This window comes from Desulfovibrio cuneatus DSM 11391, assembly GCF_000430005.1.
GTDB classification, from domain to species: Bacteria; Desulfobacterota; Desulfovibrionia; order Desulfovibrionales; family Desulfovibrionaceae; genus Frigididesulfovibrio; species Frigididesulfovibrio cuneatus.
The window spans coordinates 57,672-115,342 of sequence record NZ_AUCY01000011.1 but is presented as its reverse complement, the minus strand read 5'-3'; the positions used below and the strand labels follow the sequence as shown (position 1 = coordinate 115,342).

Here is a 57,671-nt window from a genome sequence, read left to right as displayed (position 1 = left end):
CAATATTCAGGAAAGCGAGCCCTGCACCGTTATTGCCGGGGCACTGGCCCACTTAAAAACAGCGTTTCGCTTTTCCCTGCCGCCGGAAAGCCCCCTGGGCGACCTGCTGGCCAGCCTGCACCCCACCCCGGCTGTGTGCGGCATGCCCAAAGAAGAAGCCTACCAATTCATTTTGCAGCACGAACAATACCAAAGGCTGTACTATTCCGGCTTTTCCGGCTGGCTTAACCCCAAAGGCCCCACCGGGCTGTATGTTACCCTGCGCTGCATGCGCATTATGGCAGAAGAAATTGCCCTGTTCGCTGGCGGGGGGTTGCTGGCGGCTTCACAGCTACACGCAGAATGGCAGGAAACAGAAGCGAAGATACACACCCTGCTTTCCCTGCTGCACGCGCAATGAAACACTTGCCTTGCCAAACGGAATAAATCAGCGTTTCCCTAGAAAAGTAAGGAACCATGCCCATGTATTCCACCAAAAAAAACGTATTGCTCACCGCTGCTGCGCTGAAAGCCTATAACATACGGCATGTAGTGCTCTCCCCTGGTGCGCGCAATGCCCCCTTGGTGCATACCCTGGCCATAGACCCCTTTTTTTGCGCCCACAGCGTGGTGGATGAACGCAGCGCCGCCTATTTTGCCTTGGGGCTTATCCAGAAACTGCGCCAGCCTGTGGCCATTTGCTGCACTTCCGGCACGGCCTTGCTCAATTATGGGCCAGCCATTGCCGAAGCGTTTTACCAGGAACTCCCCCTGCTGGTGCTTTCTGCTGACCGCTCCCCCGCCTGGATAGGCCAAATGGACGGGCAAACACTGCCCCAGGTGAACCTGTTTGCCAGCATCACCCATAAATCAGTGCACCTGCCAGAAGTACACGTGCCGGAAGACGAATGGTTTTGCCGCCGCCTGCTGCATGAAGCCCTGCTTGCCCTTGCCCACAATGGCCCTGTGCATGTAAATATTCCTCTTTCCGAACCGCTGTTCAACTTTTCCGCCCCGGCCCTGCCACCCTTTGCCCCCATGGAATATGTGCACACTCAATCGCATGCCCTGCCCGGCATAGGCGCACAATGGCTGCAATATGAAAAGCGCATGGTGGTAGTGGGGCAACTGCCCCAAAACCACACCCTTGCCCCCTTGCTGCATGCCGCCGGGCAAAGCAGTGTGTTACTGGGGGAACACCTTGCCAACCTGCCGGGCACAGCCCTTGGCAGCTTCGACCAACTGCTGGCAAGCACACCCAAAAACGACCTGCCGGGCCTTGCCCCGGAACTGCTGGTGACCTGCGGCGGGCACATTGTTTCCAAGCACCTGAAGCAGTTTTTACGCACACACCCCCCCAAGGCCCACTGGCACATTTCCCCCTCCGGCGCCGTCATTGACCTGTTCCAGGCGCTTACCCGTGTGGTGCAGGTACCGCTGCACACCTTCTGGCAAGAGCTCACCAGCCAGCTTCCGGCCCAAAGCGCCTTGCCACCCTTTATGCAGCACTGGCACAACCAGGCTAAAAGCCTTTGCACAGCACCCGCCCAATGCACGGGCCAAAACTCTAAAACCTGGGGAGAAAAGGATGCCGTGGGGGCTATGCTGGCCCAATTACCGCAAGGCAGCGCCCTGCACCTTGCCAACAGTTCCAGTGTGCGCCAAGCCCAGTGTTTTGCCCTGCCCCCAGGGGTGGAAGTGCTGTGCAACCGTGGCACCAGTGGTATTGAAGGGGCCATTTCCACCGCCATTGGCTATGCCAGCGTGCATGAAGGGCTTACCTTCCTGCTCATTGGCGACCTTAGTTTTTTGTATGATATCAACGCCCTGGCCCTGTGCACCCCGCCTGCCAACCTGCGTATTTTACTCATGAACAACGGGTGCGGGGGCATTTTTTATGCCTTGCCGGGGCTGGAAAAATCCAGCATGTTAGACCCCTATATTGCAGCCCAACACACCCGGCAAGGCAAACCATGGGCAATGGCCGCAGGCTGCACCTACATGCACGCACAATGCGCAGAAACCCTTGCGGCGCAATTGCCCGAATTTACCAGCGCCCACAACGCACCCATGCTGCTTGAAGTGTTGGTGCCGCACAGCAAACCAAGCCCTGCATAAAAGGACTACCCTATGAGCACACGAGAATGGAAACAAATCAAAACGTTTGAAGAAATCTTTTTCGACTTTTATGAAGGTATTGCCAAAATAACTATCAACCGTCCACGCTACCGCAACGCCTTTACCCCCCTCACCTCCCGTGAAATAAGTGAAGCCTTGCACATTTGCCGGGAAACACCGGAAATTGGAGTGGTGGTGCTTACTGGCGCTGGCGACAAAGCCTTTTGCGCCGGGGGCGACCAGAATGTGAAGGGGCACGGGGGCTATATAGACGCCAATGGCATACCGCGCCTGAATATTCTTGATGTGCAAAAGCAAATTCGCTCACTGCCAAAGCCTGTTATTGCCATGGTTAACGGCTTTGCCATTGGCGGGGGGCACGTGCTGCACGTTTTGTGTGACCTTTCCATTGCTTCTGAAAACGCCATTTTCGGACAAACCGGCCCCAAAGTGGGCAGCTTTGATGCCGGGTTCGGTTCTTCCTACCTTGCCCGGGTGGTGGGCCAGAAAAAAGCACGGGAAATATGGTTTTTATGCCGCCAATATTCTGCGCAGCAAGCCCTGGAAATGGGCCTTGTGAACGCCGTGGTACCCTTTGAACGCCTTGAAGATGAAGTGGTGCAGTGGGCCAAAGAAATGCTGTGCCACAGCCCCATGGCCCTGCGCATGCTTAAACTTGGCCTGAACGCGGAACTGGATGGCCAAGCAGGCCTGCAAGAACTGGCAGGCAATGCCACCCTGCTCTATTACCTCACAGAAGAAGCACAAGAAGGCAAAAAAGCCTTTCTGGAAAAACGCAAGCCCGACTTTTCCCGCTTCCCCAAGTTTCCTTAAGAGAGAGAAGTGCAAAAGTCGAAATTGTTGCACTTACTTGGGGAGGCTCTGCCTCCCCAATAATAACCAATCACATTCATTATGCAAAATTCCCACTACACATTTTCCATTATTCCCCGCACCCTGGTGTTTCACAGGCCAGCGGGCACTTCACGCGGGGTTATGCACACCCACACGGTGTGGTATGTTGTACTCACCAACGCTGCCGGACAAAGCGGCATTGGGGAGTGCGCCCCCCTGCCCGGCCTGAGTTGCGACGCCCTGCCCCCCAAAGATTATGAAACAGCCCTGCACCAGGCCTGCACCACCCTTGCCCGCACAGGGCAGCTCACCCATACGACCCTGGAAAAAACACCTTCCATCCTGTTTGGGCTGGAAACCGCCTTGCAGCATTTACAGGCAAGCAGTTTTGCCCTGTGGCCCACGGCTTTTGCCAGGAGCGAGGCAGGCATACCCATAAACGGGCTGGTATGGATGGGCGACTACCCCTACATGCTGCAACAAATTGAAGCCAAACTGGCCCAGGGCTTTCGGTGCATCAAGCTGAAAATCGGGGCCCTTGACTTTTCACGCGAGCTGGCCCTGTTGCGCCATATTCGTGCAGCCTTCAGCCCCAGCGATATTACCATTCGGGTGGACGCCAACGGGGCCTTCAGCCCGGCAGAAGCGCCGGAAAAGCTCAGCCGCCTTGCTGAATTTCACCTCCATTCCATTGAACAGCCCATTGCCAAAGGCCAGTGGGAGGCCCTTGCGGCCCTTACCGCCAACACACCCCTGCCCATTGCCCTGGATGAAGAGCTTATTGGCCTGACAACCCTGGCGGAAAAGGAAGAACTTTTACGCACGGTTGCGCCGCAATACCTTGTGCTTAAACCCAGCTTGCACGGCGGCCTGCACGGCACCCGCCAGTGGCTTGACCTTGCCGCAAAACATGGCGTGGGCTGGTGGCTCACTTCGGCCCTGGAATCCAACATCGGCCTAAACGCCATTGCCCAATGGTGCGCAACCCTTGCCCCCACCCTGCCCCAGGGCCTTGGCACTGGCTTGCTGTATACCAACAACCTGCCCTTTGGCCTTGCGGTGCAGCAGGATACACTCTGGTTCTCCCCTACGCACATGCAACAGCTTTGCCCGTACAGCACCTGCCCAACAACTTTGAAAAGTTATTGCAGCAGTATGTAAATATCTGCGCATCAGATATTTTATTCACATCTTACGCATACGCCTTCCCTAAAACTGACGGTAGTCGCGAGCGTAGCGAGCCATGGAGTGACAAGGCGGGGCGCAGGCGGCTACGCCGCCAAAGCATGTACCCCGCCGCTGGAACGGAAAAAGGTAGACGGTAGTCGCGAGCGTAGCGAGCCGTGGAGTGACAAGGCGGGGCGCAGGCGGCTACGCCGCCAAAGCATGTACCCCGCCGCTGGAACGGAAGAAGGTCGGCAGGGGAACAGAGTCCCCCAATTACAACCAATACATTCATGTGCAATACTTTCGAGCGGAAGAAAAGGAGTCCCCCCCCTTGGCCCACAGTCCCGCGTGCATAACCATTGAAGGCACAACCTACCCGGCAAGTGCCTTTTCCCCAAAAGCCCTGCCAGATATTGCCTGGCGCTCTGCCCAGCATAAAGAGCTTGCGCTGTTCTTGCAGCAATGGTTTGCCCCTGCTCCAAGCCTTACCCTGCACACCTCCGGTTCCACAGGTACACCAAAACTGCTGGTGGCAGAAAAAAGCCGTATGCTGCACAGCGCCGCCATAACCTGTGCGCACCTTGGCCTGCACAAAGGGCACACTGCCTTGCTTTGCCTTTCCCCCCAGTACATTGCCGGAAAAATGATGATTGTACGGGCCATTCAGGCCGGGCTGAACCTGCATGTTGCCCCGGTTTCCGGCACCCCCATGCTGGAACATTACGGCACCATAGACCTTGCCGCCATGGTGCCCTTGCAAGTACACAACGGCCTGCAAAACCCACATGCGCGCACACACCTGTATGCTGTGCGCCATTTACTTGTGGGGGGCGGCCCTGTGCCGCATGAGCTTGTTACTGCGCTTACCCATTTTCCGGGGCAGGCCTGGGCCACCTACGGCATGACAGAAACCCTTTCGCACATTGCCCTGCGCCGCATCAATGGGCCTTGCCAGCAAACAGGGTACACCCCCCTCACGGGGGTAAGGGTGTGGCAAACAGCCAGGGGCACCCTGGCCCTGCATGCCCCACAAGTGTGCCCACAGGAACTGGAAACCAACGACATTGTCACCCTGCATGAGGACGGCAGCTTCACCATTCATGGGCGAAGCGACAACATTGCCCTGTGCGGCGGGCTTAAAGTGCAACTTGAAGAAGTTGAAGCCCTGCTGCACCCGGTGCTGGGCACATCCTTTGCCGTTACCGCCTGCCCCCACGCCCAACTGGGGGAAGTGCTGGTGCTGGTAAGTGAACAACCTGTGAACCAACAGGCCGTTGCCGCCCCCCTGCACCCGCACATGCGACCAAAACATTTCGTGGTGGTGCCTGCCTTGCCCCGCACACAGGCCAGTGGAAAAATAGACAGAACTGCCCTGAAGCAACTTGCCTGCCAAACCCTTGCCACACAGAGCAAGGTAAACTAGGATCCGCCAAGGGAAAGCGCTACATAATGGCAATAATATATTGAGGAAGAACACAATGCCGCTTACGCTACTTATCCGTTCTGCACTGGCTGTTTTCCTTACAGTGCATGAGGCAAAATTTAATTCCTTCCTATTGTATCCATCTTTTAGTTGACCTTTTCCCACTGCGAGCCTATATAACAAGTAGAGTTTAGGAAGTGCTTTTTTGGTATTTTACCAAAACATAGCCATAAGGAAGGATTTATGTACAAGAACATACACTCCTGCATTTTGGGCCTTGCGTTATTCCTGTTTACTGCGGGTGCTTGCTTTGCAGGCCCCGTGGGAACAGTAATTTCCTTGAAGGGTGAAGCCTTTGCGGAACGTAGCGGAAGTAAAGTTCCGTTAGCCTTGAAAGCAGGGGTTGAGCGTGGTGACACCATTGTAACAGCCGCCACCGGAAAAGTGCAGATTTTTTTTGAAGACGATACAACCGTAACCATTGGCCCAAATGCCCGCCTGCAAATGCAGGACTTTGCCGCTGACGGCAAAAAACCAGTTTTTAAGGCCCATATTCTGGAAGGCATGGCCCGTGTTATTACTGGCAAAATAGTGGAACAAAACCCCTTGGGCTTTACGGTAACCACGCCGGAAGCCACCGTGGGGATTCGTGGCACAGTGCTTACCATTAACAGCCGCCAGGGCAACACAGCGGTTTTTGTGGAAAGCACCCTGAAAACCGTATATTTGAACGATGTGGTTGTGCCGCGTGGCTTTAAAGCTGCCAGTTCCAACCTTACCCCTTCGGTCATTACCCCGGCAGACCTAAAAGCCATTGAAGCCGAAGTGGGCGGGGCAACCCCCACCAAGTCATCTTCTGCCTCCCAGTCTGGTTCTGGCTCCGGCGACTCTTCTTCTGGCAGCGGTGATTCCGGCGGCAGCGCTGGCGCTGTGGCTTCCTCCACCGGGGGTGGCCTTAGCTCATCCACTTCTGCCAGCACAGGCGGCGGCGCTGGCCCAAACAGTGCATTGGCAAGCAGCACCACGGCAACGCAAAACAACAGCGCAGCCACTTTTGCTGCCCTCAGTGAAAAGTTGCAGCCCAAAAACGACAACCAAAATTCAACACCCACCCCTGGCCCAACACCCACCCCTGACCCAACACCACCCCCTGACCCAACACCACCCCCTGGCCCAACACCACCCCCTGGCCCAACACCACCCCCAACACCCATCCCGGTGCCACGGCCAACGCAAGGCATAGTATCAGGCTCACTCACTGCCGGAAGTGGCAACCTGTTTGCCACAGGGACACAGGGAACATTCTCCTTTGACTTCAACTTGAGCACGGGTGCAGCGACAAACGGCAATATGCACATGAATGACGGAAGCAAGTCCATGACCCTTACAGGGGGGAGTGGTGGCCGCTTCACTCCGACTGATTCAGTTGCCTTAACTGGCTTCACAGGTTCTGCCTTGGTGAACGGGGTTACGAAAATGTTAATCCCCGGCTCGGCACGCCTCCAGGCAAACAATAATTCCTGGACAGATTTAGTGAACGGAAATTCCGTAACCGGTATTTACGATGCCACATTTACAGGAAATACTCGTTCTTCCGGATCATTCGAATCTACCCAAAACATAACCCCATAAGTTTTTTCAGGGCATGGGCTGAACACCGACCAAAATTCAAAACGACACACAAGTTATACCAAAAGGCAAAATACTTACTGTATTTTGCCTTTTGCTGTTTTAGAGTACCCCCGTACTGCTTTGCTTTTCCAAATTAATCTGGTATCCTCTACACATAAATTCCGATTGATGCATAAGGGCTTAGAGGTTTTCATGGTACAGGTACTCCGTTCTTACTTCTTCAGTCTCATTTTGTGCACGGCTTTGCTGTGCTCTATGGCTGAAGCACATGCTGCGGCTTCCCTCCAAGGGCTTAGCGAGCAAGCAGCCAAGGCAGAAGCGGCCAGCTTGCTGCAGCAAGGTAAGTTTATGGAAGCGTATGCAGAATATACCCAACTTCTGCGCCAATACCCTGCCGACCCGGAAGTAAACCTGGGCCTGGCCCGTTCTGCTGTGGGTTCACAACGGTTGAACCAGGCCATTATGGCCTATGAACGGGTGCTGGAAGTGTTCCCCGCTGAAGCTACGCTTTATGACGAGCTTGCCCAAGTGTACGTTGTTCTTGGCGACACCACAAATGCCCTGTTGGCCATGGAACAAAAACAGGCCCGGGCCGGAACAGACCCGGCAGCAGATGCGGCCAAAATCAAGGCCTGGTCAAACCAGGTAAGCCGCCACCAACTGCACGGCAACGTGCGTTTAGGGGCCATGTACGACTCCAACGCCAACCAGGGCCCTGCTTCCAACAAAATGATGCTTGGCAACTGGAACATCGAATTTCCCAATGCAAAGCATATAGAGTCGTTTGCGGGCTACGCAGGAGCCATGCTGGATTACAGTTGGCGCATGGGGCAAAACAGCCCATGGTACATTGTAAGCGATTTACAAATTTTCTCACGGGGAAACACAAGCAACAAACTGCGCCACAGCAGCACCAGAAGCTCCCTTTGGGCACGGGGGGCGGCAGGGCTGCGCCGCCTTGGCCAGCGTAGCCTATGGGACATACGTGTTAAGGCAGAAGCGTTTGATTATGAACTGTATTCCCATATTTGGAGCACAGGCCCGGAACTTATGTATGCCTATGCTGTTAGCCCCAAAGTGCAAGTTATTGCCCGCGGCGGAATAGACAAGCGCGACTACGCACGCGACAGAACAAAAAACGGGTTGTACAGTAACGCTGGTTTGTATGGCCGCTTTTTTTTTGGCAGTAACAGCCAACACGAATTTATGCTGGGCGGCAAATACACCAATGGCATGGCAAAAATTAACGATTATTCCTCCCATGGCTGGGAAGCTTCGGCAAACCTGATGTTCCGCCTTCCCAAGGGGTTTGAATTCGGCCCTTTTGTTGCCTATGGCAAAGACTACTACAAAGGCCCCGCAACTATCCTGGACCTTGAAAAACGTGAAGAAGAACGCGTGCGCATGGGAGTTAGCCTGAACTATAATATTACGGCTGCCTGGAAAATTGAAACAAGCTATCAGCGCATACAAAACAATTCCAACAGTGACATATACAAGTACAACCAGGACCTTGTTTCCGTTGGTATCGCCTGGTCATTCTAAAGAGAATGCTGCCTTAATCCCTTTGCACCTCGTTTTTTTACTCTGGCGGCAACAGCCCCGAATGGCACAGCAATACAAAAAAAGTTCACATATGCCTTGGGCTGCAATGTTATATTGATATCAAGACACACCTGGTCACCTGAACGAAGTAACTATTAAATATTTTTTTCATTTTTTTCTTGCCATGATAAAACTTCCTTGATATAAACGAACCTTCTTGTACATACTTGTTTTGCATATGGATGCGAAACGTCATGTGCAAAACTTTTTTTTCACGAGGTTTTTTGTGAGCAAGTCTATTTATGTGGGCAACCTGCCCTGGTCGGCAACGGAAGATCAAGTTCGTAATCTCTTTTCCCAGTACGGTACTGTGAATTCCGTAAATCTGGTTTCTGACCGTGAAACGGGCCGCGCCCGTGGCTTCGGTTTTGTAGAAATGGCTGCTGCCGATGCTCCTGCTGCTATTCAGGCACTTGACGGCTCCACCATGGACGGCCGTAGCCTGAAAGTTAACGAAGCACAGCCCAAAGCTCCCCGCCAGCCCCGCTACTAGCAACTGGCGCAGTTTTGCGCAAACCTTCCAAACTGCTTGAAGTAAAAACCCCGGTTCGCCGGGGTTTTTTTTATCTCTGCCGCATTATGCCCATTCTAAGGTAATACTGCCTGAATTAGTATACCGGAGTCGGCCTAAGCAAACGACCAAAGTCACACTGCCTACTGTTTTTCCCTCCCAATTGAGTGCACGTTGTGACTGAAACCCTGTGCGCTGTTGTGCTATTTAGCACAATATGATCATTACTCCTATTATAGTACAACGTTGGGGTACAATAATTTTCAGGCCTCGTGCATGTATGCAGATTACCGCATACATATAAAACAACGCAAACCAGCCATTGACCACACGTACCTATACTGGTATAAAATACCACCAGCTATACACAATGTCCTGAAGCCCATTGTCAGCACTGGCATAGCCACACTGCGCAGTCGCCCCTCTTGTTCCATAGCGGAACAACACCCACGTTACCTGACTCATCACATTGTGTGGTTGCCTCTTCCGAGCATACCACATGTGAAATAGTCGCTTAACGGCGAGCAATGCTCACCTACAGCCGATTTGACTTGCTACATCCTGTGCCCCGCTTTGCAGCGGGGGCGCGTAGTTCCCCATTTCATTCCGCTGTCCGGCAGAATTGTCGTCATAAGAATTTTTGCCCAGTGCGCATGGGATTTTGTCTAAGCCCCCTATTCCCCCACCAAGCACTTTGTTTTCCCTCTTTTGTCCCTTCCTCTCGCAACACGATAAAGGAAACTACCATGACTCAAGGTATACAGGCATTTTTGCCCTATGCTGCCCCCATACCCGGCCCTGCTGGCTGGATAGAGGTATTAAGCTTTATTACCTTTACCGCCCACCTTCTTCTTATGAATGCGCTTGTGGGTACATTACTGCTGGCAGTGCTGCGCTGGCGCAGCCCCCATGCTGCGGTGCGCCAAAACCTGGAAGATAGCCTGCCCATGCTGCCAAAAGGCGTGGCCCTTACGGTAAACCTTGCTGTACCGCCCCTGCTGTTTTTACAGGTTCTGTATGGCCGTTTTTTTTATAGCGGTTCCATTATCCAGTCAGTGTGGTGGCTTGGAATAATGCTGCTGGTAATGATGGCCTATTACGGCCTGTACCTTGCCGCAGCAAAGGAAAATGGCCGCAGGTTTGTGCTGGGTATTGCTACCTGCCTGTTGCTGCTTACCGCATTTATTTTAACCGCCAACGCGGCCCTGGTGCTTAACCCGCAAGTGTGGCCAAATTGGTTGCCGGAACGGGCCAGTGCCCTGCTGCTTGCCGGGGCAGGCACTGTGGTACCGCGCTTTCTGCACTCCTTGCTTGCCTGTATGGCTGTGGGTGGCTTGTGCCTTGCCGGGCTTGCGACCCTGCGCCAAAATAAAGGCATTGCCGGGCAAGAACCTGCCATTACCCAAGGGCTTGCCTGGTTCCGCCATGCCACCCTGGGGCAACTTGCCGTGGGCACCTGGTACTTTTTCTCCCTTACACCGCAGCAACAACATTTTTTACTCACAACTCCTGCCATTCATGCCTTGTATACTTTCCTTGGGCTTGGCATGGGCCTTGGGGTGTGGTTAAGCCTGCGGGCCAAAGTATGGCAAACCGTTGGCGTGGCCGCTTTTTTGGTGGCCACCATGGTGGCCGTGCGCGCGCTGCTACGCCAGTTTGTGCTTATGGGGGTTCAGGCCGGTTCCATGCCCCCGGAATATGCCGTGCCACCAAGTGTGCTTGTGCTGTTCCTTGTCAGCGTCCTGGGCACTTTTGCGGGTATCTTTTGGGCCTTACGTCTTTGTGCCAGGGCCTATAGCACGCCTTCTGCGGCGCAACCGCAACATACCAAGGAGGCATAAACATGAACTTTCCTGCACTTGAAATACCGTATATTAACGGCGGCCTGCTCATTGCCATTATTGCCGTGCTGCACATTTTTGTGGCGCAAATAGCTGTGGGCGGCGGCTTTTTGCTGACGTTTGCTGAAGCAAAAGGCCACCGTGAAAATAACCCGGAAATATTACAGTGGGTGCAAAAGCACACCAAATTTTTCCTGCTGGTCACCATGGTGTTTGGTGGCCTTTCCGGGGTGGGCATATGGATGGTTACCGCCCTGGTTTCCCCCACGGCAGTGTCCTTTCTGGTGAGCAACTTCATGTATGCCTGGGCCAGCGAATGGGCTTTTTTTCTTGGGGAAATTGTAGCCCTGCTCCTGTATGCCGCCACCTTTTCCCTGTGCCTGCAAGGCCGCATGCGCCCCAAAGACCACATGACCCTGGGCTGGATGTATGCTGCCTTTGCCTTTCTTTCCTTGGTGGCCATTAACGGGGTTGTCAGCTTTATGCTTACGCCGGGGGAATGGGCCGGGCCGGAAGATTTCTGGACAGGCATACTCAACCCCACCTTCTGGCCTGCCCTTGTGTACCGCTTTGCCAACTCCCTGATGCTTGCAGGGCTGTTTGGCATGGTTACGGCACTTGGCATTAAAGGTGCCCCCACGCGGGAACGCATGCTGCGCTGGAGCGCAGTGTGGGTGGTGGGTTCCTTCCTTGTGCTGGCCGCTTCTGCTGTGTGGTATGCAGCAGCCCTGCCGGGTTTTGGCCCTGGCTTTTCCCTGCCTCCTGCCCTGCAACGCGGCAATGCAGACATTCGTCCCTTTGTGGAACTGTTCATGGTGGTTACGCCCTTGCTGCTGCTGGCAGCAGTGGTGTTACTGCTGGTACTACACCGCTTGCCAGCCCCCGCCCGCATGGCGCTGGTGCTGGTGGTATTGGGGCTTTCCCTTGCCCAGCTCGGGGCCTTTGAGTGGGTGCGTGAAACCGCGCGCAGGCCGTATGTTATTTACGGAAAAATCTATTCCAACGACATTCCCCTGGAAGAAGGCGAACGCATGAACCGCCAAGGGGCGCTTTCACCCTGGGCAGGCAACCACGACCTTGCCACAGCAGAAGGCAGCATGCAGGCCGGGCGTTTCCTGTTTGCCCAGCAATGTGGTTCCTGCCACGGGCTGGGTGGCCCCATGCTGAACATTGCCCCGCGTGTTGCCGGGCGTGGCATGGCTGGCATTGATGCCCTGTTGGCTGGCCAAGGCAGGCTGAACCTGTACATGCCTCCCTTTTTTGGCACCCCGGAAGAACGCAGGGCCCTGGCTTTTTACTTAAGCCAGATGTTCCCAGCCCATTAATAGCAATACTGAGAGTTATCGCACGTGGGTTACCCTGGTAGCCCACCCTGCGCTCCAATAGTGACAGAACCAGTGTTTTCTATAACCTGCCAAGGATACGCCATGAGCAAAAAATCCTCTTATCTCTATCCCCTGTGGATTGCCGGGGTCACCCTCAGCCTGGTCTTTTTCGGGGCTTCGCTGTGGTCTGGCCCTGCCTCCGTGCCCCCGGTACCAGAAAATGCCTTACAAAAGGCCACTGCCCCCCCAAAGCAAGACCAAAATAAAGACTATGATGCTGAAGCAGTTACCATTCCGCCCTTTGACCCCGCCAGCAGCCAGTATGTGCTTTCGGTGTGGAGCAAAAACGGCCTTACCCAAATTATCGACCCCACTCCGGCCTGGAGCCTGCTGCCACCCGGCACCGTGCTGGAAGCACAGCTTATTCACCGTGGCCCAGACCTTGCCGTGGCGGACAAGGACATAACCCTCCGTTACAGCCTGGACATTTCCCCGCAAGGCCCCTTGCAGGACGCAAGCGGCAACCCCTTGCCCCGCACGGGCACCTTTACCCTGAAGGAAGGGGATGTGAGCGTGTTCACCACTCCGGTTATTCCCGCCATGCCCTACAGTGGCAAGGGCAGCTTCACCCCCTACCCCCTGGTAACGGTGGAAGCCGTGGATAAATCAGGCACAGTGCTGGCCACCACCCGCACCGTGTTGCCCATGTCCACCGAAATGGGCTGTAAAAACTGCCATACGGGCGAGTGGCGGGTTGAAGGCCGGGCTGGCATGGACACCGCCACCGCAGGCGACATTTTGCGTGTGCATGACCGCATTAACAATACCCAGCTTGCGGCCCAAGCGGCTGCTGGCAACCCCATTAACTGTACAAGCTGCCACAGCCTGGAAAACAACACCGGGCTGAACCTTTCCGCCGCCATTCACGGCTGGCATGCCGCCTACATGGGCAAACAAGGGGCTGAGGCCTGCGCCTCCTGCCACCCTTCCGGCCCGCAAAGTGTTACCTGGTTTGCCAACGACCTGCACGCCGCCAAAGGGCTGGACTGTACCCGCTGCCATGGCTTTCTGGAAGACCACGCCATTTCCCTGCTGAACCACGAAAGCAGTGCGGGCAAAGCCGCTGCCCAGCGCCTTGCCGGGGCCATTGCCCCGCGCCTTGCCAGCACGCAGGATAAAATAGCTCCGCGCATTCCCCGGGTGAACATGCCCTCATGCGCAAGCTGCCACGACTTTACCACCAAGCCTTCCACTGAAACGGCCTCGGCCTTCAACAAGTGGACCAAAGATGAAAAGGCCCTGTTCTCCAATTCTGTGGACGACTCCGGGCAACTGCGGTGCAGCACCTGCCACGGTGCCCCCCACGCCCTGTACCCAGCGGAAAATCCCTTTGGCCGCAACCGCAGCAACATTCCCCCCGTGCAGCACCAGCAGGTGGCTGCTCCCTTTGGGGCCTTTGGTAACTGTGCCGTGTGCCACAACACCCCCATGGACGTTTCCATGCACCACCCCATTGTGGAACTGCCCACCCGCAGCATTACCGCACCACAGGGGGCTGTGTTCACCCGGCCACGTGCCGTGTTCCCCCATGCCGGGCATGCCCGCCTGGATTGCAAAAGCTGCCACCACACAGGTTTTGTAGACGGCAAGCCCCTGGCCTGTGCCCAGGAAGGATGCCACAGCAAGCTGCCTGGCCCCGGCGTAAGCCCGGAAGACCCGTTGTTGTTCCGCAATGCCTTCCACGGTGCCGTGCGGGGCTGCCAGCCCTGCCACCTGGAAATGCGTAGCCAGGGTAAAGCCAGTGGCCCCATTCAGTGCCGCGCCTGCCACATAGGGAACGACTGATTTTTTGCGTTTGGTTGGGGGACGCTGTCCCCCATACCCCCTGCAAGGGGAATGATTCCCCTTGACCCCCATTTACGTTTGCGTTTTCGCTGTGCGAAAACGTAAACGTTGATGCGGGTTCCAAGGGCATCATGCCCTTGGCGGTGGGTATTAGGGAGGCAGAGCCTCCCCAAGTAATAGAGACACACTTATTAACTGGCATTATGGAAACGCGCAGTTATTTCGTTTGGCAAGGCGCTAGCTTTTTTTGAAGCAGGAGTGACAATTCTTCAGGAAAGCGGAATTGGGAACTGCCCGAAGGGCGGGAGTCGAAGGCCGAGGCCCAGGACGGGCCGAGTCAACTCTTCCGTCCTCGACTGTTTCAAAAAAAGTGAAGCAACGCCGCAAAACGGAATAAATCAGCGTTTCCATAGAATAATTACAAAGGAAGGCATTATGAAACGTCGTACCTTTATACAAGCAATGGTGGCCGGGGGGGCAGTAAGCGCCTTTGGCGGCCTTGGCATAAACCTTTCCCGGGCAGCCCAGCAGACAGAAGCCTTCAAGCTGGACAAAGCCACCATTACCACTTCCATATGCTGTTACTGTGCCGTGGGCTGCGGCATTTTGGTGTGGTCCAACCCGCAAACCAAACGCGCCATAAACATTGAAGGCGACCCGGACCACCCCACCAACGGTGGCACCCTGTGCCCCAAAGGGGCCAGCATGTGGCAAACAACGGAAAACCCCCGCCGGGTTACTTCCGTGCTGTACCGTGCCCCCGGCAGCAGCCAGTGGGAAGAAAAAAGCTGGGACTGGGCCTTGCCGCGCATTGCCCAAAAAATTAAAGACACCCGCGACAAAGGCTTTGAAACCAAAAACGCCAAGGGCCAAACCGTAAACCGCACCACCGCCATTGCCTCTGTAGGTTCTGCTGCGCTAGACACGGAAGAAGGCTGGCTGTACCAGGCAATTTTACGCTCGTTAGGCATGGTCTATATTGAAAGCCATGCCCGCATCTGACACAGTTCTACTGTAGGGGCTCTGGCAGAGTCCTTCGGACGCGGTGCAATGACGAACCACTGGATTGACCTGAAAAACAGCGACGTGGTGCTTATTATGGGCAGCAACGCCGCAGAAACACATCCCATTTCCTTCCGCTGGGTAACCAAGGCCATGCAACGCGGGGCCAAGCTTATTCACGTGGACCCACGTTTTACCCGCACATCTGCCAAGGCAGACATGCACGCCCACATTCGCTCCGGTTCCGACCTTGCCTTCTGGGGTGGCATGATTCTCCACATTCTGGATAACGAGCTGTATTCCAAAGACTATGTGGTGGCCAACACCAACGCCTCCTACATTGTGGGGCCGGGGTACGGGTTTGAAGACGGCTTGTTCAGCGGTTTTGACGAGGCAACCAATAAATACGACAGGGCCAAGTGGGGCTTTGCCACAGAAGGCGAAGGCGTTAGCCAGAAAGACCCCACCCTGCAAGACCCCCAGTGCGTGTTCCAGGTAATGAAGCGCCACTACAGCCGCTACACGCCGGAAATGGCTTCCAACGTAACAGGCATTCCCCAGGAAACCTTGCTGCAACTGTGGAACACCTTTGGGGCCACGGGCAGGCCAGACAAGGCTGGAACCATAATGTACGCCATGGGCCAGTGCCAGCACACCGTGGGCGTGCAGAACATTCGCGCCCTTTCCATGGTGCAGTTGCTGTTGGGCAACATTGGCATTGCCGGGGGCGGGGTAAACGCGCTGCGCGGTGAATCCAACGTGCAAGGCACAACCGACATTGCCCTGCTGGCAGACAACCTGCCCGGCTACCTGCCCATACCCAAGGTTTCTGCCCCCACCCTGGCAGACTACATAAAACTGGGCACCCCCATTACCAAAGACCCCAAAAGCGCCAACTGGTGGAACAACACCCCCAAATACATCGCTTCCTACTTAAAGTCGCTGTACCCCAAGGCAGAACTAGAAACAGCCTATAGTTACCTGCCCAAACTGGAAGATACCAAAATAACCGACTACGAATGGCTGAACCTGTTTCACCGCATGATGGAAGGCGGTTTTACCGGCGCTTTTGTGTGGGGGCAAAACCCCTGTGCCGGGGGTGCCAACGCCAACAAAAACCGCAAGGCCCTTGCTACCCTGGACTGGATGGTGGCGGTAAACCTGTTCCACAACGAAAGCACAGAGTTCTGGAAAGGCCCTGGCATGAACCCGGCAGACATTAACACCGAAGTGTTTTTCCTGCCTGCCGCCATGAGTGTGGAAAAAGACGGTTCTGTCATCAACTCCGGCCGCTGGATGCAGTGGCGCCACAAGGGGGCAGACCCACTGGGCGACTCCCGCAGCGATGGTGACATTATGCTGGACATGTATGATGCCATACGCGCCCTGTATAAAGAACAGGGTGGAACCTTCCCTGAACCCATTTTGCAACTGGACACCGACTACCGGGAAAACAAGGCCTACAGCGCCGAAAAAGTGGCAAAACGCCTTAACGGGCAGTTTTTAAAAGACACCACCGTAGGCGATGTGACCTTTAAGGCCGGGCAGCAAGTGCCGGGTTTTGCCGCCCTGAAAGACGACGGCAGCACAAGCTGCGGCTGCTGGATTTTTTCCGGCAGCGTTACCGAAGCAGGCAACCTTATGGCCCGGCGCAACCCCACCCAAACAGAGCAGCAAAAAAGCATTGGCCTGTATCCCAACTGGACGTTTGCCTGGCCTGCCAACCGCCGTATTCTTTACAACCGCGCCAGTGTAGATGCCCAGGGCAACCCCCTGGACCCCACCCGCCCCGTTATTACCTGGGACGGCAAAAAATGGAGCGGCGACGTGCCCGATGGCGCATGGCCCCCAGGGGAGCGCCTGCCCTTTATTATGGTGCGTGAAGGCCGCGGGCAGTTGTTTGGCCCTGGCCGGGTGGATGGCCCCCTGCCGGAGCACTATGAACCCTTTGAAAGCCCCCTGGACCACAACCCCCTTTCCGGCCAGCGGGTGAACCCCGTGGCCGTTACCTTCAAGGGGGAAGAAAAGGCCGTGCGCGACAAGCGCTTCCCTTACGTGTGCACCACATACAGGGTAACGGAGCAGTGGCAGTCTGGCACCATGACCCGCAACACCCCGTGGCTGAAGGAAATGCAGCCTGAAGGTTTTTGCGAAATAAGCCGTGAACTGGCCGCAGAACTGGGCATTGAAAACGGAGAACGGGTGGCAATGGAATCCATTCGAGGCAACGTGCAGGTGGTGGCCCTGGTGACCCCGCGCATAAAGCCCATGCAGATTATGGGGGAAACAGTGCATGAAGTGGGCCTGCCCTGGCAGTTTGCCTGGGGCCAAAAACCCGGTAGCGGCAACGATTCCGCCAACGTACTCACCCCTTCTGTAGGCGACCCCAACACCGGCATTCCGGAAACCAAAGCGTTTATGGTGAACGTGCGTAAGCTGTAGTGTGATTTGCACGAAAAAAGCGCGTTCAACGCCATACCGAATAAGGATATACCCATGAACGGAAAAACCTTTTTCATAGACCAAACACGCTGCACAGCCTGCCGGGGTTGCCAGGCAGCCTGCAAGCAGTGGAAAAATAACGGCTACACGGAAACCAGCAACACGGGTTCCTACCAAAACCCGCCGGACCTTAACGCCCAAACCTTCAAGCTTGTGCGCTTTAATGAAGTGGAAGTAGATGGCGTGCTTAAATGGCTGTTCTTTCCTGAACAGTGCAGGCACTGCCTTGTACCTTCCTGCAAAATGGCGGCAGACGCCCAACTGCCAGGGGCAATACTCCAGGACGAAGCCACCGGGGCCGTGCTGTATACGGAAAAGACCGCCAAGGTGGATTACCGCATGGTGCGCGAGGCATGCCCTTACGATATTCCCCGGCTGGACGCTGCCACAGGGCGCATCTATAAATGCAACATGTGCATAGACAGGGTGCAACAAGGCATGCAGCCCGCCTGTGTGCAAACTTGCCCTACCGACACCATGCACTTTGGCGACCGCGATACCATGATGCGCCTTGCCCTGCAACGGTTGCAAGAAGTGCAGCAACGCACCCCCACTGCCCTGCTGGCAGATTCCGAAGCCGTGCGCGTGCTGTACCTGTGTGAACAGCCACCGCAGTACTACCACGGGTATATGGTGGCAGACTCCGGCAGAGTGTTCAAACACAATGGCCCACTGGTGGCAGGGGTTAGCAGGCGGAAGGTGCTGGGGTTGTAAGTTGGTAAGAAGAAAGAGAAAATAGAGAAGACGAAATAAGGAAACGCCATGAGTTGTGCACACTCATGGCGTTTTTTTTGAAGGATTCCCTGAATAGGGGTACCTGGGGAATCTATTTTTTCAAATCAGCAACGAGCTGTGCAAGTTCCTTGGCATTGCCCTTCATGGTATCAATCAGCTTCATACAATTGGCAAGATTCTCAGTATCTTCATAAATCATGGTTTGAATGGTGGCGCTGTTTCTGGCCACACTATGGCTGGTTGCTGCCTGCTCTTCCGCAGCAGATGCGATGAAGTGCAGTTGCCCGGCAGTGCTTTCAATGGCCGCTGCAATATGGTCCAGGCGTTCTTCTGCTTCCGTTACGTTGGTAATGGTACGCACAATGGCGCTTTCAGCTTCTTGCATGTGGTGCCTGCTGTCTTGCGTACCAGTTTGAATACCACTTACGGTTTGCCCCACTTCCTGCGTGGCCTGTGTTGTTTTTTCAGCCAGTTTGCGCACTTCATCGGCTACCACGGCAAAACCGCGTCCGGCCTCCCCAGCGCGGGCCGCTTCAATGGCTGCGTTCAGCGCCAGCAGGTTGGTCTGGTCTGCAATGTCCAGAATAATACCCATAACCCTGCCAATGGAGTTTGCCTGTTCGCCAAGTGCATCCAGGCTTTGCTGCACATGCCCAGCCTTGTTTTGCACATCGTTAATGCCCTTAACCACCATTGTCATGTTCTGCTTACCGGAACTGGCTTCTTTGCTGCCTTGTTGTGCATTTCCTGAAGCATCAGAAGCATTTTTTGCCACTTCCGTCACAGAGGCGCTCATTTCATCCATGGAACTGGCTGTTTCGGTAATAATGCTTACCTGGCGCACAAGGCCGTTGTTGGTGACATTTATGCTTTGTTCAAGGTTAACAGTGGCTTCACCAATTTTTTGAACAATATTCTCAAGCTGGCCTGCTGCCTGCAACATCCCATCGCGCCGGGCATGTTCGGCTTTTTCACCTGCTTCACGGGCCTGTTCAAGGGCTTGTGCGGCTTTCTGCGTTTGTTCTTCTGCTTCCGCAGTTTTGGTTTGTGAAGTGCTAATAAGCTCGCCAAGGCTGCCTATCATACTTTCAAGGCTATGTTGCAACTGCCCCACTTCGCCCGTGAACCGTTCAACAGGGAGAGCTGTTAAATTCCCCCCGGCTACCTGGCTTGAAGCTTCAACCAACACGCTAATGGGCCGGGCAATGGAACGGGCAATAAAAAAGGCAAGTCCGCTTACCAGCAACAGCATACCAAGCCCGGCATACAGAACGTTAAGGCTAGACTGAACGGCCCCGGCAAGCACTTCGCCTTGTTCACGCAGCACTACAAGCTTCCACCCGGTTGTGGAAGAAACATACACCTGCACAACATGCGTTGTGCCGCTTATTTCTGCTTCAAAGCGACCTTCCTGCATGGAGCCTATACGGTGTAACAACGGGCTATTCAATTCTGCAATGGTTTTCCCAATGTTACCCTGGTTATTCTTGTCCACCAGCAGGGTTCCTTTTCCATCAAACACCATAACGTACCCAGTGTTGCCAAAGCGCATATCACTTAGGGCCTTGGTAAGGGTTTGCAGGTTAAAATCAACCGAAGCCACGCCAATGGCCGCACCCGCAGCGTCCCTTACCCGGTGCATAACGCTGAGCACTACCATTTTGGTGGATGAAACATACGGCTGGGTAAAGCTTACCTCTGCGGAACTTTGCATACCTGTGGTAAACCATTCGCGGGTACGTGGGTCATAGCCTGCTGGCAGCGTCACACCTGGGAATATAACAAGGCCTGCATCTTTAAAGCCGGCATACACAAGTTCATAAGCGGGGTTAGGCTTGGCTAACATGGAAAAAAGATCAAATATTTTTTGGCCTTGTGGGGTCAACGTTGGCCTGTCAACCAAAGTGTCTTTTGTCGCACCAGTTATAGGGGTAAGGCGCCCCAAACCTTCTCGCAGTTCTGGCATAGTAGCCATGTGGCGCACGGTGTTGGCGGCACTATCCATATACACCTTGATAATGTCATCAATACGGCGTAACTGCCCGGTGGCTTCTTCACTAAAAGCCCCCAAGGCATAGGTACGGAAGTTGACAAACACGAGTGAACCAATAACCGCCACCGTAAGCACGGTTGTCAGAATAAAGGCCATGAGCATTTTAAAGCGGATGGTCATAACACACTTCCTGGTATTGAATGAAAAGCTACTCTCGTAGCAGATAGTAATAATTTACCAATATAATCGGCTAGTCTGCTAAAAAGTTAAGTCCCCTACCAGCCAGAAATGATATTTTTACGAATTATTTCATGCAAACAAAAAAAATACACTGCCATACGTCCATCAACAGCAGAAGAATGCCCGCCTGCTGTACAACATGGAGCCATGCAGGAAACTACTTCTTTCAGTCTTATGTTGCAGGAAAGGGCTTAGGCAGCAATAACAAGCCCTCCCCCCCCACAGCACAACAGGGTGACTGGCGCCCACAGGGGGTAAAACGTGCAGAGCAACGATGCACAGTATTACATGGGCTCAATGCGAACGTAAAGGTCGCCGCTCCAGTTGCCCAGCCTGCGCCCCATGCCCCGCAGGCGAATGGCCTTTTCCGGGGTAAATTCAGGCGGCAGCACAACTTCCACTGTTTCCACCTCTCCGAGCAGGCCGTGCTGAATTTGCAGCCGTACCTTGGCACCGGGCATCAATTGCTCTTTGGGCAGCCGAATGGTTTGCTGGTCATCTATTTGCTTGCGCAGCCAGCCAGAAACCTTACCTAAAAAGCCGTTTTCGGCATGTACCCTGCGCACCCGTTGGCCTGGCTTAGGGGGCTGTGCGGGCTGCACCCGTGTGTGCCCATTGGGAGGTTGTTTGGCCCCAGGCCTGCCGCCTGTATGCGCAGTTTTAGGCTGGCTTGGGGCGTGCAGCCGCTCCTGCTCAATATGGCTGTAAATGTCTGAAAATACCCGCCGGGCAAAGTCGTCGTTCAAAATATCGCGCAGTACTTCTTCCCGGTGGGCCTGCTGTTCCGGGGCAAAATCATCAGCCCCGTTTTCCCATGCTTCATGGCGCGGGGTGCCAGCCTTTACATAGGCACGGTGGGCTTCTTCCCGTGTTTTGGGGCCTGCCTGGGCATTCCAGCCAGCCTGTTCCGCGGCTCTGGCTTTTGCAGCTTCCCGTTCTTTGGCACGTTTTGCCTCTTCCTGGGCTTTAGCCCTGGCGGCATCTGCCTTGGCCTTGGCCTTGGTAAATTCTTGCCACACTTTGGCTTTTACGGAATCGTCCTCTGCCCGGCTGCTGGCGCTTTGGGCTTTGCGCTCACCCATGGGGCGCTTTTGTTCCAGCTTGGCAGAAAGGGTCACATACGCTTCATTCAACTGCTGAAACAGCTTGCCAGCGTTGGGCACATCAGGGTTCAGGTCTGGATGCAAGGAAAACGCCAACTTACGGTAGGCGCTTTTAACTTCATCCAGAGGTGTGCCTTCAGGCAGCTTGAGTGTTGCGTAGCACTCTTTCAAGGTCATGTGGACGTTCCTTTTTACGGCATATTGTATGTAATCAAGCTATTCCAAATCTTCAATAAACAAAGCCCGCGGTGCGTCTTGTTCGGTTGTGCTCAGGCCTTCATTGCGCAGGTAGGCAAGTCCCTCTGCCTGAAAGGCTTCAAAGCCCATGCTGGCAGGAATGCCGGGGCAAAAATCTTTGGCCAGGGCAAGGCTTTCAGGGTCCAGCAGGTTACCACGAAAAAAGGGCCAGGCACGGCAAATATCTGGCTTGGCAACATGCACGCCACACCCGGTGCCCTCCACAAAGAACACGCATTTTTCATTGCTGCCCACTTGCAGCCGTACTTTTCCATTAGCGTGTTCGCCGTATTGGGCAATCATCACTTCCACGGAAAGGCCCAGGTGGGCGGCAAGCCGTTCTCTGTCTTTTCGGCTCATAACAATGCCACCTTTACCTTCGCAACAGTGGCCGCAGCATTTACAGGAAAATTGGGAAGACATGCTACTCCTTATGGGGGGCAACGCATTTTGCTGTTACCCGGTGGACGCGTGGCGGGCATCCGCGTAGCGTGTCGTTATATACTGTAAATACAAGGTACTATACCAAACACCTTGTTGTCCTGTGAAATGAGCGTTTCCTTAACTCGGTTTTTTCATGGCATCAATGGCAAACGCCCCATGCGGGGCAGCACGGCCCCCGGTGGCTTCGGCATGCACCACCATGGAGCAACGGTTTTCCACCACCACAATAGAATGCGGTGTTAACAGCGGGGGCACAGCACTGTTGCTAATGCCAAGCTGCATCCAGAATACCTTGGGCCGGTTAGACATACGCAACACTTCCTGTGCGTGGTCAAGGCAATATTGCGGGGCGCGGAACAGGTTTACCATGTCAACTTGCTCCTGCACTTCCAACAGGGTTGGGTAGGCGGGCAGGCCCCACACTTCCTTACGGGCAGGGTGAACAGGAATAACGGTAAACCCGGCAGCAATAAGGTAACGGCCCACTCTGTCCACATCGCTGTGCGGTTTGTCTTTGGCCCCAACAATGGCAATGGTACGTATACCTTGCCAAAAGGCTGGTGTGTGTATGGGGTGCTGCATGGCAAAGTTACCGGGGTTATATGGTATGGAAACGCTGCATTATTTCATTCAGGCAATTTGTGCGGTCTTTTTCCGTTTTCTGCCCTGCTTCATGCAACGGGGCAAAAATCTTTGGAAAGCGCGCCAAAAACTATAGCCCCCAAAAAGGCCAAAGGGCAAGCTTCAGTTACTTTTTCTTGGGTACAGGCTTTTTCCACATGCCAATGCCAGTAGCGGCACACAGCAGGGAAAACACGGGGACCGAAATGTTTAAAAAAGCGTACGGAGCAAATTCATAGGCGCTTACCCCAAGCACTCCCAGAATATAGAAGGCGTGGACGCTCCAGGGCACCAGGGGGCAGCCAATAGTGCCCGCGTCTTCACACGTGCGGGAAAGTACCAGCGGATTTATGCCTGCCTTGCGAAAAGGCTGTAAAAAGGCACGGCCCGGCACAATAACTGCCAGCATTTGGCTGCCAGTACCCAGCAGAATAATATAGGCTGCCAGCAGGGTGGAACCCACCAGGCGCAAGGCGGAATGCGCCCCTGCCAGCATGGCGTCCAACAATACTGCCAGTATTTTGGCCCGCTCAAGAATGCCCCCAAACGCCACGCCGGAACACAGCAGCAACACTGTGGGCATAATGCTCATAAGCCCCCCGCGGGAGAGCAGCGTATCAAGCCCGGCCAACCCGGTGGAGGCCTTGTAGCCTGTGGTCATGCTTTTTGCCAGGCTTTCCAGGGGGACACCATAAAACATGGCAATACCAATGGCGGAAACAAGGCAGGCCAGCATGGTGGGCAGTACTGGCATACGCATAAGGGCCAGGCTAATCATAAGAACAGGTGGCAGAAACACCACTGGGGAAAGGGGAAACGATTTTTCAATACCTTCCAGCAAGGGCAGCAGGTTGCTTTGTTCTGCCCCGGTGGGGGCGTGCCCCGCCCCAAGAAGAGTATACAAAACCGCTGCCACAACAAAAGCGGGCACGGTTGTCCACATCATGGAAGCAATGTGCTGGAACAGCGGCACTTCACATATACTGGCGGTGATGTTGGTGGAATCAGACACGGGAGACATTTTATCCCCCAGGTAGGCACCGGAAACAATGGCACCCACTGTCATGGCAGGGGAAAAGCCGAGGGCCGTGCCCACACCCAGCAGGGCAACACCAAGGGTACCCATGGTGCCAAAAGAAGTGCCCGTGGCAAGGGAAGAAACCGAACAAAGGAACAGGGCTGAAAGCAAAAAATGCTGCGGAGCAATAAGTTTAAGCCCCCAGTAAATAATGGCAGGAATGGTGCCGGAAGCAAGCCAGGCGGCAATAATCATGCCCACCAGCAACAAAATAGCTATGGCAATTTGAATGCGCCCAAGGGCTTCAAACATGCCTCCCTGCAATTCTTCCCAGGTATACCCGTTAGGAAAGAAGGGGTTTTTCAGGCACATGCAACCAGCCACAGCAATGGCTGCCAGCAGGGGCAGCACAGGGGGGCGAATGGTCATCCAAACCGTGCCGTACAAAATAATGCCAATAGGCAGGCAAAAGGTAAGAATGGCCCATAAAAGGGAAGGTTTACGCTGTGTGCTCGTCATGACGTTCCTTATGCTGCGGAAGGTAAACGGTTATGCCTGTATAAAGGCATGGGCTTTTGCCCCTAGAATGCATGGGATGTAAGGCCCAACCATTGCCATGGGGGGCATAAAGGCATGGCCCGTGCCCATGGCCGGGTGCTGTTGTGGCGGTTTGGTAAAAACACCCATAGCAGTGTAGCGCATCTGCCGCCGGGGCACAAGCGGTGGCAGGGCAAAAAAAGGATGCCGGGGGAGGTGTTTTGATGATTTACAGACCAGAACCTGTATATTTAGAGGTGCAGTATGAAGCGCAGAGGCATTATAGCTGGATAATGAAGGAAATAGGTGGGGTGGGCTATTTTTGCAAAGGAAAGTTATTGACCCTGATACCGCCATAAGGCACACTATTGCAGCCAAGCGGCCCTGCATTTTTTGGGAACGCTCTGTACGCAGTGGTTCCTTTTTTGCCCCTTGTTCCCGCCTTCCTGGTGGAAGAGTTTCGTGAGGAGAAACACCCATGATGTTTGACATAGATAAGGAAATGCTTCCCCGCGATGAACTGGAAGCCCTGCAATTAAAGCGCCTGCAAAACCTGTGCGAGCGCCTGTATGCCAACGTACCCTACTACCGCCAGGCGTTTGATGAATGCGGCGTGAAGCCGGGGGACGTACGCTCCTTGAAAGACCTTGCCCGCTTGCCCTTTACGGAAAAACAGCACCTACGCAGCGGCTACCCCTTTGGCATGTTTGCGGTACCGCGTGAAACCATTGTACGCCTCCATGCTTCCAGTGGAACCACGGGGCGCGCCACTGTGGTTGGCTACACCAAGCGCGACGTACACAACTGGGGCGAACTCATGGCCCGCTGCCTGTGCGCTGCCGGGCTCGGCCCTGCCGACTTTATCCATAACGCCTACGGCTACGGCCTGTTCACTGGCGGGCTTGGCGTGCACTACGGGGTAGAGCACCTGGGGGCCACGGTAATTCCCATGTCTGGCGGCAGTTCCAAGCGCCAGGTACAGCTTATGCGCGACTTTGGTGCCACAGGCATTACCTGCACCCCTTCCTATGCCATGTACTTGCATGAGGTAGGCATGGACGAAGGCATAGACATTCGCGATTTACCCCTGCGCGTTGGCGTGTTTGGTGCAGAACCCTGGACAGAAGAAATGCGCCAGGAAATTGAAACCAAACTGGGCATTGACGCTCTGAATATTTACGGCCTTTCTGAAGTAATGGGGCCGGGAGTGGCGCAGGAATGCCTGGAAGCAAAATGCGGCATGCATATTTTTGAAGACCACTTCCTGCCGGAAATTATTGACCCTGCCACAGGGCGCCCCCTGCCCCCCGGCGAAACAGGCGAGCTGGTTATTACCACCCTGACCAAAGAAGGTATTCCGCTGCTGCGTTACCGTACCCGCGATATTACCACCCTTGATTATACTCCCTGCATATGTGGCAGAACCCATGTGCGCATGGGCCGCATTATTGGCCGCTCCGACGACATGCTGATTATTCGTGGGGTAAACGTATACCCGCAGCAGATTGAGGCCATTTTGGTGCAGGAAGAAGGCATTGCCCCGCATTATGAAATTGAAGTGAGCCGGCTGGAAAACCTGGACCACATGGAAGTACGGGTGGAAATTACTGAAGGCATGTTTGCTTCTGACGAAGTGCGCGTTATGCTGGAATATGAACGCAGGCTCCAAAAAGCCATCAAGGACTTCCTGAACATTACGGTGAAGGTGCGCCTGGTGCAGCCACGCAGCTTGCAACGTTCTGAAGGGAAGGCACAAAGGGTGTTTGACCGCCGCAACGAGTCTTAGGGAAACGCTGATTTACGCTGAACCAAAGCCCCCGCCACATGCGGGGGCTTTGCTGTTTTAGGATCATATGGTTTCTTTTATGCGCTTAATTTTGTTGCGCCACAATGGACAATAAACCACTTGACTTTTTTATGACTGCATGGAATTGAAACAACAAAGCACATAAAGCAACATAAAATTACGCATTTTACGGGAAAAGTGAACAACATGGAACATTCCAGCACCCCCGCACATGCCATATCGCATCCTGTACGTGGTGAACAGGCTTCCGCCCCCAAGGGAGAAGGAGAGCCGTTCCACGCTCTTGTTCCCACATGCCAAGACCCTTTGCTGCCTGAACAACGGCGGCAAAGAATGGCCCAGCTTATTCAGCAACGCGGGGCAGTACACACGCGGGAGCTTGCAAAAGCCCTTGGCACTTCCATGATGACCATTCGACGTGACCTGAAAGTGCTGGAACAACAAAATTTTTTGCAAACAACCTGGGGTGGGGCTGTGCCTCGCAACTTCCAGCCGCACGACATCCCCTACTCCCACAAAGCCACCCACATGCTTGCTGCCAAGCAGGCCATTGCCCGTGCTGCGGCCCAACTGGTGCAGGAAGATACCTGCCTGGTACTTGACGCTGGCACCACCACCCTGGAACTGGCCCGCCTTTTGGCCGGGCGGCGGCTTACGGTGGTTACCAACGATTTGCAAATTGCCCTTGTGCTGGCCCCGCATCCACAAACCACAGTACATGTGACTGGCGGCACCATCGACCCCGTAAGCCTTTCCTGCATAGACGCATCTTCCCTGACCATGCTCGGCTCTGTGCACGCCTCCCTGGCCTTTATTGGCACCAACGTGTGGGATGCACAACGGGGGGTAACCACCAGCTCGCGCGAAAAAATGAGCCTCAAGCAACGCATGATGCATAGCGCAGAAGCCAGCATTTTGCTGGTGGACAGCACCAAATATGCCAACTACAGCCCATGGCACGTGGCAGACCTGACAGGCTTCACCGAGGTGATTACAGACAGCGGCCTGCCTGCCGCCACCCGCAAGGGGTTGCTCACAACTGGGGTGCAACTGCGCATTGCCTAGGAAGCGCTGCCAAACAAAAGACTGAGCGTTTCCAGAATGTCACTTAATCAACTGCCCCCTTAATGTATTTTTTGCTGCATGCGGCTTGTACTTCAGATTTTTCAGAAGAAAGTAACAAAGGAATCTATATGAAAATAGCGGTTATTGCAGACGACCTGACAGGTGCCAACGCAAACGGTGCCCTGTTAACCGCCAAGGGCTTTCAAAGCGCCACGTGCTTAAGCCTTGCAGCATGGTCGCCAGAATTTTTTAAAGACTATACAGCCGTTGCCATGAGCGCGGATAGCCGCCTGTTGCGTCAGCAGGAAGCCTATGACGCTGTGTATGCCGCAGTAAGCACCCTGGCTGCGGAAGCGCCCGTTGTAACGGCCAAGCGTATAGACAGCACCTTGCGTGGCAACGTGGGGGCAGAAATTGAGGCTGCCCTTGCCGCCCTGGACGCTGTATTTGCCCAAAAAAATGGCCCAGCGCAGCCCCCCCATGTGGCCGTGGTGGTGCCTTCCTACCCATCTTCCGGGCGTATTGCTGTGGGTGGCTACCTTATTGTGCATGGTGTGCCGCTGGAATGCTCCCCCATTGCCAAAGATTCTGCCACCCCGCTGTTTGACACGGCTGTGGTAAAAATTATTCGCCGCCAAACAGCCCTGCCCATGGGCACGGTGCCCCTGGAAACGGTGCTGGCCGGGGCAGATGCCGTGCGCGCTGCGGTGCAAGCCACCGTGGCGAAGGGAAGCCGCATTGTAGTGTGCGACGCAGTGACTGACGACGACATTGCCGTTATTGCCGCGGCCTTGGGGGAAGTGCCTTTTCCTGTGCTGGCAGTGGACCCTGGGCCTTTTACAGCGGAACTTGCCGCTGTTAAGATAAAGTCCTTGCGCGACGAATTTGAGAACCGTATTTTCTGCGCCATTGGCAGCACAACGCAATTAACACGTATGCAAATGGAATATTTGCATGTAACCCACCCGTGTTATTTTTGCGCCGTCAATGTGCCTGCCCTGCTTTCCGCCCCACAGGAGCGGGCTGCGGAAGTGGCCAGGGTACTGCAAGAACTGCAACACGCCCCGCAAGATGCGGCTGTGCTTGGCGTGTGTACGGCAGCCAAGGCAGAAGATGTATTTTCCCTTGAAGGCATGGCCCAAAAAATGGGCAAAACCCCCAGTCAGATTTCCGAAGACATAACCAGTGGGCTTTCCACCATTGTGCGAGAGGCCCTTGCCACCCCTTCCCTACGCATTGGGGGCCTCTACACTTCCGGCGGCGAAGTTACAGTAAGTGCCATTGAACACCTTTCCGCCAGGGGGTTTAGCGTGCGTGACGAAGTGTTGCCCCTTGCTGTTTACGGCAGGGTGATTCATGGTGATTTCCCGGACTTGCCCATGGTAACCAAGGGCGGGTTTGTAGGCGACAAAGAAAGCCTGGTGCATTGTGTTGACTATTTGTTCACCAAAATATCGACAAAAAAACGTAAAGGGCAGGTGTAAAATGAAACCGTTAATTTGTGTTCCCATGGGTGACCCGGCAGGGGTTGGCCCGGAAATTCTGGCAGCAGCACTGGCAGACCCTGTAGTAAAAAATGCCGCCCGCGTGGTGGTGGTGGGCAACAAGGCCGTTATGCAAAAGGCCGCAGCCATTGCCAAAGTGAACCTGCCTGTGAACCTGGTAAAGGAAAACCTTTCCGGCATTAAGGAAGGCGTGCTGAACCTGCTGGACATGAACAACATGGACATGGGTACTTTTACTTACGGCCAAGTGCAGGCCCAGTGCGGCAATGCCGCGTTTGAGTACATCAAAAAGTCGGTGGAACTTGCCATGAGTGGTACTGTGGATGCACTTGCCACCACCCCCATCAACAAGGAATCCCTCAAGGCTGCCAACGTGCCTTACATTGGGCATACGGAAATTCTGGGCGACCTTTCCGGCACCAAAGAACCGCTTACCATGTTTCAGGTGCTTGGTTTGCGCGTGTTTTTCCTTACCCGCCACCTTTCCCTTATAGACGCGTGCAAGGCCATAACCAAAGAACGGGTTGGACGCTACATTACCCTGTGCAATGAAGCACTGCAAACGCTGGGCATTGAAAATCCTTCCCTTGCCGTGGCAGGGTTAAACCCCCACTGCGGGGAACATGGCCTGTTTGGTGATGAAGAAGACCGCGAAATTTTGCCCGCCATTATGGAAGCCCAGGTGGCAGGCATTAAGGTTGTGGGGCCAAAACCCGCAGATTCCGTGTTCCACTTTGCCCTGAAAGGCGCTTGGGACGCAGTACTTTCCCTGTACCACGACCAGGGGCACATTGCCACCAAGATGGTGGATTTTGAGCGCACCATTTCCCTGACCATTGGCATGCCATTTTTACGTACTTCCGTGGACCACGGCACCGCGTTTGACATTGCCGGAACAGGCAAGGCCAGCGCTGTGAGCATGGTGGAAGCCATTCGCCTTGCGGCTTTGTATGCCCCCAATTTTAAAGGCCACAGTGCTTCCTAATTTTTATAGCGAAGACTGATTAAATAGCCTTTGGGAAACGCGCAGTTATTTCGTTTGGCAAGGTCGGGGACACAGGCCCTGTGCGCGAGCTTTTTTTGAAGCAAAAGTGACAATTCCGTCTTGGGTTGATTCCCTAAAGCCGACGGCCGTCGCGAGCATAGCGAGCCGTGGAGCGAGGGCGGAGGGAACAGACAGCTTTGCTGGCTGTTCATTTCAACGAAGCCCGAGTGGAGAAAGGAAGACGGCAGTCGCGAGCATAGCGAGCCGTGGAGCGAGGGCGGAGGGAACAGACAGCTTTGCTGGCTGTTCATCTCAACGAAGCCCAAGCGGAAGAAAGTCGCCAAACGGAATAAATCAGCGTTTCCATAGTTGCATGCTGTGCCCGCAACAAGGCTGGGCAAGTATAAAATGCCTTTACGGCACAACGAACTTTTCAGGAGTGACAGTATGGAACAAGGTACACAAATGATTTTGGGGCTTCTGGCAGGTATAACCCTGTTGGTGGTGCTCATTCTGTACACCCGTATTCACGCCTTCCCGGCGCTCATTATTGCCGCCATCACCACCGGGGTTGTGGGGGGCATGCAGTTTGGCGCGGTCATGGCCTCTGTTACCAAAGGCTTTGGTGGTACCCTTGGCAGCATTGGTATTATTATTGGCTTTGGTATTATGATGGGTGCGCTGTTTGAACAGTCTGGCGCGGCAAAACGCATGGCCCAGGTATTCTTGCGGCTATTCGGCAAGGGGCGTGAAGAAATTGCCCTGGCCACCACAGGCTTTTTGGTGTCCATTCCTATTTTTTGCGACTCTGGCTTTGTTATTCTTTCCCCTCTTGCCAAGGCCATTTCACGCGCCACAGGCAAAAGCCTAATTACCCTGGGTGTGGCCCTGGCCGCTGGCCTGGTTATTACCCACCACCTTATTCCCCCCACCCCTGGCCCGGTGTTTGCGGCAGCCCAGTTTCAGGTGCCCCTTGGCTCCATGATTCTTTACGGGGCATTGCTGGCTATTCCCCTGACTTTTGTTTCCATTGGCTATGCCAAATATATTGGCAAAAAAATCTTCCGTCTGCCTGCCCCGGATGGCAGCGAAGGCTTTGTGGACCAGCCTTACGCCATTGGTGCAGGCGGCAACTGGCTGCACTCTTCAAAAGACGAAAACCTGCCTTCTGCCTTTATGAGCTTTGCTCCCATTCTGGTGCCTGTGGTGCTCATTCTGCTGGGTACCGCCACGAAAGCGCTGTATGGCGGGGCAGGCGCAATTAAACCGGAAACCATTTTGGGCATGCCTTTTGCCACCTTCATGAACTTGGTGGATGGCCTTGGCAACCCTGTGGTGGCTGTGGGCTTTGGTCTTGTTATTGCTGCTTACGGCCTTACCCGCAACATGACCCGGGAAGAAGTGGTTACCAGCATGGACCAGTCTGTAAAGCAGGCAGGCATTATTCTGCTGGTTACCGGCGGCGGCGGTGCGCTGGGCATGGTGCTGCGCGACAGCGGTGCAGGCGACCACGTAGCACGCCTAATTGCCGGCATGAGCTTGCCTGCCGTGGTACTGCCCCTGGCCATTGCCACCATTGTGCGCCTTGTACAGGGTTCTGGCACCGTGGCTATTACCACATCGGCTTCCATTGTGGCACCCATGGCGGCAACGTTGGGGCTGAACCCCACCCTTGGGGCACTGGCCTGCTGCACCGGGGCGTTCATTTTCTCGTACTTTAACGACAGCTACTACTGGGTGGTAAACCGCATCCTGGGCGTGGTGGACGTGCGCCAGCAAATTCGGGTGTGGTCCGTAACCACTACCCTGTGCTGGGCTGTGGGGTGTACCATTCTTATTATTACCGATATGTTTTTGATGTAATGTGAGGGAGTTCCGTTACGGAACTAAAAAGGGGGCGCACTGCGGTGTGCCCCCTTTTTTGGGTATTTCTGATTCACTTTTTTTGCGGCGCATGCGCCACACCATTAATTTTTTCTCTTTATTCATCTGATTCGCCAGAGGGGGGTTGCGGCGCATGCGCCACACCATTTCTCATTTTTATTATTCATCCGATTCGCCAGAGGGGTGTTGCGGCGCATGCGCCACACCATTCCTCTTTTCTTGTTTTGTTTGCCGCTCCGCTTGGGTCAGGGGGCCCTCGCGCGGCCCCCTAACAACCCCACGCGCTTGGGGCTGCGCCCCAAGACCCGCTAAGCCTGTGGCTCGCGCTCAGTATATTTGTTCTGCTTACTCGCTACGCTCGTAACACGAACAAATATATTCGCGCGGGATATCACTGTACAAGTTATGGGTAAGCGCGTCTAATACAGCTAAGGACACGCACAAGCTGTGCCGCAAAAGGTAATCGCCCCTCTGCAAAACAGTGCTGATAAAATCTACCGTACTTCGCATGGGTAAGTGGGCGCAGCAAAGCGCACATACGCTGGTGGTGCTATGGGTAAACTCGTCTGATGCAGCTAAGGACACGCACAAGCTGTGCCGCAAAAGGTAATCGCCCCTCTGCAAAGCAGTGCTGATAAAATATACCGCACTTCGCATGGGTAAGTGGGCGCAGCAAAGCGCACATACGCTGGTGGTGCTATGGGTAAACTCGTCTAATACAGCTAAGGACACGCACAAGCTGTGCCGCAAAAGGTAATCGCCCCTCTGCAAAACAGTGCTGATAAAATCTACCGTACTTCGCATGGGTAAGTGGGCGCAGCAAAGCGCACATACGCTGGTGGTGCTATGGGTAAACTCGTCTGATGCAGCTAAAGACACGCACGAGCTGTGCCGCAAAGGGGCATTGCTATCACAAAATGACGCGGCGCTTCGCCGCACCTTACAGATAATTCTCTTAGTCTCCCCCGTCCTCAGCGCGCTTTGTTGCGCCCCGTCACTCATGCGCAGTTCAGTACACTTTTACACCGCTTCCCGTCAGTAAAGCGCGTACCTTATGTGGTACAACTTTTATCATAATGCGTAATAGATAAGAGCCCCTCATTCATACCCTGCACGGTGTTCTCCCCGCGCGGTTCTATTTGTTTGCGTCCCGAGCGTAGCGAGGCAGGAAACAAATAGTCAAAGCGCGGGCCGAAACCTAGCAGGGTCACGGGGTGCAACCCCGTGGGTGTGGGGTTGTTAGGGGGCCGCACAAGGGCCCCCTAACCCTTAGCGGAGCGGCAAACAAAACAAGAAACAACAGGCTGGCGCGGCGGCACGCCGCACAACCTCTTACGCCACCTTCCCTTCAAAATCTGATGTACCATCCCCATAAAAAAGACGCACCCCATAACAAGGTACGTCTTTTTCTACAACCACGGGCCGTGCCCTGGCTGAAAGCGGAACTATAAGCCGGGTTTTGTCTCCCGCAAGCGGGGTGACCATCATTCCTCTAGGGCTACGGTCTCCCGCAGCCTCAAGCAATCTACCCGAGAGCTTCAGCCGGGCAGGCCTCAAGCGCTCTCCTATTTGATCTTGCTCCCAACGGGGTTTTCCTAGCTTACCGTGTTGCCACGGCAACTGGTGGGCTCTTACCCCACCGTTTCACCCTTACCACCGGAAATTTCCGGGGCGGTTTACTTTCTGTGGCACTCTCCGAGGGTTTCCCCCCCTGGGCGTTACCCAGCATTTTGCCCTGTGGAGCCCGGACTTTCCTCCCCGGTGCAAGGGTTTCCCCCATTCCCGCGGCGATGGTCCGTTCCGCTTTCAGCCAGGACACGGCCCCTGGCAATGGCTTTTATGTGCCCTCAGTAAATACAAGGGCACAACCAGAGTTATTCTACGGTTTATTCTTCGGCCTTTTGGGTCGGCTCAAAATGCTCCTGCCAAAACACAAGGCGCTGGCAGTTGGGGCAGGAAAGAATTTGGGTGCCTTTTTGCAGTTCAATATAGGCCTGGGGCGGAATGGCAATGTGGCAGCCACCGCATACGCGGTTCACCACAGAAACAATCACCGGGTGGTCCAGGCGTTCCCGAATAAATTCATAGCGGGTAAACACAGGCATGGGCACGTCTTTGCTCACTTCCGTGCGGCGCTGCACCAGTCCGCTGCGCACTGTCTGGCATTTGGAAACACGCGCTTCCAGGCCAGCTTCGCAGCGTTGCAGTTCGTCCTGCACGGCAGCAAATTCCGTTTCTACTTCTTCCTTAAGACCTCGTTGCAGGGTAAGCTCTTCAATCAACAAGGTTTTTTCTTCTTCCCGGTCACGGTTCACTTTTTCCAGTGAATCCATTTCCCGCACCATAGCGTGGTATTCCTTGCTATTAGCAACCTGCATCAGCTTGCTTTTACTTTTGCGAATACGGGCAGAATCGTCTTCAATTTCAATGCCAAGGCGTTTTTCCTGCTCGTGCAGGTGCTCCATTTTTTCGTTCTGGCGCTCACGGCGGGCCTGCACTTCAGCAAAGCGGGCGCGCAAGGCTTCCAATTCCTGGGGGGCAGCCTTCAGTTCTTTATCAAGGACATAAATTTCGTCATCAACCTTTTGCAAGGTAATAAGCTGGCGAATTTGGTTCAAATAAATGCTCAAGTGGATTTCCTCCTGGCCACAAAGGTTTCCTGCGCCAGGCAACCGCCCGGCGGGGTGAACACTCCACACGGGAATGTTCCTGTACACACCGCACATCGTGCGGCCTGCACCCCACACTCAACGTAAAAACGCAGGGTGTGGGAAAATTTACTGGGCTCTTGCCCTTTGCTATGCTGCGGCCTGCTCGTGTGCCAGCAGCTTACTCTGCCACTCGTTCCTGTTGCAGTGGGTCAACCGCGGGGAAAAAGCTTACTGGAACAGCAAGTTCAACGCCAAGCTGCTGGGCAAACCGGCGCATCATTTCTTCTTCCAGCAAAAAATGCCCTACATCCAACATGCGCAAAGGGGCTTCCAGGGCGGCATGGTATTTAATGTCGCCCGTAATAAAAACATCTGCACCAAGTTGCTTTGCCTCCAGGGCAAGGCTGCTGCCTGAACCGGGGCAACAGGCCACCCGGCGCACGGTTTTAGGCTGTGGTCCACTGGCTTGCCACTGCTGCCGCCCAAGCACTGTGCCTAGCTGCGCAGCAAACACGGCATATTCCAGCGGGGCGGGCAGTTCTCCTACAAAGCCAAAGCCCTGGGTGGGGCGTTCCGCTGTGGCAGGGGCAGTAGGTTCAAGCACTGTAAGCTGCACCAACCCAAGGGCCTGGGCCAGCCAGCACACCGGGCCTTCCGGGTTTACATCCAGCGAAGTATGGGCGCTGTAAAGCCAGCTCGCCCCGCCAAGCAGCAGGCTAAGAATACGCAGGTAGTCGTCGGCCTGGTTTGGAAAGCGCGGCTTCATGGAAAGCGGGTGGTGGGTAAACAAAAAGTCCACCCCAGCGGCGCGGGCCGCCTGCACAGTTGCCCATGAAGGGTCCAAAGCCACCCCCACGTGGGTAACATTGTCCATTAGGGCAGCCACCTGCACGCCGCTTGCATCCCAGGGGGCCTGGCCGCCCAGGGGGGCCGTTTTTTCTATAACTTTAATAATTTCAGATGCTTTCATCAAACCCTCCCATAAAAAGAAAAGGTGCTTTCCAGGGTGTGACCCAAGAAAAGCACCTTTTGCCCAATAATGTGGCAGAAAAATTGATAAGGCTTGGCTGTATGCATGAAATTGTATTGCTGGTGGTGAAGGCCGCTGCTCTTGAGTGCTTTTGTGGCAACTCAAAACGCGCCCTGATGGATTTCATCTTTATTAAGCGCAACTTGACCAACAGTCAATAAAAAAAAGGGGATTTGACAAAATAGTGTTGCTGCCTACGGGGCTATTACCCAGAAGGTGGAGAATGTGATGTTTTTTCACCTTCATTGCGTTGAAACATGGCAGACACAGCCCAGGTAAGTAACAGGGCATAGCCTGCGGCAATAACCCCCACAATGGTGTCGAAATACGCAGGGGCAGCAAAAGAAATACGCATAAGCAGTGTGGCAATAACATAGCCTGAGTTGCGGAACAGCGCCTGAAAATTGGGCAGAAAGCGCTGTGCCACCAGCACCATCAAAATATCGGCAAAAATGAGAATGGTGTACACGTTTTCAAAAAACGCCGGGGTTGTTTCCTTAGCTTTCAGGGTAGCAAGCATGGTCACTTCCGGGAACATGACTGCCAAAAAGCTGATAAATTTCAGCGCTACAAGGTAGGCCACGGCCACTATAAGCCCCAGGGAAAGCATTTTTTTCCACATTACATAACGCATAACTTCCTGGGGGGGCATGGAATTGTGAAAGCGTGGCATGCGGCTGTAAATGCCCAAGCAGCAAAATACCAAAAGCGCCCCCACACTGCTTACCACAATGCGCGGCACCACCACCTGGTCCAGGGCAAAGTCCATGGGGTCGTGGAAATAGGTAAGCTCCTTGAACGCATTGCGCAGCAAGATAAGGGCAAGAATTTCCAACTGCTTGGCAATGGCCCGTGAAATGGAATAGGGTATAGCAAAAATGAGCCCCATAACTTCCAAAAACAGCAGCATGGAAAACGCCAAATGCACTGCCTGAAAATGACTGAGGGGCACCTGGGTCAGAATATCTGGTGGCAAAAAAGCCAAAAGCCCCCAGCGGTTCAGTTGAATTCCCAAAAAACCAAGTATAAACAGGCAAATAAGCACAGAAGCCTGCAAACGTTCTGAACGTGGATGTTCCCACATATGGTGCAACAAATCAAAAAGGGAGGAGAGCCTGTAAAGCATATGCGTGCCTTATGGGGTACAGGGCAAAAGAGAAAAAGCCCCTTTCCCGCATGGAAAAAATGCTGTATGAAAGAAGTAGCAGAAAACACTTCTGATGTGCCGTGGAATATAGCATTCTCCACACCCCTCTGACAACTGCCATTTCACCAGCCTGCCCCCTTACAGGGCATTTTCCCTTCATTACAATAAACGAGATACCTATGCGTTGCCTTGTGGTGTATTCCAGCAAAACTGGCAATACCCGTGCCGTGGCCCAGGCCATTCACGCCATTATGCCCGCAGGCACCGCCCTGCTGCCTGTACAAGAAGCCCCAGCCCCGCACGGCTATGACTTGCTGTGCCTTGGTTTTTGGGTCACCCTTGGCGGGCCGGACCCTGCCATGCTTGCCTACATGCGCCGCATTGAAGCATGCACCGTGGGCCTGTTTGGCACCCTTGGGGCCTACACAGACTCCCCCCATGCCGACAAAGTGCGCCAGCGTGCCTTAGAAGCCGTGGCTCCCCACCCTACCCTTGGCGTGTTCCTGTGCCAGGGCAAAATTGACCCGGCCCACCTTGCCCGGCAAGCCGCCCGACCCAAGGAACAACAACGCCACCCCATGACAGAGGAGCGCCGAGAGCGCATCGCCGTTGCCGCTACCCACCCCGATGCACAAGACTTTGCCGCAGCACAGGCGTTTTTTAAAGAGATGCTGGCGAAATGCTGAAATAGACAATTTCCTAATTGATATTATTACATTCTACTTTGGGGAGGCCCTGCCTCCCCAAACCCCTCCGCCAAGGGCATGATGCCCTTGGAACCCCACATCAGCGTTCCCCTTACACGCGTGCTGTGCATAAAAACACCACATGCAGCACAGTTACCAACACCACAAACAGCGCCGTTGCCAGCTCATGGGTAAGCCCAAAGCACCCCAGCCTCAACGCCCCATGGGGGCACGCCCCCAGGCAGTCGCGGCACAGGGAACAGCGAAAGCCACTGCGCCCGTTCGCTCGCTCTACCGGGCTTAAGGCGGCATAGCGGCACACCCGTTCACACACACCGCACCCGGTGCAGCGTTCCGGCACAACGCGCACCCGCCAGAACGAAACACGCCCGACCACGTTGGCAATAAGCCCAATGGGGCAATAAGCCGTGCAATGCAGCATAAGGCCGTAGCGGCGGGAAAAGAGCAGCGTAATCCCCAGCCCCACCACACCAAACAACACTCCTGCCATGGCGGCTACATAGGCCTCAACCCCCAGCACCCGCAAGCCAAGGGCCACAGCCACCCCCAAAAGCCCCACCACAGGCCGCCCAAAACGCACAGCCCGCTGCCAAAATAGCGAAAGGGGCTGTATGCGTTGCTTATTGGTGGCAAGGGCGTCCCACCCGCCAAAATAACACAGGTGGCTACACCACGCGCTGCCCAGCAGCATCAGAGAAAACAGCAGCAAAAACACCATGAACAGCCCGCCCCCACGAAAAATGGGGCCAAACAGAATCATGCCGGGAATGGGCAGGTGCAGCGCCCCTGTCATGAGGAAAGTGGAAAACCCTGCCAACCCCAGAGCAAACTGGGCAAAAAACACCGAACAAAACAGCCACCACAGCCGCCGCCGCACCCTCCCTGCTTTAGCGGGCTGGCACAACAGCCCTGCCACCCAGGCAGCATACCACGCAGCCCCGGCCACCTGCACCATGCCCATGCCCGGAAAGAAGCGGTCTGCCAACAGGGGCACAAGGTTTGGCAAACGCCACCGCAGCCACCCCAGTAAGAACGCTGTGCCCAAAAACGCTACGGCCTGTACTGCCGAAATATATGCATGTGGCGCTGCCCCCTTTGCGTGCAGGCTGCCCTGCTCTTTCCGGCCTTGTATGGCTTTGGCATAGCGCCAGCACAACACACCTGCCAGCAGCGTAAACACAGCCACCCCGGCAAGAATTCCCGCGCCGCGCACAAACGGTTTCCCCATGGCAAGGCGCATGCCCACCAGGCGCTGGGCTGTTACCACCCACTCCCACGCCCCAAAGCCCAACACCCCGGCAAGGGCCAATGCCCCCCACGTTATGCGGCGTAAAAGTAAGCCAAGGCAGGCAAGGCAAAACACCACCATGCCGTCATCACTTTGCCGAAAGTAGTGCGCCCCAAGCAATAGCACCGCCAAAACACCTGGCAGCAATAACCACCATGAGGCTTTTTTCACTTGCTTAGGCCCTGTATTCATGCCTGTTCCAGAGTCAGGCTTTGCCCAATTGTCATTTTTTTCTGACAAATTATCTTCATCAGAATGCGTCATTTCATAACTTTTTAGTTTGCTATTCATAGCTCTTCCCAATGGTATCCGGCAGAGGATTATGGTGGCAATGCGCATGACAGAATTTCACAAAAAACTGCAAAAACATCGCTAAAACATTCAGCAAAAGCATTGACATTAAACATTGGCCCCACGTCTAAAACACACACGAATACCCTAACACAGGAATCAGCCTTACGACCAGCACAAATAAATACAACCATAAACGTATTGTATTAAAGGTCGTTTTTAGGCTCATATCCCTACTACGAACACCCTAGTTCATTGTTGTAGTTGTGATAATGAAATAGAGAACAAAGGAGGTGGAGAACCGTATTTTATCATTTCCAACACTTTCTTGCACCTTTGGAGAAACTATGAAGCAAGACACCACACCAAAAAACACACGATGGCTTGTAGCCACCAGCGTGCTTGTGGGGGCCTTGGTTGTGGGCTTTGCCGCTTTTGGCATGAAAACCACAGACCAGGCGGAGTTCTGCGGAAGCTGCCACGTTATGTCTGAAGCTGCCTGGACGCACTCGCAAAGCATTCATGCCAAGCTTGCCTGTAACGAATGCCACGCACCTGCCTCTCTCGCACAAAAACTTGTGTTCAAGGCCGAAGCCGGAACACGCGACATTTTTCACAACAGCTTCCAACGAGTTGCTGACGTTATCCACGCCAACCCCAACACCAAAGACGTTGTGCAGGAAAACTGCATTCGCTGCCACGGTGTAACGGTTTCAAAAGTGGCTATGGATAGCAAACCCTACTGCGTAGACTGCCACCGGTCTGTGCCGCACAAAACACGAACCCCTCTAGCAAAAAGGATGGCTGCTGATGAATAAGCGCATACTTCTTTTCGCCGGGCTGTGTGGCGTAGGCGTGCTGCTTTTTGCCGCCGCAAGCCGTTCAGAAATCAAGCCGCCCGTTACCCCCACCTACAAAACTGGCCTTGCTGCCAATGAAACGCGCAACTCTGCCTTTGGCAAAGAGTTTCCGTTGCACTTTGAATCGTACCAGATGAACAACCAGTCTGACGAAAAAACCATGACCCGCTTCAAGGGCTCCATTCCGTTTCGTAAAAACGACAACGTGAACCCACTGCCCAAGGGCTTCAAACAGGCTGCGCAGCCTTACCTGAAAAACCTGTGGCTGGGCTACCCCTTCAGCTTTGAATACAACGAAGCACGCGGGCACACTTACGGTATTCAAGACATTCTGGAAATTGACCGTATTAACAACTACAGTGAAAGCGCTGGCTTGCCTGCCACCTGCTGGAACTGTAAAACCCCAAAAATTCCAGAATGGGTTGCCGAATACGGCGACGACAAATTCTGGAGCATGAACTTTCATGATTTTCGTACCACTGACAAAATCAGCATGAAAGACCAAACCATTGGCTGTGCCAACTGCCACGATCCTAAAACAATGGAACTGGTCATTACCAGCATTCCGCTGAAGGAAGCCCTGGCAGAACAAGGCATTGACTGGACCAAGGCAACACGCAACGAAATGCGCGGCTATGTGTGCGGCCAGTGCCACGTGGAATACTATTTCATGGAAAAAGACCACGGCCCCAACAAGAAGCCCAAGTTCCCCTGGGCCAATGGTAAAAACCCTGACGACATGTATGAATACTACATGGATAAAGGCCCCAAAAACGCCCAGGGCGGGTTCGACAGTTTTGCAGACTGGACTCACCCTGTTTCCAAAACCCGCATGCTTAAAGCCCAGCACCCAGAGTTTGAAACCTGGGGCGACGGCCCCCACGGTGCGGCTGGCGTAAGCTGTGCAGACTGCCACATGCCCTACAAGCGCGTGGATGGCAAAAAGAAGATATCCAGCCACCTGTGGACTTCCCCGCTGCGTAACGATGAAATGATTCGTGACACCTGCGGCAACTGCCACGCCGATAAAACCCCGGCCTACCTGCGTGGCCGCGTGGAAGCCACCCAGAAAAAGACCTACGATCAGCTTATGACCGCACAGGACCTTTCCGTGAAGGCTCATGAAGCGGTGCGTCAGGCTTCTGAATGGACTGGGGAAAAAGCCGCCAACTACGACCAGCTCATGGCAGAAGCCCGTGAGTGGGTACGTAAAGGCCAGTTCTTCTGGGATTACGTTTCCGCTGAAAACAGCGTTGGCTTCCACAACCCTGTGAAAGCTCTGGATACCCTGGCGAAGTCGCAACAGTACAGCCAAAATGCCGTGAACGCTGCCATGGCAGCCACCAACTTTGGCATTGGTAAAACCCTGGAAGGCGACATTCACACCCTTGTGCCCCCCATTCTTGAATGGACGCGCAAAATGCAGATGGAGCCGGAAAACCTCCAGAAGCATATATGGACAAAGTACCTGACACCCCTGCCAAAGGCAGAGCGTGTGTGGCACTTGCAGGAACGTTTGCCCAAGGGGGATGCCCCGGCGGTGCCTGCTAACGTGAGTGCGAAGTAAGGGTTGCTGAGGAAACGCTGATTTATTCCATTTGGCTGCGTTACTTCACGTTTCTTGAAGCAGTCGAGGACGGAAGAGTCCACTCCTGCTTCAAGAAACGCTCGTGCCTTTCCAAACGAAACAACTGAGCGTTTCCAAAAGCAACTTTGCTCATAACTTCACAGGTTTTACGCTTCAGCAGAATACAGTAAAGACAGAGAGCCGCCCCCGCATTGGGGGGCGGCTTTTTGTTTGGAGAAGGGGATGGGGGAAAGGGGGGAGAAGGAATAGAGGGGGAGAGAGCGAGATTGTGCGGCGTGCCGCCGCACCAGCCCCGGCACCGCCATCCCTGCAAAGGCAGGGATCCAGTATTTTTAGGTATTTAGTCATTTTGTGCGGCCTACCGCCGCAACAGCCTGTTGTTTTTTGTTTTGTTTGCCGCTCCGCTTGGGTCGGAGGGGCCCTTGTGCGGCCCCCCGACACCCCCACACACTAGGGGCTCTGCCCCAAGACCCCGTTTAGACTCGCTGTCCGCGCTCAGGTAGATTTGTTCCGCTAACTCGCTGCGCTCGTGGCGCTACACAAATATATTCGCGCGGGAAACCACCGTGCCAAGCGAGGGTGAGGTGGAGGGAGTGGGTAGGCGAGGCTCAACAGCCTTGCCAAGCAAGGTAATTGCCTCACAGGCGGGAAGCGGTGAAAAAGTGTACCGCACTTCCCATGAGTAGGCGGGCGCAGCAAAGCGCACGGAGGGTGGGGGTGACGCGAAGAATTACCTGTAAGGTGCGGCGAAGACGCGACCTTCTCCTCTCGGGCTTCGTGGAGATGCACAGGCAGCAAAGCTGCCCGCGCCCTCTGCCCTCGCTCCACGGCTCGCTACGCTCGCGATTGCCGTCGGCTTTAGTGAAGATTCACGCCACCATCATTAGGAAAGATAGCGAGTAGTTTTGTACGGTACACGCCTCCTCTCAGCTATTCCACGCACCCTCTCTCAGCTATTCCACCCGCCCCTCTCCCGTATGTCATAAGCGTACAACCAAGCCTTACCACACTCGCCTCCTTCTGCTATGGGGAAAACAACTGCCGCGTATTCGTTGGGACTACTGCGGCGTAATCGTTTTCCATTTATGGCAGGAGGCAGAATATGCACCCCATGGGTACCGAAGAATTTTTACGTGAAATTGTGTTTGGCAACAACGGTAATGCCAGCAGTTCCGGCACCCTTCTTTCCGGGGCATCCGGCCCCATGCCCCCCCAAGCGGCAGGTTGGCAAGGCAATGCCCCGCGTCGGTCGTTACTTGATTCACCGCAGGCAGGTTCCGGTGTCAGCGTCTTCCGCATGCGCTGCACCACCAACCAGCATGGCAAGATAGAAGCCAAGGAAGAACACACCCCCAATGAAAGTACCCGCTGGGAGTATACCTATGACGCGGGCGGGCACCTTGCCACGGTGCGTTGCAACGGCGCGGTAACGGAGGAATATACCTACAACGCCCAAGGTCAGCGCATTGCAGACCGCGTGCCCGATACCTTACGGCACCGGGGCGGGCAGCGGCAGTTCACCTACAATGACGAAGGACAATTGGTAGAGGTGAACGCCACCCGCTATTTGTACACTGCTTCAGGCTCGTTGCGCGGCAGGCAGGAAAACGGCAAAAACACCTATTTCAGCTACGGCGACGACACTCGGCTGGACAGCGTCACCCTGCCTTCCGGGTTTGAGGTGCGCTATGAATATGGGCAAAGCCTGCTGCCGGAGCGCATTCACGTATCGGGGCGGCTGGTGGGAGAATACCGCTGGCACGGACAACTGCAATTGCACGAGTATTACGATGTTATGCAAGACACGCGCTACACATTCCAGTACAAGGGCCAACGACTGCCCACCGGGGTACATATCAGTGGCACGGGGGCGGCCTTCATTAAGGAGCGCTTTCAACGCGGTAATCTGGATTATTATTCACCAATGTTCCAAGCACAAGGGGCTACGGACAGCCTTTTTCTGCACATCGGGGCCGACCAGGTGGGCAGCATCCGCGCCCTGAGCACAGAAGACGGACGCATGGTGAAGGAAATCACCTACGACAGCTTTGGCAATGTGCTCCACGATTCCTTCCCGGAATTGTCGTTCCCCCTTGGCTTTGCGGGCGGGCTGGTGGATGAACATACAGGCTTTATCCGCTTCGGCTACCGCGATTATGACCCGCAAACCGGACGCTTCACCGCCCAAGACCCTGCCCGCGACTTGCGCGGCGATGCTGATTTGTACGACTACTGCGTGGATGACCCCGTGAGTTGCATTGACCCGCAGGGGTTGGAATTTACAGAGGCCGAAGCAAGCTCTGGTGGGCTTCGCATAAAGGTATTTCGCACCCCTTTGGTGCTCCACATGGGCAAAATGCTAGAGGAAAATTACAAGCGCCTTCTGAAACAACTCCAGGTAAAAGCTTCACAAGCACCCCCTATTCCTATAATATTCGTGAAGCCTTACAGCGTGCAACAAAAGGGCAGATTGTTGATAAAATGCCTGTCGACGATAAAGTTGCTCGCTTTTATTTGCTGGCCGACATGCTCAAAGAGGCTGCTGATCATTTGAATATTGACCCTGATTACTTGATGGCACTTGCTTCTCACGAAAGTAGTTGGCTTAATGACCATAATTTTGGACTAAACAATCTTTTTGGTGTGACCAACGCTGGCAAACGTAATCTGTCCTATTCTTCTCTCGGAAAAAGCGTTGAATACTGGGTAAAAAACTTTGGAGAACGGGTACGCGACAGTAAAAACATGGAAGCTTTCATTCATGGTTTGCGCCACAATGGCCCCAACGCCTATAATTCTGAAGATGCAAAATACGACGAAAAACTTCGTAATCAATACAAGACCATTATAAAAAGGAAACCAAAATGAAAATATTTTCTGTTGTGCTTTCCATAGTGTGCCTCTTGGGAATGGTAAATACAGCCCAAGCAAAAAAGAAGACGGAGGTATATGAAAATTTTCCATTTTGCTACTCGTTTGAGTATGATACAATTAATATTAAACGTGTTATCCGTGGAGATCGGGATTCAGCCGGGCCCAACCACGGCATAGTTTTATTCCTAAAAAAAGAACAAATTAATGTTATTGGTGAAGGGCGCTCTATGCTTGATGACAGCGTCCCCAACGATTTTGCCGATGATGTGGTTTTTTTGCAAGAAGTGGCACCTTGCCAGAAAGTCCCTGTTGCGGGCATGTTCTCGTTTTACTACGTGTGCCCTGATGCCCTTCGGGCAATGGCACGACATCCTGAAGAGATCATGAGTATGATATATTACGCGCACTATTCTTACACGGGCCAACCAAAACATATAAAGCTCTACGAGCAAATTCTTAAAACGTTCAAGATTATCCCGGAAACAGAGCCAGAATTGTATGTTCCTCCCCCTGAGGAATAATAGAGGAGAAATCGTGGTAAAGGGAAAATAACAATTCCTGCCAGCAGTCGTATCGATTGTGCGGCGTGACGCCGCAACCGCTTGTGGTTTTTTGTTTTGTTTGCCGCTCCGCTTGGGTCGGAGGGGCCCTTGTGCGGCCCCCCGACACCCCCACACACTTGGGGCTCTGCCCCAAGACCCCGTTTAGGCTCGCTGTCCGCGCTCAGGTAGATTTGTTCCGCTAACTCGCTGCGCTCGTGGCGCTGCACAAATATATTCGCGCGGGAGGGCACCGTGCTGGGCATGGGTGAGGTGGAGAGAGTGGATAGGCGAGGCTCAACAGCCTTGCCACACAAGGTAATTGCCTCGGCAACGGAAAGCGGCCCAAAAATGTTCCGCACTCCGCATGAGTGGTCGGGCGCAGCAAAGCGCACGTAGGGTGGGGGGTGACGCGGAGAATTACCTGTAAGGTGCGGCGAAGACGCGACCTTCTCCTCTCGGGCTTCGTGGAGATGCACAGGCAGCAAAGCTGCCCGCGCCCTCTGCCCTCGCTCCACGGCTCGCTACGCTCGCGACTGCCGTCGGCTTTAGTGAAGATTCACGCCACCATCATTAGGAAAGATAGCGAGTAGTTTTGTACGGTACACGCCTCCTCTCAGCTATTCCACGCACCCTCTCTCAGCTATTCCACCCGCCCTTCTCCCGTATGTCATAAGCGTACAACCAAGCCTTACTACACTTTTTTCCTTCTGCTATGGGGAAACCAACTGCCGCGTATTCGTTGTGAATACTGCGGCGTAATCGTTTTCCATTTATGGCAGGAGGCAGAATATGCACCCCATGGGTACCGAAGAATTTTTACGTGAAATTGTGTTTGGCAACAACGGTAATGCCAGCAGTTCCGGCACCTTTCTTTCCGGGGCATCCGGCCTCATGCCCCCCCAAGCGGCAGGTTGGCAAGGCACTACCCCGCGCCAGTCGTTGTTTGGTTCACCGCAGGCAGGATATGGTGCCAGCGTTTTCCGCATGCGTTGCACTACAAACCACCTTGGCAAGATAGAGGACAAGGAAGAACATACCCCTAACGAAAGCACCCGATGGGAGTATACTTATGATACGATAGGGCACCTTGCCACGGTGCGTTGCAACGGCGCGGTAACGGAGGAATATACCTACAACGCCCAAGGCCAGCGCATTGTCGACCGCGTGCCCGAGGCCTTGCGCCACCGGGGCGGGCAGCGCAGATTCACCTACAATGACGAGGGGCAACTGGTGGAAGTAAACGCCACCCGCTTTTACTACACCGCCTCTGGCACTCTGCGCGGCAAGCAGGAAAACGGCAAAAACACCTATTTCAGCTATGGTGACGACACCCGGCTGGATAACGTCACCCTGCCTTCCGGGTTTGAGGTTCGCTACGAATATGGGCAAAACCAGCTGCCGGAGCGCATTCACGTGTCAGGGCAGCTGGTAGGGGAATACCGCTGGCACGAACAACTGCAATTGCACGAATATTACGACGTAATGCAGGACACCCGCTACACATTCCAGTACAAGGGGCAACGTGTCCCCACGGGAGTATACATCAGCGGCACCGGGGCGGCCTTCATTAAGGAGCGTTTTCAACGCGGTAATCTGGATTATTATTCACCAATGTTCCAAGCACAAGAGGCTACGGACAGCCTTTTTCTGCACATCGGGGCCGACCAGGTGGGCAGCATCCGCACCTTAAGCACGGAAGACGGACGCATGGTGAAGGAAATCACCTACGACAGCTTTGGCAACGTCCTGCGTGACTCCTTCCCGGAATTGTCCTTTCCCCTCGGCTTTGCAGGCGGGCTGGTGGATGAACACACGGGCTTCGTGCGCTTCGGCTACCGCGACTATGACCCGCAAACCGGACGCTTCACCGCCCAAGACCCTGCCCGCGACCTGCGCGGCGATGCTGATTTGTACGACTACTGTGTGGATGACCCCGTGAGTTGTGTTGACCCGCAGGGGTTGGCAACCTTACCTTGGATTGAAAAGTTTATTGGAAAGCGGATAGGAGGCGCACTAGCTGATCCTTTTTTCCCGGATTCAGTCTCTGAAGACCATGCCATTACGCATGTTTTAGAAAATTCTCGTATTCTTGAAGAAAAAATCAAAGCAGGGAATGCAACCAAAAAAGACAGACAACAACTTGAAGACTACAATGAACAAGCAGATGAGTTATGGAAAAAATACGGGGATAGATACCAAGATCCCAACGGCATGTGGAAACGATATTTTCCTGATGAAGGGTATCCAGAACGAATGAATAAAAGAAATAAGAAATGACCGCGTGTTGCGTCCTAAAGTAAAATTAAGATAAAAGGGTTGCACAGCAGCAACGGCATGGTTGCTACCGTGCAACTCTATTCTTTAAGAGGGGCAAGTTCTTTATCTTTGAACAGGGCCAAAATCGCATAGGGAATAAAGAGGAGTATAAATTGAGAAAGGTGTCCCAAAAATCCTGACTGAGATGGGAGATGATACGTAATAAATAAAAGGGTACACCCCATACAAAAAGTAATGGTGTAGCACAAGCGAAAACCTGCACCTCGCACCCGGCAGTTGAATATTGTGAAGTAAGGTATAAGAAAAAAAGACAGTAAGCTCATGATGACAACTAATAATGTATTGCTATGAAAATCCGCCTCAATGTCTACATTGGCAAGTAAGGCATATAAATCTGCCAGGCCATTGCTTATAGGCAGGCGGAGTAAAAAAAGATACAGCGCTCTTCTAATGAACTCTTTACGGGTTAGTATGAAGGGGGTGGGTATTCCCCATAAAAGTGACAATGTTATGCGAATATATTTTCTCATGTTTTTGCCTGCATTTATTTATTCATAACGAGCTTGTTATGTTAGACTAAAATGGCGAACGGCATGCAGCACACAAGAAGAGCAAAAAAACAAGTGGAGTAATGGAAACGCTGTAAGAGAATGCTTCGCGGCGCATACGGCTCCCGGTGTGTAAGCGATGCAGGGCAGTAAATTAACGTATATATGATGATACCTGAAGGTCAGGACGGTGGCAATGGGGGTAGAAAAAAACCTACTTCACTCCAGCAAGCAGCGCCGCCTGCACACTCTCCCACACAAGCCCTGGGGACAACTGCCGCATGCAGCCATGGTGCCCCTGCGGGCACACCTTTGCCCCATGCAGCCCACACGGCCTGCACGGCAGTTCCACACCCATAACCACCGCACTCTCCCCCTTGGGGGCAAACCCCAAGCTGGCATCCGTAGGCCCAAACAGCGCCACCACCGGCACCCGCTGGGGCCACGCCAGGTGCATGGGGCCGGAATCATTGGTCACATAGGCCGAAACCTGCCCAATATACGCCCCCAAAACCCCAAGGCCAAGCTTGCCCCCAAGGTTAAAGCACCGTCCTGCGGCTTCCGCCATGCGCTGGCGCACAGCCGCTTCAATGGCATTAGTCTTATCCGTTTCATCATTCCCGGCAAACAGCACCACAGAAGCTCCCGCCTCCAAGGCCGTGCAGGCAAGCTCTGCAAAATACTCCACAGGCCAGCACTTGGTGGGCCAAGTGGAGCCGGGGTGCATGCCCAAAATCGGCCCCGGCACAGCGGCAAACCATGCTTCAGCTTCTGCCCTGGCAGCAGGGGAAATGGGCAACTCCGGCCAGACAGAAGCAGGGGGCACACCCAGCGGCTCTAAAAGCGCCAGCAATCGCTCCACTTCATGCTTCTGCCCAAACCCGCGCCCTACCCTGTGGGTGTAGCACAGGCGGGAAAGCGTGGCTTCCGCATAGCCCACCCGCACAGGGGCGCGGCTGGCAAGGGCCACGGCACTGCTGCGCAGGCTGGTGTGCGGGCTTATCCACAAATCGTAGTGCTGTGCAGCCACCTGCTGGCACATGGCAACAACCCCTGCCCCACCCCGTGCAGAACCGCGTTTGTCGTAGGCAATAACGTGGCGCAAGGCCGGGTGCCCTGTAAACAGGGAAGCCAGCCCGCCGCGCACGTAAAAATCAATGCTGGCCTGGGGAAAGGCAAGAGCAAGGCTTTGAATAAGGGGCAGGGTAAGAACGGCATCCCCCAGAAAGGCGGTGTTCCACACCCCAATACGGGCCGGGGGCGTTGCAAAAGAGGCTACGGAGCAAGAACTCATGCAGGCAAGGCCTCCAGCAGGGCAATGGCTTGGGGCAGCGCGGAAAAGTCTTCCAGAATATACTGGGGCAACTCTGGCGCGGCAGGCTGGGCAATAAAGGAGTGCTGCTGCAACTGCTCTTGCAGGCCAAACCGCTCAATGGTGGCTTGGCCTTTGCCCGTTGCCACCAAAAAACGCCCGGCAAGGCCTGCATTGGCAGCAAAGGCCATGTCTTCGGGCTTGTCGCCCACCATTACAGTGGTGGCAGGGGTAAGGCCATGGCGGGCTTGCAGGGTTTCCCACATGCCAGAACTAGGCTTACGGCAGGTGCAGTCCTGTTCCGGCGCATGGGGGCAGAACACGGAATCAGCAAACTGCACCCCGCTGGGGTCAAGTTGCGCCGCCAGGGCCTGGTTGCAGGCCAGCACGTCTGCCGCAGTAAAATACCCACGGCCCACGCCAGACTGGTTGCTCACCAAAAAAAGCCGCACCCCTGTGGCTTGCAGGGCGGCAAGCGCCTGTGCCACATGGGGCAGCACGGCAACGCCTTGCGGGTCTTTCAGGTAGTGCCTGTCTTCAATCACCGTGCCGTCACGGTCTAAAAGCAACGAAACAATACGCGGCATGCGGCCTTCCTGTCGTTCCCTTAGAGCAGTTTAACTTTGAAAATATACATCAAATGACCATGCAGCACATTGGCATTCCAATGTAATAACCTGTTATAACATAACAAAATGAAACGCTCAGCGGGTGTATGCGTTGCGTCCACCGAGCAATTGCAACGTGGAATTGCTCTAACCTTGCAGCCAGCCAGAAAGAATTTCCACCAGCTTGGTGGCCTGATCTTTGCTGGAAATATTGAACTTGGACTTTACCCGGTACATGCCATCCACCTTTTGGTAACGGCGAATAACGTATTTGTCTTCGCTGTAGGCTTCTTTTGCTTTTTCCCACTGCTGGTAGCGGTACACAACTGTTGCCCAGGCCCCTTTGCTAAGCACGGCCTTATCCAGTTCTTTCACTACTTCAATGCCATCTTCTTCATAATTCACGGTAAGTTCTTCAATTGTGGCGCTCATGGCACACCCCCTTAAATAAAGTAAACGCCTTTGCTCCCAAAATACAGGCGCATAGCGTGGTACAGCATGGCTGTACTAGGGGCTTACCCTGAAAACGGAGAAAGCGCAAAGCATTATACAATCAGGCTCCGGGCCAATGGTGCCTTCTTTTCCCCTGAGTATTTCATGAATGCAACACTAACGCTAAAGATTCCTGTATTTATGCCGAAATACACTAGTAAGGCCGCCAAGGAAGGCGGCTATGATGCACTCATGGAGAGAGAGCTATGCTTGAATATTACAAATTCAAGACCGTTTTTGACTTGTTCATGAAGGGCCTTGAACAGGAGGCGCGGGCTCAGCTCATGGAGCTGCAACGGCGCTATGTGGCAATTTGCGATGAAAACACAACCCTTAAAATGCAACTTCAGGAATATGAAGACATTCTGTACCTGGAGCGCAACCTGTTTTTTGATGGCACTTTTTACTGGCTTGTCACTGGCAGCATCAAGCAAGGGCCATTCTGCGCGCATTGCTATAACACGGAAGGTTCCCTTATGCGGCTTTCCGGTGAATGGCATGAACGCTATTGCCCAAGTTGCCGCACAAGCTTTGCCACACAAACCGCCACAGCGGTGGAAGCTGGCTTTACCCACGGCGCCATGCAGGAAGTTGCTGGCATGCCTAGCCCACACCGAGACCGGGCTAAAGTAATTCCTTTTGCCAAAGGGTAAGGGGGCACCCCCAATACTGCCAGACTCTATGGCAGTATTGGGGGTCTCTGCCCTACCCAAAGAATCTCCCTTTCAGTAAGCATCTTCTTTGATTCTGCACTGAAAGTTGTTGCGCACCTTTTCTCTGTGCGCCTATATTTTACGGAGGAATTATGCCCCCCATACCGCGTTTACCCAGCCTGTTGTTTCTTGCCAGGGGTGAAGGGGCTGTACGCACAGAACTTACCGCCCTGCGCCGCCTTAGCACGGCACCCATTGCCGTGCTGGGCACATTGCACTTGCTGCTGGCCCATTTGGCTGACTCAAGTAAGCCGCAGCCAGACCTGATTTTGTGCGACGAGCATGCAGGCGACACCTCCCTTGGGTATGCCCTGGCTGCCCTGTACCTGGAAAGGGGTACACGCCCCCCGGTACTTGTTTTTCCTTCCCGCCCCAAAACTGTGGCTCATTTGCAGGCCGCGGGCATTCCCATGCTGGAGCGCCCCTATACCCTTGAAGCGCTCTGCGATGCCCTGCTGGCAGCAAGCCAAAGCAAAGGTTCTTCCTGCCCGGCATTGCTGCCCCAGCCAAAGCCTGCCGTGCGTTCCCTACGCAAGCCCATGACCGTAGCCGACATGCATGTGGAAGCCATGAAGCTGCTGCAACGCGGCGAAGTGGATGCAGCCGCCCATAAATTTGAACTTGCCCTGGCCCGCACCCCCGGCTACGTGCCTGCCCTGCTTGGCCTTGCAAAAACATGCCGCATGCACAACGACCCCAAGGGTATGGAACGCGCCCTGCTGCGGGCCTACACTTCTGCCCTGCGGGCAGGGGACACCGCCATGGCAGAAAACGTGGCCGCCAACTTGCCCCAGCGGCTATTGCAAGGCAACGTATTTTCCCATGAAGCTGTGAGCTACCTGGAAGAAGGCAACCCAACGGAAGCGGCCCGCAGCTTTTTGGAAGCCGCCCGCCACCAGCAACAGGTGGAAGGCCATGGAGGCCCCCAACTGTTCAACAGGCTTGTGGCACGGGCCTGCCAGTTTACCCCAAAACCCCAGGAAAGTTTGGAAATGCTTTGCACAGGGCTGGAACGCCTTGGGCGTACTAACATGGCACAAGCTGTGCGTTCCCGGTTGTTGCACGGTGTGCCCACGGTGGAATATGCCCCGCCCGCGCGCTGGCTGGATAATTACCCACGGCTACGCGACGTTGTAGATGTGGCGCGGTATACGGCCTCTATTTGGCGCTCCGCCTGAGGAAACACTCATTTTTTTCTTTTGGCGGCGTTGCTACGTTTTTTTCAAGAGGGGGCAGGGCCAAAGAGCCCACCCCCCTCTTGAAAAAAACTTGCGCCTTGCCAAACGAAAAAACTGAGCGTTTCCTACCTTCTCAAAAAGCTTGCGCCTTGCCAAACGAAAAAATCCAGCACTTCCTCCCATTCCATGGTTTGTTTCTCTGTTTTTCTGTGAACCTATGAGCCTTCCCTAAAGCCGACGGCAGTCGCGAGCGTAGCGAGCCGTGGAGCGAGGGCGGAGGGAACAGACAGCTTTGCTGACTGTTCATCTTAACGAAGCCCAAGCGGAGCAAGTCGAGCAACAAGGCGGGGCGTAGGCGGCTATGCCGCCGGAGCATCTTTCCCGCCGCAGGAGCGGAAGTTCATTGCCTTTCCCCGGGCTTCACGGTACAACCCCCGGTACTGTTTGCGCTTACGCATCGTTCCGGTTCCAGTACTATCCTATTCAAACGTACCGCCCCTTAACCCTGCCTGCCATCATGAACCATTCTGCTCCTGCCCATATTGCTGCACGCCCCGTGCCCCCTGCCTTGCTCCAGCACCCACCCCGGCGAATTTTGCTATGCCAGTTGCGCCAAATTGGCGACGTATTGCTTTCCACCCCTGCGGTGGAAATGCTGCACCGCCGTTTTCCTGAAGCGGAACTGCATTATTTTACAGAAAAAAAGTGCCTGCCCGTACTGCAAGGCAACCCATACCTGCACACGTTGTGGGGGGTAGACAAAAAAAAGCTCACCACCTTGTGGCATGAAATAGCATTTTACCGCAGTGTGGCAGCCAGCGGGTTTGATATGGTTATCGACTTTCAGCAGCTTCCCCGCTGCCGTTGGGTAGTGGGCTTTTCCCGCGCTGCCATCCGCCTAAGCTTTCCGCCCCCATGGTACACCCGCCCGCTGTATACCCACTGGTATGAGGAAGGAGAAGGCTACAGCGCCGGGCAAAAAGCAGGTATTTTGCGTGGTCTTGGCCTGGAATGGCAAGGGGAACGCCCCCGCCTGTTTCTTACAGAGGATGAACGCCACACTGCTGCGGCCATGCTTGCAGAATACGGCCTGCCCTGCACCCCTTTTCCAGGGCGGGAACAAGCCACTGGCCCCCTTCCCGCGCGCATAGCCCCGAACCAGCCCTTTTTCATTACGATAGATGCCACCCACCGCAGGGAAACGCGGCGCTGGCCTGCTGCCCATTATGCACAACTTATGGATGGCATGGTGGCCCAGTTTCCCGGTTGCCACTTTCTGCTGCCTTATGGCCCAGGGGAAGAGGAAGAAGTACACGCCCTGCGGGCCTTGTGCCAGTGCAAAAAGCAGATAGTGGTGCCTTCTGCCATGCTTTCCTTGCGGGCCATGGCAGCCTGCATGACATTTGCCGCAGCCCACCTTGGCAACTGTTCCGCCCCGCGGCACATGGCTGTGGCCCTTGGGGTGCCCACCATGACATTGCTTGGGGCCACAGGCACGGAATGGACCTTCCCTTCCCCGGAGCACATGGACATGCGCCTTGGCCTGCCCTGCCAACCATGCGACCAAAACACGTGCCCCATTGGCATTGCCTGCCTGAACACCCTGCTGCCCCAGCAAGTGCTGCCCCAGGTGGTGGAATACATGCACCAGTTTGTTGTAGCTGGATAGCAAAAAACAAGCTGCCCTTGATTCACCCCGCCCATGAAGCGGCGCATAGATCATACATACTTTCTTAAATTACACTTCCTCGGACTTTTTACGTTTTCCCAAGTTATCCAAACCAGGCACTCCCCTGCTTTACTGCTGTCCTGCTCGCATAACCGATACCATCGACTCTGTACGCAAAAAATTTTGCTGATATTATTCCTTGTCCGTTGACATTATCCCAATAACGCCATAGTCATAAATAAATATATTGTATTCATTTAGCAGGTCAAACTATAACAAGGAGTTCATTATGCGCGGATTTGCTATGCTCAAAATTGGACAAACGGGATGGATTGAAAAAGAGAAGCCAGTGGCTGGCCCCTTTGATGCCATCCTCCGTCCCCTGGCCCTTGCCCCCTGCACTTCAGATATTCACACCGTGTATGAAGGCGCGTTGGGGGAACGTAAAGACATGATTCTGGGGCACGAAGCAGTGGGCGAAATTGTAGAAGTTGGTTGTGAGGTAAAAGACTTTAAACCTGGGGATAAAGTTATTGTTCCTGCCATTACCCCCAACTGGCGCTCCGTTGCCATTCAAGAAGGCGTTCCTGCCTGCCATTCGGAAGGTGCCCTGAGCGGCTGGAAATTTTCCAACATCAAAGATGGCGTTTTTGCTGAATTTTTTCATGTGAACGATGCAGACATGAACCTGGCAAAAATACCCGCAGGTATGACCCTGGAGCAGGCTATTATGTTGCCAGACATGGTCACCACTGGCCTGCATGGTGCTGAACTGGCCAACATCCAACTCGGTGCCAGTGTTGCCGTTATTGGCATTGGCCCGGTAGGTCTTATGGCAGTGGCTGGGGCACGCCTGCGCGGAGCCGGGCGCATTATGGCTGTGGGAAGCCGCAAAAATTGCTGCGATTTGGCCATGAAATACGGGGCCACAACCATTATCAACTACAAAAATGGCGATATTGTCACGCAGATTCTTGACGCAACCAATGGCAAAGGCGTGGACCATGTTATTGTGGCAGGCGGACCTGGCACTGTATTAGGACAGGCCGTAGACATGGTTAAAGCCGGGGGCAGTATTGGCAACGTCAACTACTATGGCGAAGGTGCAACCTTGCCCATTCCTCGCTTGGGCTGGGCTTGCGGCATGGGACATAAAAACATCCAGGGTGGCCTTACCCCCGGTGGCCGGGTGCGTATGGAACGCATGGCAGAACTGGTTATGGAAAAACGCCTGGACCCTGCCCTTATGGTAAGCCACACCTTCAAGGGCCTGGATAAAATTGACGAAGCCCTTGAAATGATGCACGCCAAATCTGCCGATGTTATTAAACCCATTGTATTGATTTAACGTATACACCTGCACGATGCCGGGTGCATTTTAGCTGTGGAACCACTAAACGCCCTAAAATGCACCCGCCCCACTCTGCGTAATAACGTCAGACTGTCACAGAACGTATCTTGGCTTGTGCTTGGAGGTGGGTATGCGCGTTATGCACATGCCCTCTTTTTTGCTGGGTGCTGTGCACAGGGGTTTTGCCTGCGGTACTGCTGGCCTGCACGCCCATTCACTACCGCCCGCTGTGGCAGGAAGTGCGCTTTCGGCTGCTGGTCTGCCTTTTGGGCCTGTTGCTAGTGGCAAGCCTTGGTGCCCTGAACCATAAAGAAGTTGTGGCATTTGGCAGAAACCATGCCAAAGCCAAAGCCCTTATTACCGTGGGCAACTATGTGTATTCCTCCATTCGGTACACAATGAAGAAATTTGCCGTTCCCCTTGGTTTTGTCCATGTTGGGGAAGACGCAAAAAACAGAAGAACTCACTATGCCCACGGTATTTGTGCTGGTGGTGGGTGAAGCTGGTCGGGCTGGCAACTTTTCACTCAATGAAGTCAGATTCCATGAAAAAATACGGCCACAGAGATTATGACTGCCTGAAGCAACATGCCACCACGGACAGCTTTTCACACCAGAACCTGTTCCAGGTCTGCCGCCACACAGAAGCAGAGGCCACGCAGAAACAGTCACTCCCCCCGCAACCTCATTCCTGAACCACGGCCACCCATTATGCACACCCTGTTTCATATTCCCCCATCCCTCTTGGCACAACAGAGCACAGACCAGGAAATTTTTGAACCCATTGTACAAGGGCCCCATGGACTGCTGGTAGAGCGCATTATTTCCCATGGGCACACCACCCCCCCAGGGGAATGGTATGACCAGGACAAGGATGAATGGGTGATGGTGCTGCAAGGCGAAGCCACACTGGAATATGCCAACGGCAGCACTGTGCACCTTGTGCAGGGCATGCACGTGCTGTTGCCTGCCCATTGCAAACACCGTGTAGCCACCACAAGCACCCCGTGCATTTGGCTGGCCGTGCATGGGCAGGGGCTGCACAGCAGGTGCGCGGAAATGCCAGTGCCCCCCTTGCCATAACACAAAGGATACACAAAATGCGTTTTTACTGTTGGGTAGATTAAGGCAAAAGACGTAAGGGCCAAGCGCGCGTTACGCACCGTTAAGCGACTACTCCAAATGGTACATACTTTAGAAGAGAAGGGAACCCAACTCCTGCGTTGGCACTAAAGTTGTTGGGCTCCCCTCAGTTCATACCACCATCAGCACAACGTAATTTCCGCGCAATTACCAATACGCATAGTGCTGCACTAGTGGCACTGCCTGCCAGGGACAATGGCACGGCAAGCGAAAGGATAAGAAAAAAAGTAAACAAGAGCAGGGGCGGTTCCCAGCCGTACGTATGCTACCAGTTCTAGGTACAAACATCTTACTTATCCTTTATGAACACTCATAAAACTGTTGCCCATTGCCTTTTAATAAAAAGCGATTCCCCATGCAGCCATGCCCCCAAAAAACAGACATAACCACATTTGTAGGCATTAGTGTTCATAACTATAGCAGCATACACACTGTACAACAAGCCCACTATTTCATTTTACGCCTTCCCCACCCCCCCATGAACACAGAAAAGAGAGCAAACAGATAAAATTATCCATATGCAACAAACAGTTACTCCTGTTCACCAAACCATTTTTTTTTCCATCCCCCCCCCTTTTTTCTCGAATACGATTTTCGAAGATTTTCGCTAAAACGGAATACCGCCTGCCTGAACCTGCCCTAACACCCATTTATACCGTCCCCCCCAAAAAAACAAAATCAACGGGCACCACTTCAGGCCCACATGGAAAGATGCATAACCTTGTGCTTGCCAAGGCATACCTCACATGCTAAATCTTCCAGCCATGGAAGCGTTTCGTCACCGGTGTGGCGCCTGGTCTTCAAAACCAGTGGTGGGCAGTGATGTCCATTGTAGGTTCGACTCCTATACGCTTCCGCCACCTACCGTACAAAAAAGCCCCGCAATGTCCAAAAGACGTTGCGGGGCTGTTCATTTACTGCTCATATCAAGTATCAGCCATTCATAATTCCTTTCGGGAATGAGTACATCAAGCACACCGCCCAGAACCCCCTTTCCCGCCAGAAAAAACGCCGTATACCTAAACCACCTTAACGGGAAAAGCGTTGCAACTCTTCGCGCACTGCCTCAAGCCCTACCATAATATTATTCTCTAATGTTGTTCTCAGTAGCGCTTCGTCTTTTTGCCAAAGGGCTTGAATTATGGCTTCATGTTGCTGATTGAAAAGCTCTTTGTGTGTCACAGAATAGGCCCGCAATGTAAGGAATACCTGCACAAAATCCATAAGATGTTCCACAATGGACACAAGATGCGGCATGCGTGAAAGCTGATACAACTGGTGGTGAAATTCCCTGTCCATATGAAAAAAATAGCCTTTTTCTTGCGGAAGCAGTTCCATTTCCTTCGCTTTGGCTGCAAGGGAATGAATATCTTCCGGGCTGGACAGGCGCATTGCTTCCACCGCAAGGGCAATTTCAAGATGAC

General features: G+C 54.1%; 46 protein-coding genes, 1 tRNA gene and 1 other RNA gene (2 of these 48 cut by a window edge). 33 read left to right on the top strand and 15 right to left on the bottom strand.

Features of this window, described 5'->3' with window-relative positions:
• The 13 genes from G497_RS0102080 to G497_RS0102015 all read left to right on the top strand — a co-directional run.
• On the top strand, positions 1 to 400 hold the 3' portion of the coding sequence (locus G497_RS0102080; RefSeq protein WP_027186904.1) for an isochorismate synthase. The gene continues 719 nt to the left of window position 1, outside the view; the window shows 400 of its 1,119 coding nt (coding positions 720-1,119); its start codon lies off the left edge, out of view; the stop codon is at positions 398 to 400.
• Positions 401 to 462: 62 nt separating this feature from the next.
• Complete coding sequence (menD, locus tag G497_RS0102075; RefSeq protein WP_027186903.1) at positions 463 to 2,097, top strand: 2-succinyl-5-enolpyruvyl-6-hydroxy-3-cyclohexene-1-carboxylic-acid synthase; 1,635 nt, start codon at positions 463 to 465, stop codon at positions 2,095 to 2,097.
• 12 nt (positions 2,098 to 2,109) lie between these two features.
• On the top strand, positions 2,110 to 2,931 hold the full coding sequence (menB, locus tag G497_RS0102070; protein WP_027186902.1) for a 1,4-dihydroxy-2-naphthoyl-CoA synthase: 822 nt from the start codon (positions 2,110 to 2,112) through the stop codon (positions 2,929 to 2,931).
• Positions 2,932 to 3,012: 81 nt separating this feature from the next.
• Positions 3,013 to 4,113 carry an o-succinylbenzoate synthase gene (locus tag G497_RS16255; protein ID WP_084515891.1) on the top strand — a complete coding sequence of 367 codons (1,101 nt, stop codon included), beginning with the start codon at positions 3,013 to 3,015 and terminating at the stop codon, positions 4,111 to 4,113.
• A gap of 337 nt (positions 4,114 to 4,450) precedes the next feature.
• On the top strand, positions 4,451 to 5,542 hold the full coding sequence (locus G497_RS16250; RefSeq protein ID WP_051257739.1) for an AMP-binding protein: 1,092 nt from the start codon (positions 4,451 to 4,453) through the stop codon (positions 5,540 to 5,542).
• A gap of 243 nt (positions 5,543 to 5,785) precedes the next feature.
• Positions 5,786 to 7,174 (top strand): FecR family protein, encoded by a 1,389-nt coding sequence (locus G497_RS0102055; RefSeq protein ID WP_027186901.1) that lies wholly within the window; start codon positions 5,786 to 5,788, stop codon positions 7,172 to 7,174.
• A gap of 255 nt (positions 7,175 to 7,429) precedes the next feature.
• Entirely contained in the window at positions 7,430 to 8,719 is a 1,290-nt protein-coding gene (locus G497_RS0102050; protein WP_027186900.1) for a surface lipoprotein assembly modifier, read from the top strand.
• A 286-nt stretch (positions 8,720 to 9,005) separates the two neighbouring features.
• A complete protein-coding gene (gene rbp / locus G497_RS0102045) occupies positions 9,006 to 9,272 on the top strand; it encodes an RNA-binding regulator (RefSeq protein ID WP_027186899.1) in 267 nt (88 codons plus the stop codon).
• A gap of 764 nt (positions 9,273 to 10,036) precedes the next feature.
• Positions 10,037 to 11,131, top strand: coding sequence for a hypothetical protein (locus G497_RS16245; RefSeq protein WP_051257738.1), 1,095 nt, complete (start codon positions 10,037 to 10,039; stop codon positions 11,129 to 11,131).
• Between the two features lie 2 nt (positions 11,132 to 11,133).
• Positions 11,134 to 12,456 (top strand): c-type cytochrome, encoded by a 1,323-nt coding sequence (locus G497_RS0102035; RefSeq protein WP_027186898.1) that lies wholly within the window; start codon positions 11,134 to 11,136, stop codon positions 12,454 to 12,456.
• Positions 12,457 to 12,558: 102 nt separating this feature from the next.
• Positions 12,559 to 14,301, top strand: a complete 1,743-nt coding sequence (locus G497_RS16240; RefSeq protein ID WP_051257737.1) for a cytochrome c3 family protein — start codon at positions 12,559 to 12,561, stop codon at positions 14,299 to 14,301.
• A gap of 435 nt (positions 14,302 to 14,736) precedes the next feature.
• Positions 14,737 to 17,745 (top strand): formate dehydrogenase-N subunit alpha, encoded by a 3,009-nt coding sequence (gene fdnG / locus G497_RS0102020; protein ID WP_084515884.1) that lies wholly within the window; start codon positions 14,737 to 14,739, stop codon positions 17,743 to 17,745.
• Positions 17,746 to 17,799: 54 nt separating this feature from the next.
• Positions 17,800 to 18,519: a 4Fe-4S dicluster domain-containing protein gene (locus G497_RS0102015; RefSeq protein ID WP_027186895.1), complete on the top strand. Its 720-nt coding sequence runs from the start codon at positions 17,800 to 17,802 to the stop codon at positions 18,517 to 18,519.
• A 112-nt stretch (positions 18,520 to 18,631) separates the two neighbouring features.
• On the opposite strand, the gene G497_RS0102010 is transcribed toward G497_RS0102015, so the two are convergent.
• The 5 genes from G497_RS0102010 to G497_RS0101985 all read right to left on the bottom strand — a co-directional run bounded on the left by G497_RS0102010 (position 18,632) and on the right by G497_RS0101985 (position 24,715).
• The gene (locus G497_RS0102010) at positions 18,632 to 20,713 is read right to left on the bottom strand and encodes a methyl-accepting chemotaxis protein (RefSeq protein ID WP_027186894.1); all 2,082 of its coding nucleotides are present in this window, start codon (positions 20,711 to 20,713) and stop codon (positions 18,632 to 18,634) included.
• A gap of 344 nt (positions 20,714 to 21,057) precedes the next feature.
• On the bottom strand, positions 21,058 to 22,053 hold the full coding sequence (locus G497_RS0102005; protein ID WP_027186893.1) for a J domain-containing protein: 996 nt from the start codon (positions 22,051 to 22,053) through the stop codon (positions 21,058 to 21,060).
• A gap of 39 nt (positions 22,054 to 22,092) precedes the next feature.
• Positions 22,093 to 22,536 carry a YkgJ family cysteine cluster protein gene (locus tag G497_RS0102000; RefSeq protein WP_027186892.1) on the bottom strand — a complete coding sequence of 148 codons (444 nt, stop codon included), beginning with the start codon at positions 22,534 to 22,536 and terminating at the stop codon, positions 22,093 to 22,095.
• A 138-nt stretch (positions 22,537 to 22,674) separates the two neighbouring features.
• A complete protein-coding gene (locus G497_RS16235; RefSeq protein ID WP_084515882.1) occupies positions 22,675 to 23,139 on the bottom strand; it encodes a CoA-binding protein in 465 nt (154 codons plus the stop codon).
• Between the two features lie 166 nt (positions 23,140 to 23,305).
• Positions 23,306 to 24,715, bottom strand: coding sequence for a Na+/H+ antiporter NhaC family protein (locus G497_RS0101985; protein ID WP_027186891.1), 1,410 nt, complete (start codon positions 24,713 to 24,715; stop codon positions 23,306 to 23,308).
• Positions 24,716 to 25,211: 496 nt separating this feature from the next.
• Here G497_RS0101985 and G497_RS0101970 point away from each other — a divergent pair, with 496 nt between their 5' ends.
• From G497_RS0101970 to G497_RS0101950, 5 genes are all read left to right on the top strand, one after another.
• The gene (locus G497_RS0101970) at positions 25,212 to 26,519 is read left to right on the top strand and encodes a phenylacetate--CoA ligase family protein (protein ID WP_027186890.1); all 1,308 of its coding nucleotides are present in this window, start codon (positions 25,212 to 25,214) and stop codon (positions 26,517 to 26,519) included.
• Positions 26,520 to 26,726: 207 nt separating this feature from the next.
• Positions 26,727 to 27,605: a DeoR/GlpR family DNA-binding transcription regulator gene (locus G497_RS16230; protein ID WP_051257736.1), complete on the top strand. Its 879-nt coding sequence runs from the start codon at positions 26,727 to 26,729 to the stop codon at positions 27,603 to 27,605.
• Positions 27,606 to 27,733: 128 nt separating this feature from the next.
• Positions 27,734 to 29,089 carry a four-carbon acid sugar kinase family protein gene (locus G497_RS0101960; protein ID WP_034636160.1) on the top strand — a complete coding sequence of 452 codons (1,356 nt, stop codon included), beginning with the start codon at positions 27,734 to 27,736 and terminating at the stop codon, positions 29,087 to 29,089.
• A gap of 1 nt (position 29,090) precedes the next feature.
• On the top strand, positions 29,091 to 30,095 hold the full coding sequence (pdxA, locus tag G497_RS0101955; protein WP_027186888.1) for a 4-hydroxythreonine-4-phosphate dehydrogenase PdxA: 1,005 nt from the start codon (positions 29,091 to 29,093) through the stop codon (positions 30,093 to 30,095).
• A gap of 447 nt (positions 30,096 to 30,542) precedes the next feature.
• Positions 30,543 to 31,958 carry a GntP family permease gene (locus G497_RS0101950; protein ID WP_027186887.1) on the top strand — a complete coding sequence of 472 codons (1,416 nt, stop codon included), beginning with the start codon at positions 30,543 to 30,545 and terminating at the stop codon, positions 31,956 to 31,958.
• A gap of 1,453 nt (positions 31,959 to 33,411) precedes the next feature.
• Here the strand turns inward: G497_RS0101950 and rnpB are convergent.
• From rnpB to G497_RS0101930, 3 genes are all read right to left on the bottom strand, one after another.
• Positions 33,412 to 33,786, bottom strand: an RNA gene (gene rnpB, locus G497_RS18820) — RNase P RNA component class A.
• Between the two features lie 79 nt (positions 33,787 to 33,865).
• Positions 33,866 to 34,609 carry a zinc ribbon domain-containing protein gene (locus tag G497_RS0101935; protein WP_027186886.1) on the bottom strand — a complete coding sequence of 248 codons (744 nt, stop codon included), beginning with the start codon at positions 34,607 to 34,609 and terminating at the stop codon, positions 33,866 to 33,868.
• 199 nt (positions 34,610 to 34,808) lie between these two features.
• Positions 34,809 to 35,600: a Nif3-like dinuclear metal center hexameric protein gene (locus tag G497_RS0101930; RefSeq protein ID WP_027186885.1), complete on the bottom strand. Its 792-nt coding sequence runs from the start codon at positions 35,598 to 35,600 to the stop codon at positions 34,809 to 34,811.
• A 38-nt stretch (positions 35,601 to 35,638) separates the two neighbouring features.
• Between G497_RS0101930 and G497_RS0101925 the strand changes: the two genes are divergently transcribed.
• Positions 35,639 to 35,821: a hypothetical protein gene (locus G497_RS0101925; RefSeq protein ID WP_027186884.1), complete on the top strand. Its 183-nt coding sequence runs from the start codon at positions 35,639 to 35,641 to the stop codon at positions 35,819 to 35,821.
• A 44-nt stretch (positions 35,822 to 35,865) separates the two neighbouring features.
• Here G497_RS0101925 and G497_RS16225 read toward each other — a convergent pair whose 3' ends face one another.
• Positions 35,866 to 36,786, bottom strand: coding sequence for a hypothetical protein (locus G497_RS16225; RefSeq protein WP_034636159.1), 921 nt, complete (start codon positions 36,784 to 36,786; stop codon positions 35,866 to 35,868).
• A gap of 200 nt (positions 36,787 to 36,986) precedes the next feature.
• On the opposite strand from G497_RS16225, the gene G497_RS0101910 reads away from it, so the two are divergent.
• Entirely contained in the window at positions 36,987 to 37,493 is a 507-nt protein-coding gene (locus tag G497_RS0101910) for a flavodoxin family protein (protein ID WP_027186883.1), read from the top strand.
• 112 nt (positions 37,494 to 37,605) lie between these two features.
• On the opposite strand, the gene G497_RS0101905 is transcribed toward G497_RS0101910, so the two are convergent.
• Positions 37,606 to 38,994, bottom strand: coding sequence for a 4Fe-4S binding protein (locus tag G497_RS0101905; RefSeq protein WP_169726955.1), 1,389 nt, complete (start codon positions 38,992 to 38,994; stop codon positions 37,606 to 37,608).
• Between the two features lie 446 nt (positions 38,995 to 39,440).
• On the opposite strand from G497_RS0101905, the gene G497_RS0101900 reads away from it, so the two are divergent.
• From G497_RS0101900 to G497_RS0101875, 6 genes are all read left to right on the top strand, one after another.
• A complete protein-coding gene (locus G497_RS0101900; RefSeq protein WP_027186881.1) occupies positions 39,441 to 39,911 on the top strand; it encodes a NapC/NirT family cytochrome c in 471 nt (156 codons plus the stop codon).
• Complete coding sequence (locus tag G497_RS0101895) at positions 39,904 to 41,520, top strand: ammonia-forming cytochrome c nitrite reductase subunit c552 (protein WP_027186880.1); 1,617 nt, start codon at positions 39,904 to 39,906, stop codon at positions 41,518 to 41,520. The genes G497_RS0101900 and G497_RS0101895 overlap by 8 nt, the downstream gene beginning before the upstream one ends.
• Positions 41,521 to 42,643: 1,123 nt before the next feature.
• The gene (locus G497_RS0101890) at positions 42,644 to 44,095 is read left to right on the top strand and encodes an RHS repeat domain-containing protein (RefSeq protein ID WP_027186879.1); all 1,452 of its coding nucleotides are present in this window, start codon (positions 42,644 to 42,646) and stop codon (positions 44,093 to 44,095) included.
• Entirely contained in the window at positions 44,092 to 44,409 is a 318-nt protein-coding gene (locus G497_RS0101885) for a glucosaminidase domain-containing protein (protein ID WP_027186878.1), read from the top strand. Before G497_RS0101890 ends, G497_RS0101885 begins: the two co-directional genes overlap by 4 nt.
• Entirely contained in the window at positions 44,406 to 44,936 is a 531-nt protein-coding gene (locus G497_RS0101880) for a hypothetical protein (protein ID WP_027186877.1), read from the top strand. Before G497_RS0101885 ends, G497_RS0101880 begins: the two co-directional genes overlap by 4 nt.
• 810 nt (positions 44,937 to 45,746) lie before the next feature.
• The gene (locus G497_RS0101875) at positions 45,747 to 47,234 is read left to right on the top strand and encodes an RHS repeat domain-containing protein (protein WP_027186876.1); all 1,488 of its coding nucleotides are present in this window, start codon (positions 45,747 to 45,749) and stop codon (positions 47,232 to 47,234) included.
• Positions 47,235 to 47,311: 77 nt separating this feature from the next.
• Here the strand turns inward: G497_RS0101875 and G497_RS0101870 are convergent, their stop codons facing one another.
• The 4 genes from G497_RS0101870 to G497_RS0101855 form a co-directional block, all read right to left on the bottom strand.
• Positions 47,312 to 47,764 (bottom strand): hypothetical protein, encoded by a 453-nt coding sequence (locus tag G497_RS0101870; protein WP_027186875.1) that lies wholly within the window; start codon positions 47,762 to 47,764, stop codon positions 47,312 to 47,314.
• 232 nt (positions 47,765 to 47,996) lie between these two features.
• Entirely contained in the window at positions 47,997 to 49,076 is a 1,080-nt protein-coding gene (locus G497_RS0101865; protein WP_051257734.1) for a glycosyltransferase family 9 protein, read from the bottom strand.
• Positions 49,073 to 49,681, bottom strand: a complete 609-nt coding sequence (locus G497_RS16220; protein ID WP_051257733.1) for a D-glycero-alpha-D-manno-heptose-1,7-bisphosphate 7-phosphatase — start codon at positions 49,679 to 49,681, stop codon at positions 49,073 to 49,075. Before G497_RS16220 ends, G497_RS0101865 begins: the two co-directional genes overlap by 4 nt.
• A gap of 168 nt (positions 49,682 to 49,849) precedes the next feature.
• Positions 49,850 to 50,134, bottom strand: a complete 285-nt coding sequence (locus G497_RS0101855) for a hypothetical protein (RefSeq protein ID WP_027186873.1) — start codon at positions 50,132 to 50,134, stop codon at positions 49,850 to 49,852.
• A 266-nt stretch (positions 50,135 to 50,400) separates the two neighbouring features.
• Here G497_RS0101855 and G497_RS0101850 point away from each other — a divergent pair, with 266 nt between their 5' ends.
• The 7 genes from G497_RS0101850 to G497_RS0101815 all read left to right on the top strand — a co-directional run bounded on the left by G497_RS0101850 (position 50,401) and on the right by G497_RS0101815 (position 57,107).
• The gene (locus G497_RS0101850; protein ID WP_027186872.1) at positions 50,401 to 50,847 is read left to right on the top strand and encodes a hypothetical protein; all 447 of its coding nucleotides are present in this window, start codon (positions 50,401 to 50,403) and stop codon (positions 50,845 to 50,847) included.
• Positions 50,848 to 50,999: 152 nt separating this feature from the next.
• Positions 51,000 to 52,085, top strand: a complete 1,086-nt coding sequence (locus G497_RS0101845; protein ID WP_027186871.1) for a hypothetical protein — start codon at positions 51,000 to 51,002, stop codon at positions 52,083 to 52,085.
• A gap of 517 nt (positions 52,086 to 52,602) precedes the next feature.
• Positions 52,603 to 53,754: a glycosyltransferase family 9 protein gene (locus G497_RS0101840; RefSeq protein ID WP_084515900.1), complete on the top strand. Its 1,152-nt coding sequence runs from the start codon at positions 52,603 to 52,605 to the stop codon at positions 53,752 to 53,754.
• Positions 53,755 to 54,043: 289 nt separating this feature from the next.
• The gene (locus G497_RS0101835; RefSeq protein WP_027186869.1) at positions 54,044 to 55,102 is read left to right on the top strand and encodes an NAD(P)-dependent alcohol dehydrogenase; all 1,059 of its coding nucleotides are present in this window, start codon (positions 54,044 to 54,046) and stop codon (positions 55,100 to 55,102) included.
• 110 nt (positions 55,103 to 55,212) lie between these two features.
• Positions 55,213 to 55,605, top strand: a complete 393-nt coding sequence (locus tag G497_RS0101830) for a phosphoethanolamine transferase domain-containing protein (protein WP_169726954.1) — start codon at positions 55,213 to 55,215, stop codon at positions 55,603 to 55,605.
• A 210-nt stretch (positions 55,606 to 55,815) separates the two neighbouring features.
• Positions 55,816 to 56,187 (top strand): cupin domain-containing protein, encoded by a 372-nt coding sequence (locus tag G497_RS16215; RefSeq protein ID WP_051257732.1) that lies wholly within the window; start codon positions 55,816 to 55,818, stop codon positions 56,185 to 56,187.
• Positions 56,188 to 57,013: 826 nt separating this feature from the next.
• Positions 57,014 to 57,107: transfer RNA gene (locus tag G497_RS0101815), tRNA-Sec, on the top strand.
• Between the two features lie 169 nt (positions 57,108 to 57,276).
• Here G497_RS0101815 and G497_RS0101810 read toward each other — a convergent pair.
• On the bottom strand, positions 57,277 to 57,671 hold the 3' portion of the coding sequence (locus G497_RS0101810) for a GntR family transcriptional regulator (protein ID WP_281171037.1). It continues 217 nt past the right edge of the window; 395 of the gene's 612 nt are visible here — the last part of the coding sequence; the start codon falls outside the window, past its right edge — the gene reads right to left on this strand; its stop codon occupies positions 57,277 to 57,279.

Coding starts and splice junctions, on each gene's coding strand:
- pdxA (WP_027186888.1), top strand. CDS start 29,091: ATGAAACCGTTAATTTGTGTTCCCATGGGTGACCCGGCAGGGGTTGGC.
- G497_RS0101855 (WP_027186873.1), bottom strand. CDS start 50,134: ATGAGCGCCACAATTGAAGAACTTACCGTGAATTATGAAGAAGATGGC.
- G497_RS16215 (WP_051257732.1), top strand. CDS start 55,816: ATGCACACCCTGTTTCATATTCCCCCATCCCTCTTGGCACAACAGAGC.
- G497_RS16245 (WP_051257738.1), top strand. CDS start 10,037: ATGACTCAAGGTATACAGGCATTTTTGCCCTATGCTGCCCCCATACCC.
- G497_RS0101905 (WP_169726955.1), bottom strand. CDS start 38,994: ATGAATACAGGGCCTAAGCAAGTGAAAAAAGCCTCATGGTGGTTATTG.
- G497_RS0101870 (WP_027186875.1), bottom strand. CDS start 47,764: ATGAGAAAATATATTCGCATAACATTGTCACTTTTATGGGGAATACCC.
- G497_RS0101865 (WP_051257734.1), bottom strand. CDS start 49,076: ATGAGTTCTTGCTCCGTAGCCTCTTTTGCAACGCCCCCGGCCCGTATT.
- G497_RS0101895 (WP_027186880.1), top strand. CDS start 39,904: ATGAATAAGCGCATACTTCTTTTCGCCGGGCTGTGTGGCGTAGGCGTG.
- G497_RS16235 (WP_084515882.1), bottom strand. CDS start 23,139: ATGCAGCACCCCATACACACACCAGCCTTTTGGCAAGGTATACGTACC.
- G497_RS0101880 (WP_027186877.1), top strand. CDS start 44,406: ATGAAAATATTTTCTGTTGTGCTTTCCATAGTGTGCCTCTTGGGAATG.
- G497_RS0102035 (WP_027186898.1), top strand. CDS start 11,134: ATGAACTTTCCTGCACTTGAAATACCGTATATTAACGGCGGCCTGCTC.
- G497_RS0101850 (WP_027186872.1), top strand. CDS start 50,401: ATGCTTGAATATTACAAATTCAAGACCGTTTTTGACTTGTTCATGAAG.
- G497_RS0101840 (WP_084515900.1), top strand. CDS start 52,603: ATGAACCATTCTGCTCCTGCCCATATTGCTGCACGCCCCGTGCCCCCT.
- G497_RS0102050 (WP_027186900.1), top strand. CDS start 7,430: ATGGCTGAAGCACATGCTGCGGCTTCCCTCCAAGGGCTTAGCGAGCAA.
- G497_RS16255 (WP_084515891.1), top strand. CDS start 3,013: ATGCAAAATTCCCACTACACATTTTCCATTATTCCCCGCACCCTGGTG.
- G497_RS0101910 (WP_027186883.1), top strand. CDS start 36,987: ATGCGTTGCCTTGTGGTGTATTCCAGCAAAACTGGCAATACCCGTGCC.
- G497_RS0101950 (WP_027186887.1), top strand. CDS start 30,543: ATGGAACAAGGTACACAAATGATTTTGGGGCTTCTGGCAGGTATAACC.
- menD (WP_027186903.1), top strand. CDS start 463: ATGTATTCCACCAAAAAAAACGTATTGCTCACCGCTGCTGCGCTGAAA.
- G497_RS0102015 (WP_027186895.1), top strand. CDS start 17,800: ATGAACGGAAAAACCTTTTTCATAGACCAAACACGCTGCACAGCCTGC.
- G497_RS0101835 (WP_027186869.1), top strand. CDS start 54,044: ATGCGCGGATTTGCTATGCTCAAAATTGGACAAACGGGATGGATTGAA.
- G497_RS0101875 (WP_027186876.1), top strand. CDS start 45,747: ATGCACCCCATGGGTACCGAAGAATTTTTACGTGAAATTGTGTTTGGC.
- G497_RS0102005 (WP_027186893.1), bottom strand. CDS start 22,053: ATGACCTTGAAAGAGTGCTACGCAACACTCAAGCTGCCTGAAGGCACA.
- G497_RS0101845 (WP_027186871.1), top strand. CDS start 51,000: ATGCCCCCCATACCGCGTTTACCCAGCCTGTTGTTTCTTGCCAGGGGT.
- G497_RS0102055 (WP_027186901.1), top strand. CDS start 5,786: ATGTACAAGAACATACACTCCTGCATTTTGGGCCTTGCGTTATTCCTG.
- G497_RS0102000 (WP_027186892.1), bottom strand. CDS start 22,536: ATGTCTTCCCAATTTTCCTGTAAATGCTGCGGCCACTGTTGCGAAGGT.
- G497_RS0101900 (WP_027186881.1), top strand. CDS start 39,441: ATGAAGCAAGACACCACACCAAAAAACACACGATGGCTTGTAGCCACC.
- G497_RS0102010 (WP_027186894.1), bottom strand. CDS start 20,713: ATGACCATCCGCTTTAAAATGCTCATGGCCTTTATTCTGACAACCGTG.
- menB (WP_027186902.1), top strand. CDS start 2,110: ATGAGCACACGAGAATGGAAACAAATCAAAACGTTTGAAGAAATCTTT.
- G497_RS0101890 (WP_027186879.1), top strand. CDS start 42,644: ATGCACCCCATGGGTACCGAAGAATTTTTACGTGAAATTGTGTTTGGC.
- G497_RS16220 (WP_051257733.1), bottom strand. CDS start 49,681: ATGCCGCGTATTGTTTCGTTGCTTTTAGACCGTGACGGCACGGTGATT.
- G497_RS16230 (WP_051257736.1), top strand. CDS start 26,727: ATGGAACATTCCAGCACCCCCGCACATGCCATATCGCATCCTGTACGT.
- G497_RS0101930 (WP_027186885.1), bottom strand. CDS start 35,600: ATGAAAGCATCTGAAATTATTAAAGTTATAGAAAAAACGGCCCCCCTG.
- G497_RS16240 (WP_051257737.1), top strand. CDS start 12,559: ATGAGCAAAAAATCCTCTTATCTCTATCCCCTGTGGATTGCCGGGGTC.
- G497_RS0101985 (WP_027186891.1), bottom strand. CDS start 24,715: ATGACGAGCACACAGCGTAAACCTTCCCTTTTATGGGCCATTCTTACC.
- G497_RS0101960 (WP_034636160.1), top strand. CDS start 27,734: ATGAAAATAGCGGTTATTGCAGACGACCTGACAGGTGCCAACGCAAAC.
- G497_RS16225 (WP_034636159.1), bottom strand. CDS start 36,786: ATGCTTTACAGGCTCTCCTCCCTTTTTGATTTGTTGCACCATATGTGG.
- G497_RS0101970 (WP_027186890.1), top strand. CDS start 25,212: ATGATGTTTGACATAGATAAGGAAATGCTTCCCCGCGATGAACTGGAA.